Raw genomic sequence first — 57,671 nt, forward strand, 5'->3', positions numbered from 1 at the left:
AGTGAATAAAATTAAAGCGGTAAAAAGACAGATGTACAATAGGGCAGGAATTAAACTACTGAGAGCGAAGATTATTTATTCACAATAGAAGAAGTACCACCAAATTTGACGAAGAACCACTTTTTAAAGGTTCTTAATCAAATTCCGTGCTAGTAAAGCTCATTGAAAGGCCGATGGATAAAGGGATATCGGCATATTAGAAATAACAAATAAATTATCCAAACTATATGCATCTTAAAGTACTCCAGAATAGCCATGAATAAGGTAATTGAACATAAATAAGTAGCACGGAATTTGATTAAGAACCTTTTTAAATCTCTAGTAAAGTGTTGTGAGATTATATTTCAGCTCATTCCTACACGATTTTACTCATTTCCGTACCGTTTTGATTCTTTTCACCACAGAGGACACGGAGGACACAGAGGTTATAATTATCTATGAATTAGAACTTTGAAACCTCTGCGTCCTCCGTGTCCTCTGTGGTGAAACAGTTCATTTATGCACCGAAATAAATCTATTTTTAAGGATGTGATTGTCCTGAATCAAATCCCCCAATTTCCAGACTGCGCCAGCAAGCTCTCTCATACATAAAAATGAAAATCCTCTTTCAATCTATCACCACTCTGTAAATACAATGAATAAAGAGTTTCAGAACGATGGTGATAGGTTGAAAGAGGTATTGACAAAATCAATAGGGAAAGAAAGAATTATACTTCCTCTACAATTTTCCAATCACCAATACTTCTTGTCGCACTATCGAAGTTAACTCCTACTTTTACAACTTTCCGATGATCAGGCTGATAAGGAATAATATACCCCTTACTATTTATTTGCTCCAGTGCTTCCTCCGGAGTTCCATCTACCTTAAATTCAAAGACATAAATGGCATCTTGCATCTTTACTACCACGTCTGCCCGTCCGATTGCACTTTTCACCTCTGTATCTACATACTGCCCCATCAAACGGAACAACAAATAGAAAATTGTCTGATAATGTTTTTCCTGCTTATTTTCCAAATCATTGGGAATTGAAGCAAAGAAAGACCTTATTCTCTCCAGACATTCGGTCAGTTTTCCGGCACGCAAATCCTTGATAAAAGAGACTACATAAAAGGTATTCTCACGGGCAGGTAAATGCACATACGCGGGCATAAGAGATTCTATGAATCCTTTCCGCACTTCTTTGTTAGGATAAGCCAATGTGTAGAGTTGGAACTCCGGATCATATCCCTTGATGGTAAGATAGCCGCTTTGATAAAGTACAGGAAGAGGATCGGTAATAACACTCGTTGGCGCGTCAAACTGTTCTGCAGTAGCCGTTGCACCATCCAATTCGCGAATATCAAAATTACTCTGCTGCAATATATTAATTAAAAAAGTAGGTGTCCCGGTAGAAAACCAGAAATTGGCATATTTCTTCTGTGCAAAAGCATTGAACAAACTGAATGGATTGTAAATGTCTTCGCAGTTCTCACTAAAATGATATCCGTCATACTGCTGCTTCAAATGCGTACAAGCCTCCTCGTAGGTTTCATTATTAGCCTGTGCCATCATTTCAATATCAGTTTTCAATTGTGTACGCAATTCCCGTTCGGTTATGCCACAGATAGCACTATAATCATCTCTCATGCTGATATTCTGCAAATTATTCAGTTCACTGAAAATACTCATTTGACTGAATTTGCTAATACCTGTCAGGAAAAGGAAACGAAGATATTCTCCTTGCGCTTTCAAGGGACTAAAGAATTTCCGCATTTCTTCTCGAAGTTCATTTTGCAGTTCCGGCAAATGGTTACTGTCTAATAAAGGAGCATCGTATTCGTCGATAAGTACTACTACCGGTTTGCCCGTCTGTTCATAAGCACGACGAATCACTCCCCGGAAACGTTCCGCAGGCGTACCTTCTACTTCTTCCTTTCCATAGAGTTTTTCCCAATCGTATAGGTTCAGATTCAACTGTCCCAAAAGGTCGGAAAGTGCTGTGTACTTTGTCATACTGAAATCAAGGTGCAACACCGGATAGACATTCCACTCTTTCTCCAAACGCTCCATTGCCAAACCTTGAAACAAGTCCTTCTTCCCCCGAAAATAAGCATCAAGAGTGGACACCAGCAAACTTTTTCCAAAACGACGGGGACGACTCAAAAAATAAACCTTATTGGTATTAGCCAAACGATAAATCAACTCCGTCTTATCTACATAAACGTTGTTATTATTGCGTAAGTCTTCAAAATTCTGTATCCCTATCGGGTATATTCTGAAAGTAGTATCAGTAGTATCCATAATGCCTATTCTTATAAAATTGAAATGTAGACAAATATAGGCATTAAAATATAGACTTCAAACAGTACGTACTGTTTTCTACACTCCATTCAGTTAAAAGCAACTATACTTATACTTTCCTCTTTTTAAAAGCAATGAAGTACCCGGAAATTTATTACCTTTGTGTAATTGATTTATAAAACCGGAGTATATGAGCACTAAAATTTATCCCATCGGCATACAGAATTTCGAAAAGATTCGTAATGACGGCTATTTATATATTGATAAAACGGCATTGATGTATCAAATGGTAAAAACCGGTAGTTACTATTTCTTAAGCCGCCCGCGCCGCTTCGGAAAGAGTCTGCTCATCTCTACTCTTGAAGCCTATTTTCAAGGAAAAAAAGAACTGTTTACAGGACTGGCTGTAGAAAGGTTGGAAAAGGATTGGATTAAATATCCGATACTACATCTGGACCTTAATATCGAAAAATATGATACGCCGGAAAGTCTGGATAATATACTCGAAAAATCGTTGACTGCATGGGAAAAGCTCTATGGTGCCGAGCCATCCGAACGCTCATTTTCTTTGCGTTTTGCCGGTATCATAGAACGCGCCTGCAAGCAGGCAGGACAACGCGTAGTTATTTTGGTAGATGAATACGACAAACCCATGTTACAAGCTATCGGCAATGAAGAGTTGCAAAAACAATTCCGGAATACCTTAAAACCATTCTATGGGGCACTCAAAACAATGGATGGCTATATAAAGTTCGCGTTCTTGACCGGCGTTACAAAGTTCGGCAAAGTCAGTGTGTTTAGCGACTTGAATAATTTGGATGACATCTCAATGCGAAAAGATTATATTGAAATCTGCGGTGTCAGCGATCAGGAGCTTCATGAAAACTTAGATATCGAACTTCATGAGTTTGCAGAGACGCAAAGTTTGTCGTATGACAAACTCTGTACAAAACTAAAAGAATATTATGATGGCTATCATTTTACACATAATTCTATCGGTATATATAATCCGTTTAGTCTGCTCAACGCTTTCAAATATAAAGAATTCGGCAGTTATTGGTTTGAGACGGGGACACCTACCTATCTGGTTAAGTTACTAAAAAAGCATCATTATGATCTGGAACGGATGGCACACGAAGAAACTGATGCACAAGTACTGAATAGCATCGACTCCGAATCAACCAACCCGATTCCAGTGATTTACCAAAGCGGATACCTCACCATTAAAGGATATGACGAACGTTTTGGCATATACCGTTTAGGTTTCCCCAACCGTGAAGTAGAAGAAGGATTCATTCGCTTTCTGCTTCCTTTTTACGCGAATGTGAATAAGGTGGAATCCCCATTTGAAGTTCAAAAATTCGTCCGTGAAGTAGAAACGGGAGATTATGATTCTTTCTTCCACCGCCTGCAGAGTTTCTTTGCCGATACGACTTACGAAGTAATCCGGGAGCAGGAACTACATTATGAGAACGTACTTTTCATCGTTTTCAAGCTGGTTGGCTTCTATACCAAGGTGGAATACCACACTAATGACGGGCGTATAGATCTCGTGCTACAGACAGAGAAGTTCATTTATATAATGGAATTCAAGCTAAACGGAACAGCAGAAGAGGCTTTGCAGCAAATTAATGACAAACGCTATGCGCTGCCTTTCGAAGCGGATGGACGGAAACTATTCAAGATAGGGATTAACTTCAGTGAGAAAACCCGTAATATCGAAAAATGGGTAGTAGAATCCTGAAGTATACCCCGCCTTGACAAAGAGTCTGTTATTATTAACGTGGTGATCTTATTCCAATCCCGGCCACGCTTCTGTTGAATACGTAGCCTCAAGCGCATTTTCTAAATTATCATTCAGACTCGGGAAGAAATCGATTCCTGTCTTTTCTTCCAGTTCGTCTATTGATAATGCATAGTCAACTAACTTTGTTGATTTCGGAGAGTCGGTATGCTCCATCCAAAAAGCGATCGCTTTGAATGAATCTCCTTTTTTAAACAACAAAGCCATATAATAATATCTAGGAATGGGCTTGCTACGGTCGTTACTAATATATCCTCTGATCTGATCTTCCTTATCAATCGTTCCTCCTTTTACCACATATAAAGTATCTGAAGATGTACAGCTACGTCCCCATGATTGCACCTGTCCCTCCAAAGTCAACCATATACCTGTATTAAATTTATTCCGTTGAGGACTCATATTAGTGTAATAAAAAGTCTGTTCATTTACCTCACGTGAATAAAGTCTGTCGGCGGAAGCACAAAGATGTCCTCTGTCATAACCTTGTTTTCCAAAATCTGCTTGTACACGTTGATACTGTGAACCAATAGCTGGATCTGCATCAAAAGGTTCATCACTACGTGACACATTTTGCTGTTTTGTTTGATTGTCAAACCGAAATGCAATCCAACGGGAATGTTTCTTACTCTTATCGTATTCCATACTGAAAGAGGTTACTTTCTGTCCATTGAATGTCGTATAGTGAGTTACAAACACATCGTTTGCACCATTGCGAAGGGCAGGAAGTTCTACGATACCGGTGGCAAAATTATTGGAGTTGTTGTTTTCATCTTTATCACAAGCACAGAAGCTTATGCACAACAGACTCAATAAAAGATACTTTTCTAAATATTTCATATTTCAATTCTTATGATAACCTACGATACATATCCCTATTTCCTGTATAAGAGGAAAAGAAAAAATATCTCAAAGAGAAAACTCAATTTCTCCTTTGAGATATTTTTGTTATACTAGTCTAATACTATCATTTCAGCTTGACACCAAAGACTGCACCACGTTCTTTGTCTGTCGAAAATTTAATCTTAGAATTAGCAGTGATGCCAATTAAAGTATATTCGTGATAGTCTGTATCAGTAACGGGCACAATTGTAAAAGCAGTTCCCGAACCTGAAAAGCCTGTATTCGCAATCAAACTCACCGTCTTTGAAGCCTCACCACCTTCAAAAGTACCTCCACCTACAATTTCTACAGTTAGACTTGTACCATTCTTACCACTCCAAGCAACAGAATAAAAAGATAATTTTGTTTTTACAGTCCCTAGAGCGTCAGATGTCCATGTTCCAGCAACGCCATTTTTTCCCAACTTTAAACTAGCAAATTCATTCACAGTACAATTATAATAGAAATCGACTTTAGAATCAGAAGTAGTAGGCATTGCTATATTACTTTCGTATGGATCCAGCTCTGGATCTGGTTCCGGATCTACTCCTCCACCGTCTACGATTCCACCATCTGTCGTTTTTAAACTAGCATCATCAACCAATAAATTTCCTCCAGGTTTCTTCGAGTTCATTACAAGCAAACATATCTTTTTCTGCTCTAATAAAGTAAATGTATAACTTTTAACCACCCAATCAGCATTAGTCAAATCATTGGCATAATCACCATACTTGTAATCATTTCCACCAATTACACCATCATCACCAATTGGTACATAACCTAAAGCTGCACTTGCTGTACTTCCTGCTGTTGCAGCTTTTAAATATGCACTAAAAGTATAAGTACCAGCCTTCAATGTCATTTCTGTACTGCCTAGGCGCTTATTACTTTGTGGGTCACCCTTTACCAAAACGGACGAAGCACCACTCCGTTTATCAGTAGACTGTTCAAGAGTCGCACTACTTGCTGTAGATGCAGACTTCCAACCTGTCGGATATCCATCTGCCCAGTTTTCAAATCCTCCATTAGTTAATAACTCTGTACCTTCTCCTGGGGTTTCTCCACCACCTTGGCCTTTTCCTGCTTGAATATCATCTAAACGATAGCTTAAAGCTTCTGTGCTACTTGTACTAGTATATTTGAATCCAACAAAACCCGTTTGTCCTGCATAACTATCCAACTTAGCTTCCAATGGCACCCATGTGTTATCAGTTGTAGGCATCCCATCAATTGTCAGCTTACTAGATTCCATCTTACCATTCACTAATTTCAAGAAGTAAACTTCCAAATTAGAATTAGCAGCTGCTGTTGCATAATTATAAACCGCACACTTGAAAGAGACAGTCTTATCTGCGATTTCATCAACCTTAAAAGCCGGAGTTACGAACCAACATTCAAAATTACTACCTGAAGCATTGTAAGAAGTAGCCTGAATATATTTATCTGTATTATTAAAGATTTTTCCTTGCCAACGTCTACCACCAGCAACAGCTACATTATACCAATTTGCCAAAAGATAATCGTTATTATTTACTGCATCATCAAAAGTAGCAGAGAATGAGTTCACAGGATTAGAATCATCCAGTCCGAGAGGATTATCCGGATCTGTTTCACCACTTCCACCAACATCTTTACCATCTAATGTCGCTGCAGTTGTACTCTTCACTCCTGGAAATCCATAGAATTTTTCCAATGAACCCTGGATAGCAAGAATATGTCCCAAATTAGTGGCATTTTCTGCAAGGTTTAATTTCGAATACAGCTCTGTTCCAGAACTTAATTGCACGCAAACACAATTCTTTACATTTGTCTCTGTTGCACTAGCAGCTATCAACAGATTATTTTTAGCTGTAAATGGTGCTGCAAATTTTGCACTTCCAGAAGGATCTTCGTAATTTTCTACAGTACCCACAATATATCCTTGCACCCAAGCAATTGTACCGTCTTGTTTCTGTTGTGCTGCTTCTATGCTATATGGATTTTCTTTCGTACCATCACCCGTCAATCCCGGAACATCACCTTCTCCCAATATATCATAAGGAGCCGGTACATCACTACATGAACTAAATGTGAACACCGCAAGCAGTGTCAAGAATAAAGCATTTAGAATCTTTTTCATAATTATATGTGTTAATTGAATTAATTATTTCGTTTGATATCGCTTAAAGTACGAACAACAACCTCCCACTGGTTATTGTAACGCAACAAAATACCTGTAATATTTACACTACCTTGCGGCATTACTTCCATTGAGAAGTTTGCATAAGCACTGGTATAAAGGAATAGATTACTTCCACTCTGCGTACCGTCAGCATAAGTGAAATAACGTTTTACTGAACCTTCATCTCCTGGAGCATAAGTCGCTGTTCCATCTGCTTCGGAAAGTTTTATATCTTTGAAAGTAACCAGTACCGGAGCTTCTTTCAAGTCTATAGCAGCAAGATTAGCTGGAGTAGTAATTTCAATCGGTGTCAGTTCTGGATAGTATAATTTAGGTTCATTAATCAGACGTACATGTTGTTTCCATACATATTCCGGCATACGGCCTACAGAATTATTATATACTGTTCCGATCTGTGCCTGTTTACGATAGCTACCTATCTGCAAACCCTTACAGTCGATTACCACTTTCTGTCCTACCGGGCAGAATGCATACAATCCGGTTGCATTAACACCGATAACGATAGCACCTGTCTCATCTGCTACCACCAGCTTCTTATATAAGTTTCCACTTTCGTCATCGCAGGTAATCACTCCTTCAATGCGCGTTTCACCTTCGATAGTGGTATAGGTATCTTTACTTGTATCGATGAAATCATTGTATTTCTCTTTCAGCGCAGCTATTGAAATAGTACGTCCTTCCGGGATTGAATTATTGCCATAAGCATTTCCCGTCACCGGATCATCATAGTTCTCACAGGAAGTGAGACCTGCGCCACATAGCAGCAATCCGGTACATAATATAGTTAGTAATTTCTTCATAATTGTTTCTTCCTTTCTTATTGTTTTGGATTGATAACTACACATTCTTAAAACCTATAACCAATGTTCAAGAAAGCGTTGAACGGGAATGCGTAGAAATACTTAGAGTTCTTAGAAAACTTGTAAACACGTGCGTCACCGTCTTTGTAATTATCATCACGGTTTTGTTCGAAACCGCCTGTACGCAAATCTGTATTGTTCAAGATATTAGTCAAACTCAAATTAAGGCTAATGCTCTTTCCATTACGTAAACGAATGTATTTTCCGATGGAAGCATCCAACATAAATCCACCATCCAGTTTCTCCTGACCTGGTACATGGAGAACCGGATTTCCATTAGCATCTACGCCGGCACCATTTTTATCCAATACGCTGCCAAGACGACGATAGCTTGAGAAATCGATATATACACGATCATAATAGTTTCCGGTCAAATTGAAGAACCAACCTTTTACGTTATAATCCAAAGCAAGGCTATAAGCAGAAAGCGGAGTACCATTAGCACGCATACCTTTAGCATAAACACGATCGAGGTTTGACTCATTCTCACTTTCATATGTCAATACAGCATCCGGATTATTGGCGTATTTAGCTTCACTCCAAGTACCGATAGCCGTCAATGAAAGTTCACTTGTCAACTTAAAGGTAGCCGCTGCTTCTATTCCCCAATGTTCCTTTTCAATGCCATTCATAGAAAGATAAGTGAAACGTGCTTCGCTATCATTATAAAAAGCATCCATTTCTACCTGATTCTGGAAGCGAGTGTAATAACCAGTCAAACGTCCCATCACCCATGGAGTGTTGAAGTTATAAGTCAAATCACCACCAATGATGCGCTCTGTTTTCAAGTCTCTCACAAAGTCATTCTTAATACGTGGAGCAATAAAAGAGTTATAGGCCAACGGTGCACGTTCTTCATATCCGGCATTCAACGTGAAAGAATGGTTACCATTGATAGCCCAATTCAAACCGGCTTTTATACCTCCTTCAAGGAATTTAGCCGTACCGCTGCTACCAAGTGATTTCAACGGAGCACGTCCGTTTCTCATCAATCCATCGCGGAACATCTGTGTAGATCCTATCTTACCGGAAGCAAAATAGTTTAATGACCCGCCATTGTTACCCTGATAACGCACCCATGCACTCTGCTTATTCACATAGATGTTATAATCATAACCAAATTTATCACCTTCACCAATACGGCGGTTAGGATTATCAAGATCATTTTGCACCATACTGGAACTAGCTCCATGATCGCGCACTGCAAATTTGTCGACGTCAGTATAAAGCTGTCCGCCCAGCAAATCCTTCATTTTTTTATAATGCATACCTTTGGTTGTATTCACGGCAACTCCCGCAATGTAGCTGTTGTGTTCATTCCATTGATGATTGAATACCGAACTAAGGTTGAAAGCCAACTGATCATCATGACGTTCTTCTACATAATAAAGTGTCTCTTTACCTAATGCATTCGCCTGTTTATTGGCAAAATAAAGAGCATCCCAATCTAACTGACGATAAGCTTTATTATTTTTCCAATTATCTGTAACTTCATTAAACTGCTGCAATTCATCGGCAGTAGGAACAGATTCCCATACATCAAAGATTGAGCTAGGCAACTTTTTATAATAATCCGGGCGTGGATCGGCCGCATTACCATTCCAGCCTAGAGCACTTTTCCCATAGTTGGAATATTTGAATCCGGCACTTGTCACTAACTTCTTATTATCATCAATGGTGAAATTCCATGAAGCAATAGCCGATGGTTCGAACTGACGTACAATACGTGCATTTCGTTTTTCTCCATTCTGATATCCCCAGTTCGGATTATAATAATGACTGTTCGCTAAATAATAAGCTTCTTCGGTTGCCGCCATTTGCTGTCCTCTCTCTGTCGGTGTTCCCCAAGTTGCCAAAGAGAGACTATGGCGTTCGTTGAATACTTTCTCCGCACCGAGAAAGTAAGAAAAAGAATTATATTTGATTCCTTCAATATTTCCCTCATTACCCCAGCGATAACCCAATGATCCGGTAAATGCCCAACCATTGTTCATCAGACCTGTAGAATAAGTATACATTCCACGCAAAATGTAGTTGCGGTTACTACCTGACAGTGTTAGTTTTGAGCCGGCCGCATATTGGCTGGCACGTAAATTGATATTGGTGGCACCTCCTATCGCGCCAAAAGTAAAGTTGTTAAATTCAAAAGGACCGATCCCTTCCTTATTACGGGTAGCATCGTTCAATCCTCCTATTAATCCGTAGCTGAAACGTCCTGTTTCTGCATCATTAAACTGTACCCCATTGATATACATGTCACTGTACTGGGAATCATATCCCCTTACACGAAATCTCATTGGGCTAAACAGATAACCTACATTTGACAGATAAACATCATTGTTAGAAGTGACCAATGCAGATGTGCTCTGTGCTGCATCATCATCCTCATTCAATTGTGATTCTGTAAACATGAAAGAAGCATTGTCCTCACGGGCGTTTTGCTTTGCCTTTTGCTGCGCAAAAAGTGCTGGCATTAAGCAAAATAGCACGATCGCTAACCCTAGTCGTTGTTTCATAATTTAATTTATATTAATGTTAATTGGTCTTTCATTTTGCAACATAAAAGAAATATGTTGTTACGCAAAATAACAAAGAATTTTATATATAACAATGTTTTTTGCAAAAAAAGTAACTAGCAAGGGTGGTTTTTCCGTTTTCTTTTTAGATATTTGTCATACAAATGACAAATTACCACTTTTAAAATCAATTTTAAAGATGAAAAAAAGCTTAATGACTTTAGGTGTACTCGCTCTTTTTGTCCTCATGGCCTACGGACAAGAAAAGAAATTTGCCCTCTACAGTGTAGCGTTCTACAATATGGAGAATTTGTTTGACACCATTCATGATGAAGGTAAGAATGACTACGAGTATCTTCCTAACGGTACTAATCAGTGGAATACGATGAAGTATAAGGCTAAGCTGAAAAACATGTCGGAAATATTAAGTATGTTAAGTACCGACAAGTTACCAATGGGTCCCGCCATTATCGGCGTTTCTGAAATCGAAAATTACAGAGTATTGGAGGACATACTGAAACAACCTGCTTTAGCGGACAGAGGGTACCAATATGTTCACTACGAAGGAGCAGACCAACGTGGTGTGGACTGTGCTTTCTTCTATAATCCCAAATTGTTTGAACTGACAAATAGTAAACTCGTACCTTATGTATATATCAATGATACGGTGCATAAGACACGTGGTTTCCTGATTGCCAGCGGTAATATCGCAGGTGAGAAAATGCACTTTATCGTCAATCACTGGCCTTCGAGAGCAGCTGCTTCTCCGGCGCGTGAACGCGCAGGGGAGCAGGTTAGAGCGATCAAAGACTCACTGTTAAGGGAAGACTCCGCAGCCAAAATTGTTATCATGGGGGATATGAATGACGACCCGATGGATAAAAGTATGGCCGTAGCACTTGGAGCTAAACGTAAGCCTGCTGATGTAGGACCTACAGATTTGTACAATCCTTGGTGGGATACTTTGAAAAAAGGATACGGAACTCTGATGTACAAAGGCAAATGGAATTTGTTCGATCAAATCGTATTCACCGGGAATTTATTGGGCACTGATCGCAGTACACTGAAATTCTATAAACATGAAATCTTCCGCCGTGATTTTATGTTCCAAAAAGAAGGGAAATACAAAGGTTATCCTAAACGGACGCAAGCAGGTGGTGTATGGCTAAATGGGTATAGCGATCACTTGCCTACTATTATTTATCTAATTAAAGAAGTGAAATGACAAAAGCATTATTTAAACTATTCATCCTGTTCATAACTTGTAGCACTGTAATCTCATGTAGTGAACAGGATTCTCCAGAACTTCCGGACAATCCGGGCAATACCAATCAAGGAATTGCCTCTATTGACCAAACGCAAATCAATGCAAATGGAGGCGGATTTATCATTCGTGTAAAAGCTGATGGCACATGGCAGGCTTCAAGTAGTGAGACTTGGTGTACATTGAGTAGAACATCCGGCAATGGAAATGGCTCTATCAGTGGATATATGAAAGCAAATACCGGAGCTGAACGAAGTGTCATTATTACAATCATAGCAGGGAAAGAAAAAGCAGAGTTTACACTCAAACAATTAGCAGGCAATGGTTCTAATCCTGATCCAGATCCAGACCCGGAAAAGCCTTCAGGATATGCAGGGAGGATTGAAATTCCAGCTTTGCGTTCTGGAGATATGTATAAGTTCATCACACACACTACTAAAGAGAATAACAAAGAGATTATTACTTATAGCTATGAGTATGATTGTAACAAAATGCATTCTCGTTGGGTCGCATGCACTTTTAGCACCGCCACTTCTGACCAAGATGCAGGAAGAAATGAGAACTTTACAGAAGATCTTTCATTACCTCCAGCATACAGACTTGGAGAAAAAGCTTTTTCTGGTTCTAACTACAGTAGAGGACATTTAATAGCTTCCGAAGACAGACAATATTCAGTAGCAGCCAACAAAAAAACATTCTACATGTCAAATATGAGTCCACAAATTCAAGATGGATTCAACGGAGGTATTTGGCTAAATTTAGAAAGACAAGTTCAAAGTAAAGGCTATAGCATTACTAATTCAAAAGATACATTATATGTAGTAAAAGGGGGAACAATTAGGGATGACCAGATACTAAAATATATATCTGATGGCTCTCATAATATAGCCGTTCCCAAATACTATTTTATGGCACTGTTATCCCTTAAAGATGGAAAATATTCTGCCATAGGGTATTGGTTTGAGCATAAATCTTATAATAGTAAAGAACCCTTTTCTAAATATGAGGTTACTATAGACGAGTTAGAAGCTAATACGGATATTGATTTTTTCCCTAATCTTCCTTCAGACATAGAAAAAGAGGTAGAAAAGAGTAAAGACAACTGGAAATGGTAACAAGTCATACCACTACTTAAAGATATTCAACAAATATCTCACTTTGAATTTAAATGAAGAGTAAGTTTCCTTTTTAATGAAATTTACTCTTCATTTTTTATCCATTTCACTTTATCGAGTATAGTCGATAAAAACACCTCTATTTTATCGATTATATTCGACAAAATAGTAAATTACTTGAATTGGATTAATGAAAAACGATCAATTGCTCGCTTTTCTTAAATATAGAAGAACAGCAACAACACGAGATTACAAGCAATCACTACACCGAATCCTCCCAGAATCCAAGGACGAAGTTTACTTCCCTTCCCAGCAAAGAATAAAGCATAGAACATATTTACCATTATATTACTGATGATAGCCTGCATACTACAAGCAGTAATTATCAGTGCAGCCACACTGCCTGTATTTTGCAACAAGTTTAATATAAAAGGAGTTATATCACTAAAACCGGAAACAAAAGACAAGAGATTTAATCCGCCTGTGCCCGCATACACTAACGTATAGTGAGTTAAGAAAGTGAATATCACAAAGAGTACGGCAAAAATCAAAGCAACTTTAAATTCCAACGGGTTGCTACTATCATCTTCTTCTGTTTCAGCAGGCTGGTCTTCCGGTCGTTTTTGTCGGGAATGGATAAACCAGGCAACAATAGCCGCCACCACCGCCATAGTCAACAGATACGGATAAATAGACAGGAAGATTTCTCTACTGAAAATAAGTATCAGTATCATAAATCGTAGAAACATCATGCTGACAGCCAACAGCATGGCAGCAACATAATCAGTCGCTTCCTGTTCAGAGGCTTTCCGGCTTTTACGGGCAAGTACCGAGATCGTAGCCGTACTGCTGTATAATCCACCAATAATACCAGAAACTAACGTTCCGGATTCATGGAATACATATCTCTTTAATAGGTAAGAGAGATAGGAAATGCCGGATACTACTACCGTTGCCAACCAGATAGAATAAGGAGTAAGATTAATATCCGGAATCAGATTCTTATGCGGAAGCATCGGTAATATGATACCGCTGATAGCCAAGAACTTGGCTAACGTAATCATTTCATCATTCTTCATCCGTTGAGCAAACTCTGTAAAAGTATGTTTGAGTTCAGTCAGCAGGAGCACAGTCACAACTACCATGACATAAAACCAGGAAGGTTGGGTAGCTACGATAGGAGCCATACAATAAGTAATCAGGGCAATAATGATGGTAGTTACACCAAAAACATGAAATTGTGATTGCTTTACATAATAGTTTAATCCCAACAGCAATCCCAATACCGCTCCACCTCCCATAAACAGACGCATATCCGTAGGGTCTAAGATATAAAGCAAGTAACCCAGTATACCAATAAAGGTAAAGGTGCGGTCGGTTCCGAAAAGAGTAGTTTCCCCCTCACGCTTCAGACTGATTCGACGTTGCGAAAGTCCGATTAATAAAGAAAACAAGGTTACTAAAACAAAAGTAACCAATTCACGCGGCACATAACTGTACAACTGTTCCATATCCATATACTGCTCTCTTTTTTATATAAGAACAAATATACGGTTTATTTGTTAACGCTCACCACGTTTTATACGGTTTTTTCATTAGCTGTGAGTTATAGTAGCGTATGTCGCCCGTTACCTCCTCACCGATAAAGTCGGGCTTTACAAAAGCCTCATCTTCCGATTCCAGCTCTACTTCTGCCACAATAAGTCCTTCATTCTCACCATAAAACTCGTCGACTTCAAATACATGTTTGCCACTACGTACCAAATAACGGGTCTTGTCAATAATCCCCGGTTCGCAAAGCCTCATCAATTCTTCTGCTTCTGATAAGGCCAGCTCCTTTTCCCATTCATAACGACTAGTACCGGAAGCATTAGAAGCTCCCTTTATTGTCAGATAACCTTTATCATCCCGAATACGAACCCGGACAGTACGCCCGCGAGCACTACTGATATACCCCTGCACAATGTGACTTTGCGCAAAAGCCGAAGACTTGAATTCACCGATAACTAAAAATTTACGTTCTATTTCCTGTGCCATGGCACAAAGATAAATTAAAAATTGAAAATTGAGAATTAAAAAATGATAGTTTGACATCTCACATCATGTATCAGAAAACTACAATTCTTAATTCTCAATTTTCAAGTCTCAATTTATTTCAGAATCTCGTCATAAACTCAATCACGATTTTGTCCCGTTCCGATTCTTTTGGAACGCCGGAGTTCTTATAGAAATATTTCTCGAAGTTCAATCGGAGGTCGGCAATGAAAGCTTTGGAAAGACTTAATGTGATTCCGCCTGTCACACGATGTCGGGCATAATCATTTATAATCAAAGCTTTTGTCGTTTCATCCATCTTACCATCACTATGATCGGTCATCATATCATAGCGAGCCAGGAAGGAGATTTTATTGAATACTTTCTTTAATGGTAAATCGTAATTAATAAAACTATTCACCGCATGAACATCTTTAAATGCTTCGTGACCGTACATTTTATATAAATATTCCGCCTCAATATGAAAACGGTCATTCTGATAATAGACACCGGCATCGTACATATTAATCCGCACATTTTCCGGTTTTATCATTTGGGTGCTAAGTGTCAGATTCCAGTTCTTATTAGGCAGTAACTGCGCTTTTATGGAGTAATTCAGCGTTTTATGCCATTCTTTCTGATTTGTCAGACCGGAGCCGTTAAACAATCCCCCTTCAAGAATAAATGGGAAACCGTCTTTATTCGTATAACCAGCCGTCAAACCGACATCACGCACATTTCCTACTTGCTTGGCAATGAATGAACGGTTGGCAAAATACTGCTGATGTGGTGAGCGGTGAGCATCTATCGTGAAAGGAACGCGCATCTGACCGATCGTAAAATTCAGGTCTTTCACCGGAAAAACACGTGCATACGCATCAAGCATCTTGATAGAGCCTTCATCGGAAAGGTCGATTTCCGCTTTATAAGCAACTATCGGATGCACATTTCCCGAAACACTGAAGCGTGCATTACGTACTTCAAAACGGCTTTCACTTGTTTCTGTCTGGTATTCGTACTTTCCCCGGATTGTTCCGTGAATCTCCGGCAGATAATCCTTAAACTCCATGGTCTGTTTATCCAGCATCTTACCATCCCCTGCATCTTCTTTTGCCTGTCCAAAGGCCATTGTCGCCAGCAAAAGCATAACGACGGTTGTTCTGATTCTACTCATTTCAGTTGTCTGCTACTAAATTCACGGCAAAAGTACAACTGTGAGGATACACGGAGATGACAAATTAACTACGGGAAAATGACAGAAAAGTTACATTTATATTACAGAGAACACAAATGCATTACAAAACAAAGAGTTCGCCACAAATTACGCAGATTAACACAGATCGGATTTGATATTCATCCTATCAATAACCAAACAATCTGGGTTAACCGTATAATTTGTGGCGAACTTATCAGCCGAAAAAGGAAAATGCGATCAGCATAATCAATGCCAAAATAATTAATGAGACGAACACTATTTTGACAACCTTCTGGGCTTGTTCTTCTTCTTTCTTACTAATTGCTACTTTTTTCTTCACCTTACCCATAATAGTTAGCTTTAAAGTTCAACGCTAACAAAGTAAGTACAAATCTATTAACTTTCCAAAAATAATTCTTGCTAATTTTATTTTTTATGATTCTTGTGAAGAAAACTCCATCAGATAAGCTTTGATAAAGCCATCTATTTTGCCATCCATCACACCGTTCACATCCGAAGTCTGATAGTTGGTACGATGATCTTTCACGCGACGGTCATCAAATACGTAGCTACGGATCTGGGAACCCCACTCGATCTTCTTCTTACCGGCTTCCACTTTCGCCTGTTCTGCCATACGATGCTGCAATTCCTTATCATACAAGATGGAACGTAGTTGACGCATTGCATTCTCACGGTTCTTCGGCTGGTCACGGGTTTCGGTATTTTCAATCAGAATTTCTTCTTCCTCACCGGTATAAGGATCTTTATACTGATAACGCAAACGGACACCGGATTCTACCTTATTTACATTCTGTCCACCGGCACCACCGCTTCGGAATGTATCCCAAGAGATGTTGGCAGGCAAAATATTTACCTCGATACTGTCATCCACCAGCGGAGTAACGAATACAGAAGCAAAGGAAGTCATACGTTTACCTTGCGCATTGTACGGAGAAACACGAACCAGGCGGTGCACACCGTTCTCTCCCTTCAAATAACCGTATGCAAAATCACCTTCAATATTGATAGTACAGGTTTTGATTCCGGCTTCGTCACCTTCCTGAAGGTTGGCAATGGTAGCTTTATAACCGTTGGTCTCGGCATAACGCAGATACATACGCATCAGCATAGAAGCCCAGTCCTGACTTTCCGTACCACCGGCACCTGAATTGATTTTCAACACACAATCCATCTGGTCGGCTTCGTCACGAAGCATATTTTTGAGTTCGAGTGCCTCTACCGCTTCACTAGCTTTGGCGTAAGCAGCGTCCACATCTTCCTCGGTCACCAGTTCTTCTTTATAGAAATCAAATGCCAGTTCAAGTTCATCTGCCAATGTCTTGAGTTCGTTGTAGCCTTCAATCCACTTTTGCAGGTCTTTCACCAATTTCATTTGAGCTTCGGCCTTCTTCTGGTCATCCCAAAATCCCGGAGCTTGTGTTCTTAATTGCTCTTCTTCGACTTGAATTTTCTTCCCGTCGATGTCAAAGATACCTCCTCAGCGCATCAGTGCGCTCTTTCACGTCTTTAAGTTGTTCAATAGTAATCATTTGATTTACAATTTTATTATTTACAAAATTCAGATATCGGGGGACAAAGATAAGCAAAAATCTGCTACCTTTGTTTTTGTTATTAAAATGTTGTCATATTATGAACAAACTATTGAAACTTTCTTGCTTGTCACTCTTCCTGATATAATATCTGGGTACTTCGGACATGACACCGGAGAAACTGAAAAGTGAATTCTATCGCTTGGCTTGTACTTTCTACGTATCTCCGGGCAACGAACGTACGTATGTCGTACTCTCCGGACTGAATGAGAATATGCCGGAATCGGAGGCTGCATTCAAACTGGCTAAAGACGGATTAACGAACCGCCTGCGTACCGAACGTATCATCAAAGGTGACATCATCTGGAGTTATATCAATGCACAGGACCTAGGCCAAAACGTAGACCCGCGTATCAAGCTCTACAATGATATACAGAACATGACGCTGAAAGACATTGCCGATTTCCAAAAGCAATGGGTAAAAGGACGCACGTATGTTTATTACATTCTGGGAGATAAGAAGGATTTGGAACTGGATAAGCTGAAAGCTGTAGGTCTTATTGAAGAATTGACACAGGAGCAGATTTTCGGATACTAAAAAGGAACGAATAAACTAAGTATGTCTTCTAAATAAGTTTATACTATCAAAATCAAGAAGTTTTTCTTTATAAGGAATTTGTAAAAATGAAAACAATACAAACTAATTAGGGAGATGTACTTATAAATAATAAACGGTGAACAACTCTGCCAATTGCACAGATTTTGTTCACCGTTTTATTGTTTGCAACTTATCGTTTACGGTTTACCGTTTCATATTTAACGTTCACCGTCCATCGCTTATTTCTCATTTTCTTCGTACATCTTTTCAATCTGCTCACTATAATTCTTGGCAACTACCGACCGTTTCAATTTCAACGTATTAGTCAGTTCTCCACGTTCCATACTGAACGGTTCGGGAAGCAGAGTGAAACGTTTGATTTGCTCATAGTGTGCAAACTGCTGTTGGAGTGTATCAATCCGTGCACGAAACAATCCTACAATCTTCGGATGTTTCAACAGTTCCTCCATATCTTTGTATTTAATGCCTTTTTCTTCCGCATACTCTTTCACAAACCCATATACAGGAACAATCAGAGCGGAAACAAACTTACGCTGATCGGCAATAATGGCAATCTGGTCAATATAACGGTCAATAACCAATTTCGTTTCCAAAGCTTGCGGAGCAACATATTTGCCGTTCGATGTTTTGAATAGGTCTTTAATGCGTTCCGTCAGGAAAAGCTGGCCATTTTTAAAGTAACCGGCATCACCTGTATGGAACCAGCCATCGGGTTCAATGGCAGCAGCCGTAGCTTCTGCTTTCTTATAATAACCTTTGGTAATCGTCTTGCCCCGAAGAAGAATTTCATTGTCTTCACCGATTTTCACTTCAATTCCCGGAAGTACAACACCTACTGAACCGATATCATAGCCAACCGGCAATGTACAAGATACAGTGGCCGTCGATTCCGTCAAGCCATATCCTACCACCATATTGATTCCTACCGAATGGACAAATTCATTGATTTCATCGGGGACGGCAGCACCGGCAGTCGGGAAAAAGTTACCGTTCTCAATACCGATTGTTTTTTTCAGTAGAGAGTAGATTGTCTTTTCGTAGAATTTATATTTCAGTTGATTCATCACCGGAGGAGTCTTACCCAAACGCAGATAATCCAGATTATGGATTCTACCTACCCGGATAGCATCCAGCATCAGTGCTTTCTTCAACCCTGTTGTTTCGTTAATTTTCTCCTGTACACCTGCATATACTTTCTCCCAGAAACGGGGAACACTACACATCAGTGTCGGACGAATTTCCTTAATCGTTGTCTGAATATCCGCCGGACGGAGATTGATACAAATCTGCACTCCTTTATGAATACAGAGATAACACCATGCTTTCTCAAACACGTGTGTCAAGGGGAGGAAGTTCATAGATACATCCTTATCCGACATGGTCGTCAAACGGTCATCGTGTGTATGAAACTGTTCCAGATAACAGGAATGATGAAGCATGACGCCCTTCGGTTCACCCGTTGTGCCGGATGTATAGAGAATGTTTGCCAAGTCATCGTATGAAGCCCGTTCGGTACGTTCTTCTACCGTATCATTGTGAGGCAATCCCTCTCCCATCGCCATAAACTCATCAAAATAGATAGACGATACGTCGCGGGGATCTTTCACTACCGAACGGTCAAAAATAATCAGTTGTTGCAGAGAGGTGCAGAAACCAAAGATGCTGAAAGCAGCATCATACTGGTATTGCTCGCCTACAAAAAGGAAACGAATCTGCGCATCATTAATGATATATTGCGCCTGCGCAGGTGAACTCGTTGCATAAAACGGAATAGTAACAGCCCGATTGGCAAACGCGCCAAAGTCGACATAGAACCATTCGGGTTTATTTTGTGAAAATATACCGATATTCTCTTGTTCTTCCACTCCCAATGCCACGAAAGCATTAGCTGCTTGCCGTACTGTTCTGGAGAACTGCTTCCATGAAATAGGAATCCATTGAGCTGTCTCATAGTCACGGTATTTTAAGGCTACCTTGTCGCCATATTTTTCGGCTTGACGATGGACCAGGACAGATAAATGATGATAAGTCATACTCTTTGTATTAGTAAATATGGTACAAAGGTATTGGTTTTACTTCATTTAGGCAACATTAATCCAAGAGTTTTGCAACGCAACATTATGAATCAGACATTTGGCAATAAAAACCAAACGGTTATAAACCAAACTATGCCAGCAAAGCCTACTTCATCTTTACCGGCATAGTATAAATTACATTCTACTGCAAATTAGGAAAAATAATCATATTCCCTAACTCCTATCGATACAACCGTATTTCAGCACATAATGCATTTATAGACCCACCATTAGAGAAATTATCCAGTACATGCACTGTCAGATATCGCACTTTTATGGGCGAATAAAAAGCTATTTCCCAAGGAGTATGATCAGAAGGCATTCCTGTTGTACATGTCGCTATACCTATGCGCGTCAAATTATCCGGCTCATCCCCACCTAATAATTCCACTTTTGAATAATCCAAATTCCATGCTCCCCAATAACCAGCAGGAGTAATTGAAAGCCCTATAATTTCCTGAGGCTCATGCATATGAAATGGTATTTTAGCATTTGGATAGCCAATATAACTCATTAGGAACGTGTTCATGTTATCATCACTTAAATCTTGTGTAGGAACTCCATATCCTCCAATCACATCATAAGAAGTAACATCAATCATTGTTTTATCTTTCAAACTGCCATTCACATCTATATTCGTGATTTCCTTATTCACTTTCCATAAATATGTACTATAATTTTCACTTATCTCAACTGCATCAGTAGTTACCAAAGACAAAGCTACCATTCCACTCTCAGCAAGTTCCTTAAGTGAGCCAGATTCCTCATCAAGCGTGAAGGATATCATCTCCTCACTTTCAAGTTCTCCCTTTTTGATGGTAACCGTTTGATTCAGAAAGGAGATTGCGTCTTCTCCCAACCATGTTACATCATCCTCTCTAGCATCCGATACCGAATTTTCCACTTTCATCGAAAAAACCAAATCCTGGGGAGCAGCATTGGTCAGTTGCACCCGGAGATCCACCTGTTCGGAACCCGCAATCAAATCTCCTCCGTTTCCTGTCTGCACAACTGTAGATTCCATATAATTCTTGGGATAAAAACAACGGTTGTCAATAAATGCTTTGACAATGTCACCACTGTTTTCTTCCGGAAAAAGAGTGCTTCCCACTTCCCGTTCACTTTCACATGCAACAAACCACAATGGCAAAAGCAATACCATCGAAGTTATAATATTCTTCTTTATTGATTTCATGATATTTCAATTATAATACATTATTTAATTGTTAGCATTGAGGCGAACATTATCTCTCCATTCAACAGGATCAATACACCATGCCTCATTTCCATTTCCTGTAGCATCGGTAAACCTGTCACCTTTCCCTTCATTGAATTTAAAATAAGCAAACAAGGCATTGGAGTGAGGATCGGTCGCATACAAGTTGTTGGCTATTTCCCGCTGAGATAAAGCACGCTTCCATAAGCGGAATTCACTCATCTGAACATCTGCTTTCAAATATTCGGTATTTCCGATTTTACATTTCGTTTTACTGAGATTCGTCACTTTACCCGGTACATCTATCGAATTATCCAATTTTCCGTCAACATACAGATACAACTTGCTGCTTGTACATACCCAAGCTATCTGATACCATTTATCCTCTTCAAACAACGTTGCACTGTTCATCTGTAAGCCTTGCGTCTTTATCTGCAAACGGTTTCCTTCAATGGGGGCATCACCAAAACGAGTATAAATCTGCCCGTCCGATTCGCCCAAACTGCTTGAACCATCAAAAAGGGCCTGATTATTCAATTCCCCAACCTTCTTCCCAAGTTTGCTCATATTGACACAGAACTCTAAAGTCCATTCGCTTAAAGATAAATCTTCAATCAAACTGAAAGCAACATTATGTCTAGAGTTGAAAACCGGGACTGAAGTCACAATGGCCGGGTCAAGCAAATAAAGTATAGTACTTCCGGGTTTCAAGACCTCTGTTGTACCATCTTTACTCTGAAGTGTCAAAGCAATGGCGTATTTATTTCCGCTATCTTTCATTTCCTGCGTCAAGGGAAGAATTTCCAACCCTGACGATTCCGAAAGAACCTCTCCCTGCTTTATCACAGCCTCTTTCCCCTTAAAATTATACTGTTCGGCAGGAAGAAATTTATAGGATGTATAATTAACTTCATTATACTTTGCCAATAATTCAGCATCTTCCACAAACTCAAAATTATAGTCTTTCTCTGCCGGATCGGAAAGACGCACATTCAAATTGGCTGTCACCAAATCTTGATCAATAAACACTTTTAATGCAGTATTCGGATTCGTACCAGTTTGTGAAATATAGGCCTGATTATGTAACACCGAATATTCGGCATTATCACAACCGACAAACAGACATGTAAAGAATAATAGTCCGATTATATTTTGTTTTAATAAATATCTGTTCATTTTTTATTCGTTTTTATTTACTTAATACTTGGATTCTGAATTTGTATGGCTTTACGCAACGCCGGATAAGTTTCGCTCCCTTGTGCATTCACTTTATACTCATATTCCATATGGTAAGTTCCTACACCGCCTTTGCGATATTGTATGCCACCAACCGACGGATTCCAATAAGCAAAACCACTAAGTGAATTTATCTCCGTGCCGTCAGGAAGTATAAAAGCCGCCCCACCAGTCTTGGCATGATCCTCAAAATTCTCACAGATAATAATCTTTTTCGCAATCTCTCCAGCTGTCGCCACATCTTTGAAGTGGGCATACTGTTTGTCGAAGCGAGCATCCAGCCGACTGTTGTCTTGCTTATAATAAGTTGTATACGTTTGCAGAATCAGATAATCAAAATGGTGAAACAGCTCAGCAGGCAGTGCATCCGGTTCACCATCCACAACCAGCATTTTTCCCGTACCAGACTTCGGACCGACTCTCTTCGACATCGTTTCCACAAACTTCGCGATTACTTGACCGTTATTTTGCCAAAGTTCCTTATCGGTAGGAAACGGATGCTGTACATTCGGTTCAGCATCAAAATCGAACCCATCATAATTATACTTTTCGATCGTATCACACAAGGCGTTCGCATATTTCTCCACTGCAACCAACCGATTCTCCAGTGAATAGTCCCACCCCCAGAACTTATGTCTCCAGTCTTCTATAGATGTACCATTGTTTATTTCCTCCTGTGGCATCGGCGGTGTAATCTGGTCGCCAATATCAAGCACCAAGAAACAGAACAATACCTTCGTTCCCTTTTTTTCTTGCACATAACGTAAATCTTCCATCATAGCAGGTGACGGATTCTTCCAGTTTCCCCACAATGACACAAAATCTACACTATCCGGCAATCCTTTTAAGGAATTCTCATAAGAAGCACCGGTTCCCGTCCAGTTACCATACCATCCGAACGCAACCGGATGGTCACTCTTTTTATATTCACGCAGACGGGCATAATAAGCCTCATCCTTATTAGATATAGTCAGATTCGCAGGATCTTTAATTTCCGTATCCAACCAATCATCACAGGCCGTCAAAGCAAATGATATTCCTAAAATTCCAAAGAAATATTTATATAATCGTTTCATTTTTATAGTTTTTTACATTTAGATTTCTTACTTGTTACCGCCATTTTGCCACCACATCCTTGCAGCATAATCATCTTTCCCGCCTAACATTTCAACAGCTTTCCGATAATTTTCCTGATTATTGCCATTCATCTCTCTCGGATCAAACGGAATACGATTCGGCACATCCAGATCGTATCCATTGGTGGACTGAGCCACAGGAAATACGCAAGGATAACCGGTACGACGTATTTCATTCCATCCTTCCTGACCATCAGGAAACAAAGCAATCCATTTCTGTACAATCAGCCTTTCCATTTTTCTTTCGGGGGAATCATTATCATCCCACTTCACCGTGATTGTACTGACAGGTGCATGATTGCCTCCATATCCATCCGCAGCATCATAATAATACTCTTGTGTGTTTTCCGAATTTTCCAAGTAGTAATATTCCTGGCCGGCCACCCCCCATTGTTCAAACGACAAACGAACCGCCTGATTATAAAGCGCACCGGGAGTTCCTCCCATATCCCAACCTAACATCGCACCTTCAGCCCGGCAAAATGTCATCTCGGCAGCCGTCATCCACATTCCCCTTGAGTCTTCCTCAATATTGGCAGCAGAATATTTTTTCATAGCAAGGTCCTTATTGGTCACGTTGGCACCTGCACGGCAACCCACAACCGAACGTCTACCATATTCTTCCGTATTTTTAAAATACTGATAAATACGCGGGTCGCCAAAACCATTCATATAACTTTCCAAATCGGCACAGGCACGACTGTCTCCCCAGTCGACAGAAGTCTTATACTGTCCATTGGGAATATATGTTATAGCGCAATTGTCCTCGTTCTGTTCAATAACTCCCGCTTTATACGCTTCCACAGCAATTCGCTGAGCTTCATCCTGATTGACAAATCGCATGCGGATGGCCATACGCAACTTCAACGAGTTTGCAAATTTACACCATTGATTCATTTTACCTCCATACACCTTATCCGCATCCGCTTTCAAAACCAATCCCGGATTCGTCTCCACCAAAGGAGTTATGATGGAAATTGCTTTATCCAGAGTCTCTATGAGATGGCTATACACTTTCTCTTGAGAAGAATAAGCATTGGCATCTTCTTCCACCCCAATAGGAAGAGGACCGTATGTATCAGTAAAACGCAACATTAACTGCGCACGTAAAATTAATGCCAATGCATACATGGGGCCCTCTTCTTGTGTGAGGACAGCCACAGCATTAAATGAAGACGTCGCTTTGGCAAACACATCCCGCCACGGTACGATTTTCCAATCGTCCGATGCATTAAAACAAGTATAATTCTTCACCGAAAAATCCGGCTTCACATAAGTCATGTAACGCCCCAAATAATTACCAATAAGATCTTCCGTATTTTGATAAGTATTCTCCTGTTCAGGAAAAGCAAAGTTCTGCAACTCTGTGATAAAAGAGGAAACCGCATAGTCGTCTCGTCCAAGCTCTTCCAACGAAGTCTCATGTCCCGGACGGTTAGCATCCTCAAACCCCGCAGTACAAGAGGTAATCCCGAATAGAACAAATGAACCGATCAACCAACTTCTCACTATATTTATTTTCTTCATCATCTTTCTTTTTTTTAAGTTAATATCAAAGTTTCAATTTGATGTTGAATCCCAGGGTACGCAAACTTGGTTGCATAAAATAATCAAACCCTTGATAATAAGTCCCTGTTGACGCAGTTGATTCCGGATCAAACGGAGCCTTCCTGTATATCATAAACAGATTATTGGCAGTCACTCCCAAGGTCAGTTCTTTACTCTTCAACCATTTTCTAGGTAAAGTATAGCTAATATGAGCTTCCTGTAAACGTACATTGGTCGCACTGTAAATATATTCGGACCATATAGGGTTGTCTCCACCTACTACCGCATAATATCCTTCGGCTGAGATTTTTCCGGTATTTACTGCTATACCACCATTATTTCGTGCTTCAGCACTCACCGCTGAAACGCCATACTCATCCAGAATAGCCTGTGTCTGTGACATACATATACCTCCCAGGCGCGCAGTCAGGACAAATCCCAGATTCACACCTTTCCATGAAAAATCATTTGAAAAACCAAGATTGCCTTTAGGCAATACCGAACCCCGGTATTGTGGATTGGACAAGTTGGTCTGCATCACATTCCCGTTGGAATCAAGAGCGATATTCCCCTCAGCATCACGCTTAAAGTCAGTATATGTATAAATATCGCCCATACCGCCACCTTTTTTCAGGACTACTCCGCAACCACTAAGTCCTGCCTGCCTTACCACCTCGTTAGGATTCTCCAACAGTTCTACTATTTTGTTACGGTTCATACTGTAAGCCAATGAAGAGCTCCATGTAAAATCCGCCCAGGATTTAGTATATCCCACCGATAATTCCAATCCACGATTCCTGATATTACCTGTTTGAATATATTCCTTATTAAAACCTGCAGCTCCAGACGTAACATCCCGCAACAATGTCTGTTTGCGTGTATTGGATTGGTAAACAGTCAAGTCAACAGACAAAGCATTTCCAAACAAGCGTGCAGTGACACCTGCCTCCCATGAATCCGTACGTTCCGGATAAAATTTCTTCGGAAATTTGTAAGTTACTGTTTTATAAGTTCCCAAAGCGGGATTATATTCATACCTCCATGCCGATGACAGATTAGGCTCAATAGCCGAACCGACAGACGCCCACGAAGCACGTACTTTCAAATAATTAATCATTTGTGGCATCTTCGCCATTTCCGAAATAACCGCAGATACCCCTACAGAAGGATAGAAGAATGATGTTTGTGCGGTTCCATGCAAAGCTGAGTCCCAATCATTACGACCGGTCAGAGTCAAGTAAAGCATACTTCTATACCCCAACTCGGCACTGATAAACATTGAATTGATATAATGTTTGTAGCTCTCAAAAATAGGACGATTGTCATTGGTTGCGTTTCCATAATCTATAGCATTCGGTGTAAACACATTAGAAGGAGCTTTCAGACCTCCCTGAAAACCGGTAACATCATATTTCAAACGGGAAAATGAAGCACCCATATTAGAAGAAATGCTAAAATTCTCCCCTAATGTCTTATTGATATTAAGCATCAAGTCTCCATACAATGTCTGATCATTAATCTTATCATAGCCATAAAAACCGTAATCGGAAGGTGCAAACAACTTTAATGTAGAGGCATACCGTTTATCTTCCTGCTTAGTGGCAGCATCATCCCAGCGCAAACGCCCGGTAACATTCAGCCAGTCTAATATTTCATATTTCAGGCTGGCACTCACCATATAACGATTCCGGTCATTAGTGCGATTCATACGGTTTGCCACCCAATAAGGATTCTGCATCTTAAGAGCATCTCCATAGTTCCAATTTTGCACATATATCTTACGAACAGGATCATATACCTCAAATGTACGGATTGCATCAAAACTTTCTCCCCTCGGGAAAAGATAAAGAGAAGTCAAAGGGTTAAACCACTGACCTTGAGCCATCAGATTTTTATCTTTCTCACGAATATAATTAAAGTTAAAATCACAAGTCATCTTATCATTCAAGAATGAGGTGGTATTACGAAACGTAAAATTATACCGATCATATGAGTTATTAGGAATAATCCCTTGTGCATTCGTCGTACCCACAGAAAGATATGTCTGATTCTTGCTAGTACCTGCTGTCAGTGAAATATTGTTTTGAATATTAGTACCCGTATTAAAGAAATCAGCCGGTTCATAAGTACCGAATTCCGAAGTAGCTTTATCTCCCCAAGTTTTTATCTCCCCCGGACGATTCACATATTGGTCCTGAAACTTTGGCATTACAAATGGATTGGCAAACTGTGAACTATTAGAAATCGTGACGGACACTTTTCCTTCTTGCCCCTTCTTAGTAGTAATCATAACCACTCCCTGAGCAGCAGCCGAACCGTAAAGAGCGGCAGCAGCCGGTCCGCTAAGCACCGAAATAGACTCGATATCTTCCGGATTGACATCCGCAATACTTTCTGTCCCCGGCTGATTCGCATACATCATTGCATCCCCCTTCAATTCTCCCTGGCTTCTACCAGTCACAGGAATACCATCAATAACATAAAGAGCCTGATTACTTTGGCTGATAGACTTCGGACCACGCATCACCACACGGGCAGCGCCGCCCATACCAGCTGAGGAAGCATTGATATTCACTCCTGCAACCTTACCGGACAATGAATTCATGAAATTGGCACTCTTCACAGTAGTGACAGCATCATTGCCCACTTTCTGAACATTATAACTTAATGCTTTCTCTGAACGCTTAATTCCTAAAGCCGTAACGACCACTTCCCCCAGTTCCTGAGCTCCATCCTCCAAAACAATATTGACAATATTTTCTGTAGCATGAGTCTCTTTTGTCTGATAACCTACGTATGAAAAAACAAGAACAGGCGTTGCAGTCTTAGTTGTTATTTTATAATTGCCATCCAAATCGGTCACCGCACCGTTAGTTGTTCCTTTTTCAATCACTGTAACTCCGATTAACGGTTCTCCTTTCGCATCTACAACATTGCCGGATATATTTCTGCTTTTAGCCTTTTTGATATTTTGTTCCGGCACAATCATTATATAATTATCTTTTATCAAATATGTAAAACCTGTTCCTTTAAGAATTACTTTCAAAGCTTGCTCCAAAGGTTGTTTTTCAATATCTAAAGATATTCTATTCACAGGAAGTTGAGAATCATTATAAGAAATAGACATGTGGGTTAACTTCCTGACTTCAGCCAATGCTTCCTGTAGTGAAATATTTTTTCTTTTTATTGTTATTTTACTACTATTCTGAGCATAAATCGCTGACCCTACTAATAGCAGACAAATTATTAATATACTTTTTCTAATGTTTTTCAGATATAAATTCATATCTTAGCAGCGTTTTAGTGTTAAAATCATAATATTTTCTCAAGTCAAACAAAGGTAGTAAACTATTTTTTACACCATTTTAATACTAAACTTATTTCATATCCGGAGTAGGTGGGGCCTTCTCCGGATATTTTTCTACATAGGCGGAGTAAATTGAGCGTTAAATAATAAGAAAAATATTCATTACCAAATTATATGGCAGGCATTGTCTTTCAAACGATAATCAAATTGGCCGACAACCACTTGCATCACTTCCAAAACTTCTTCCAGCCCTGCATTTTCTTTAAACACAAAGTTGTAGCGATCCTGATTACGTTTCTTCGTAGAAACATAAAACATAATTCCAAAATGACGCTCCAATGTCTGTATAATTTCAGCAATTGTGGCTTTATTAAATACAATTTCCCCTCGTTGCCATGCCGTTACATCTTTCATGTTGGCAGTCAGCACTTGGCAGTCAGCTGTACATTTATTATACACAACCTGATATCCGGGAGTTAAAACATAACTAATCGTATCATTACAGTCCACTCGTACTTTCCCTTCGATCAAAGAAGTGGTTATTATATCTTCTTCCGGATAAGCTTTCACATTAAACTCTGTTCCCAAGGCAGTTATTGCCATATTTGATGATCGCACAATGAAAGGTTTCTCCGGATTTTTTGCCACTTTAAATTCGGCTTCTCCCATCAGATAAACCGTTCGGGTCTTGCCCTCCAGATTTTCAGGATAAAATACATATGAACCAGAATTCAGACATACGGTAGTTCCGTCCGGAAGACTGATTGTCTCTCTGGCCCCATTATTCACATAATGTTCCACCATTGCGATATTGTCCCTGTCAAAATGATTATAACTTACCCACAAAGTAGTTGTCACAGACAGAATGACGATAACAGCAGCTGCCGCAACAGATTTCCACAACTTCCAACGATTTACATTTGTAACCATTGGAGTATATTCAATGCCGATTTTATCCAATACCTGCTGAAACGAATGCTCCATACCGTGTCCAAACTTTCCTTTCGTCTTAAACCATAAATTATGAAGCGCCATTTCTTTCTCTTCTGCAGAATCAGGACTAATCATCCAACGATGAAATCTGTCGATTGTCCGCTTTGAATAATCAAAGTCAATAAAAGAGCGTAGCTGTTTTTCCAATTTACTTTTCATCTATACCAAATCAAGTGTTACATATAAGAGACAACTTGCCAGACATACATACTTAGTCTAAATAGAAAAAAAATAAAAATAAAATGATTTTTTTTAGATCTTGAAGGGCTTTATAGATATGTTGCTCAACTGTACGAACCGAAACATTCAACTTCTCAGCAATTTCCGGTGAAGTCATCCCTTCCTCTCTGCTCATTAAAAAAACACGCCTGCGCTGTTCCGGCATGCGTTCAAGAGCCATCTGAACAAAAAGCTCAAGTTCATGAGCACAAAATTCATCATCCGGCGTAGGCAATCCCAGTTCCGCCATTCGCATTTTTTCTGCTGCAACATCCAAGTAGTCATATTCAACAGCCTTATGCTTCAAAAAATTATAGATATGGTTTCGTACAACTGTATATAAATAACTATCCAATTTTTCACGTTCTAACCATAAATCCGGTTTCTCCCATAGCTTAACAAATATATCTTGAGCTATATCTTCTGCATCTTCTTCTGATTTTAACAATTGCCATGCGAAAGTTTTTACTTTGGGGAAATTCAGATCAAAAAACTTTTTAAAACGAAGAACTTTATCTTCCATTCGTGTGATAATCATCATGTATATCCATTAAGATTAACAAGTAAAATATAAAACCCTTCAACAAAGTTAATTATTAAATAATTTATCAACAACCTTTTTCATAAGAAAAGAATCAAAAAAAGAAAGATTTCAATAGTTTTCCGGACCTAAGCAACTAATAATCAATAGATAAGAATTAATTCATTATTTTTATTTGAAACAACTGTGCAAAACGACTATCTTTGTGCAAAGATTAAGGTATAGATAAAAGATTTGCACTATGAAATATGATATTCCGTATATGACAACAGAGGCTGTAAGCCTGCTTAAATCACTGATTAGTATTCCTTCAATCAGTCGGGAAGAAACCCAGGCTGCGGATTTCCTGCAAAACTATATTGAAATGGCAGGTATGCAGACGGGACGTAAAGGAAATAATGTGTGGTGCTTTAGTCCGATGTTTGATCTGAAGAAGCCGACTATTTTACTTAACTCCCACATAGACACAGTGAAACCGGTTAACGGTTGGCGGAAAGATCCGTTCACTCCACGTGAAGAAAACGGTAAGTTATATGGATTAGGAAGTAACGATGCCGGTGCCAGCGTTGTTTCGTTATTACAGGTGTTCCTGCAACTATGTCGTACTTCGCAAAAATACAATCTGATTTATCTAGCCTCTTGTGAAGAAGAAGTCTCAGGAAAAAACGGAATTGAAAGTGTATTGCCGGGACTTCCTCCAGTCTCATTCGCTATCGTAGGAGAACCTACAGAAATGCAACCTGCCATTGCCGAGAAGGGATTAATGGTACTAGATGTGACCGCAACAGGTAAAGCAGGCCACGCAGCACGTAACGAAGGAGACAATGCAATTTACAAGGTGTTAGACGACATAGCTTGGTTCCGTGACTATCGTTTTGAGAAAGAATCACCCTTGTTGGGTCCCGTGAAGATGAGTGTCACTGTTATCAATGCCGGTACACAACACAATGTGATTCCCGATAAATGTACTTTCATCGTCGATGTCCGGAGTAACGAGCTTTACTCAAATGAAGAATTGTTTGCTGAAATCAAAAAGCATATTTCCTGTGAAGCCCAAGCTCGTTCATTCCGTCTCAATTCTTCACGAATCGACGAGAAACATCCGTTTGTTCAAAAAGCTGTGAAGCTAGGACGCGTTCCTTTTGGTTCTCCAACATTGTCCGACCAGGCACTAATGTCCTTTCCATCAGTGAAAATAGGTCCGGGCCGTTCGTCACGCTCACACACGGCAGAAGAATATATCATGTTAAAAGAAATAGAAGAAGCTATTGGACTTTATTTAGAGCTATTGGACGGGCTTCTGATTTAAGCCATAGCTATTCATACTTGCTGTAAGAAATCCGATATAACTGTCACGGCAGGTATGAATTGTCCACCAATACGAACAAATTCATCCAGATTAGCAAATCACGATACTATAATACAACAATCATTCCAACAGATTAAACAATGTCTTTTCCAGCTTCTTACTTCTTAAATCTTTTGCAACAACAATGCCCTCCGGATCTACAAGAAAAGTTTTGGGTATTGCATAAATACCATATACATCAGCAGCATCCACATTCAATACTTGTGTCCAGTTCATTCCGAGTTCTTCAATAGCAGTCCTCCAAGCTTTCTGTTTCTTATCTATAGAGATACTAATCACCTCAAATCCCTTAGAAGCATATTTCTCATAAGCAGCTTTCACATTGGGCATTTCATTCCGGCACGGACCGCACCATGAAGCCCAAAAGTCTATTAACACATACTTCCCCTTACCTACATAGTCGGACAACTGTTTTATCTCTCCAGCATTGTCTTTCACCTTAGCGTTCGGAAAACGTTCGCCAATCTTTATCTTAGCGTCCATTGCCTGCCGTTTCTTTTGTTCTTCACGCTCCTCCGGAGTCATTTTCTTTTCACGCTCGGCCTCAAAACGCCGGGCCATTTGCCTCATTTTTTCTAATTTATCTTTCACCAATACATGCTGCGCAAACACAGAAGAAGCCTCGCTCATCATATCTTCCAATAGACTGTGATATATAGACACTTCTTTTAAAGATAACAGAAATACTCCCACCAAACTGTTTTGGTGTTCTTCTACAAAAGCGCGAATCGAATCCCTCTGTGCCAAATCTATCTCCACATTTCTCCGCCATATTGCAGCAAATGCAGTATCCCGTTTCAGTGCTTCTCTAAAACTCTCTCCGGATTTTTGGCTCATGACAAGTGAAATATTACTTTTCACTATTTGTTTGTTATTATTTATCACCGACTGCATTCCTTTCCAAGCCACATCCAAAGTATCATTCAGCGGCGTACCTCCTACGGTCCTCGTGGTAAGATTGATCACAATCTTTCCTTTTTCGAGAATCAACGGATAAGTTTCTCCATCCCTATCCTTAATAAGTGCAATATTCGGTGTCTGACGTACACCAGAAAAAGAGAACTTTCCCTTTTTCACTTTTGCACTGTCGAGAACGACTTCTTTGGCTTTTTCTCCATCATCCATCAGACACAAATACAACAACTGATTATTCAATTCCTCATTAGCAATACCTTGGATAGAGAATTTCTCTTGGGCAGAAGAAAATATAGCAATAGCACAAAAAGTGCATAAAATCATAATTCGATTTCTCATATAGAATAAATTTATATCAAAAACAGTAAACACTCATGTTCAATACCTGCTATTATCATTTCAAATTCTGATAATCATTTAAACTAATAATAGATCTTCTTATTTTTCTTATCGGAAATGGTCTGATAATCTTTCACCTTTATATTAAAATATGATTTAGACTTTCCATCATCATTAGAAGGCAACTGTTCTTTATCTTTTTTGTGTGGCAACTCAAGAATATCTATTTCTTTCACACTCTTCTTCAGTTTCGGGAATAAAAGACTGATATAAATATATTTATGATTAAATCCTTTGACAGCCAACAGCCTCCCTATCGGAGCTCCACCATCATATCCCCGCACATTATACTCATCGCCACTTTTCTTATCGATAATCTTAAATCCCGGACTATAATACAACCATTGCCAATCCCAATAAATAGGTTGTATGAATGTCACTTTAGTATCATTCTTTCTCCTTTCAATCGAATATAAAGAAGGACTTGTAGACATCCCATTTTCATACGCTTTCTCATACACTTCTTCAGGAACTATAACTATACTATCGCTTGGAAGCATATAGGCTTGTGCATATAATTCTTTATCACGCTTCTGCTTTTGCTCATATTCTTTCAACCGCTGTTCACCTCTTTTTACTCGTTCACTTTTCTCCGGCATTACCTCTTTGGACATCTCTGTATGGAGTTGCTGCACTAACAACGGCGTTGTCTCACGCATAACAATCAATGAAGCCTCTTTATATTTTTTACCTACGGGAGATTCATAAAATGCAGCAACAGCTTTTAATTCTTCCAATGTTAAATGCTTCTCATAAACAGGCATATACATTTCAAACACCTTATTCTCTACTTTCTCTTTCCAGTTTTTAGAGAACTCATTCCAATAAGCCTCATCCTTTTTCGGCGCATTCAATTTCATTATAGATGATAATCTCTGGAGAAAGTCATCCGTAGTAGTCGAAGTACCAGAAAAATCCATGATTTTCTTCAACGTTTCTTTGTACTCATCTGTCGCATTTGTATTTTGTGCAGAAGCTGGTAAAATTAAAGTAAACAGTGCAATTATACACATCGTTACTTTAGGAAGGAAAATGTTTTTCATAATTATCTAATTTTATTTATTTTGATTCCATATTTTATTTTGCATTTCCTACAAAGATACACATTAAATCTATATCATTTAATAGAATAGTACAATCAATGAGGCTACTATCCGGCTGCCCTGCAATGTATAGATAAACGAAATACCCCCTATTCATCCCTAATTATAACATTCATCCCCCTCTCTTATCAAAATGGCTTTGAACAATTCATTTCATCTTTTGATATGATATTATTATCTTTTTCTCACATACTTCGTTCATTTTTCGCAATTAACGCTATCTTTGCAATAGGTCGCTAAATCTAAATAAGGCTTTCAAAATACATAATATACGAATATGAAAAAGATTTTATTTTTATATATCATTCATCTAGGATTTGCCCTACAACCCATACAAATTCAAGCTTGTTGTCTCGACAATGAGGTTGTTCTCGCCAATGGAACTGCCATTATTCTACAATCACCTAAAGTGGACAATACCAAAACCATTCAGTTCATCAAAGATTTCTACGCAAACTACGTTTTTGGAGCAAAAAATTATGTTCCGGCAGTAAAAAAGCATTGTACAGCCAAATTGCAAAAGCAGCTGAAAGATAACTACGAGTATGACGGCGAAGGATATGCGATATGGAACTTCCGAACAGGTATGCAAGACGGACCAAGCGACATATCTAAAGTAACATCAGTAACTACATTGGGAAATGGTTTATACAAGGTCAATTTCATTGATATGGGAATAAAGGGTAACCGTACTTTGAAAATTATCGACGTAAACGGGACACTGAAGTTCGATGCTATTAAATAATCCCCTCTAAGCAGATATATTATCAATTTAACAGATAACTAAAAAAGCCTTACTATTCAATCAAACAATGAAAGTAAATCATCTATAAGACTACATCCTTCACCGCTTTCACCTTCTTCCTGAAACCTCCATCCAGAGCAGGAAAGCGGGTGAAAGCGACCATGCAAAGCCCTTCTATCCTACTTTCAAAGGTTTCACCTACACAATTCAAATCGTTTCCATTTACCGCCGAAGCACATCACGAGACACCCCGTAATAACCCGCTGCAGCCACATAAATCGGCTGCATACGTTTGCCGATATTTTTCAATTTGCCTTCTTCCAGTAATCGCCGGAGGTGACGGTTCGCCGTAGTCCGTGTCATGCAGCATACCTCCTGAAAATCATAACGAAGCATTACGTCATGATCGGCGAAATATTCCTTCAGCCGCATATCTATCTCCACCTCCGACAAAGATTCCGAATGGCGCGCATACTTACTCCGGCTGGCTTTGACACCTACTAATTCACCCCGCAGGCGGGCATCCGGACGGAAACCGATTGTTTTCAGTTCCATCTTCGACCATTTGTTTTTAGTACTGCGGGTCACCTTTTGCGTGCTCCTCAAAATAGGGGCAAAATAGCCTAGCCCCTCGATATGTACCTCGCGTCCTTCACGTAGTTCTTCACCACAAATTTGGGCAAGCATCTCGAACGCATTTTTTACATCACCTACAGAAAGCGAACTGCGTCCGTGAATCATCCGGCACAGTTTATCCGTTCCCACCTTACCATTCAAAAAAATGCGGGGATGCAAACCTTTCTCTTCCGAATCATCGGACTCACCGGGATTCTCATACCAATCGTAAAGTATAGCCATTAGTAGTTAACGTTTTGATAGTGAATATATTTCATGTAAAAACTTTAAGTTTATCATCAAACCACTACCGTGGTTCATTTAAATCACAGTTGTTATCCAAGTAGATCACTTTTGTCATTTGATTAAACCACGAAAGTGAATCAACAATAACTCTTCGTCAAAGATACGATAAAAAATAGAGAAAAGGACGATAAGAAGCCGCCTTCTTCAGTCAAGTAGAAATTTATATTTTTTCCGGAGAAACACTTGCAAACCGGTATCATCCTATAGTACATTCGCAGTATCAGTGCTGAACAATAAACCGATTTTAATCACTTAAAAATAGAAAAAACAATGAATGCAATAACATTGATATGGAGACAGGTATTGAAGGAACTAAAATTGTTTCAAATGAAGGAAAACAAAGAAGATGCAGTTGAGAAAACAGACAAAGAGCCACAGAAAACGCTAAAATGTCATGAAGATAAATATACCGTTCCCCTGCCGGACACAGCACCGCCTACTGGAAGGGAGAAAGAGACAGAACGAAAACAACCGGTCCGATTAACCCAAGAGGTACGTACATTCCTGCAAAAACAGTATGACTTTCGTTACAACCTATTGACGGAAGAAACGGAATATCGTCCTGCCAACAAGCGTGCCGTTCCTTTCGAACCTGTAAGTAAGAGGGAACTGAACACTTTCTGCATGGAAGCACACGACCAGGGCATATCCTGCTGGGATAAAGACTTGAGCCGTTACATTTATTCCACTTGTATTCCCGAATACCATCCTTTCCGGCTTTACATGGAAGAACTGCCCGGCTGGGATGGGACAGACAGACTGGAGGCTTTGGCACGGCGTGTCTCTGACCATCAGCTCTGGATAAAAAGTTTCCATACCTGGATGCTGGGACTCACCGCCCAATGGATGGGCATGACGGGAATACATGCCAACAGTGTAGCCCCCATACTTGTCAGCAGCGAGCAGGGACGACAAAAATCCACATTTTGCAAGGCACTGATGCCGCCGGCACTGTCACGTTATTACATGGACAACCTGAAACTGTCTGCACAAGGAAAACCCGAAAGGTTACTTGCCGAAATGGGACTTCTGAACATGGATGAATTTGACAAATACGGAACGCAGCAAATGCCATTATTGAAGAATCTGATGCAAATGGCAAACCTGAATATCTGCAAAGCTTATCAAAAGAATTTCCGCAACTTGCCGCGCATCGCTTCTTTCATCGGTACAAGCAACCGTTTTGACTTGCTCACCGATCCCACCGGTAGCCGGCGATTCATCTGCATTGAAGCAGAACATTTGATCGACTGCGAAGGTATCATGCACGATCAGATCTATGCCCAACTGAAAGCTGAACTGCTCTCCGGCATCCGCTACTGGTTCACAAAAGAAGAGGAACGGGAACTGCAACGCCACAACGCCGCTTTTTATCATCCGTGTCCGGCAGAGGAAGTCTTTCATGCCTGCTTCCGGATAGCTAAAGATGATGAAGAGGGAAGCGAACGGCTCTCGGCTTCGGACATATTCAGAAGACTGAAAATGTATAACCCCGCTGCCATGCGTGGAAGTAATCCGGCTACGTTCGCGCAAGTTTTGCTTGCGGCAGGTGTCACCCGCAAACATACCAAATATGGGAATGTATATTTGGTGAAACCGATGAAAGCGGCATAAAGCTCCAAACAGAGGGAGGGTTCACCCGTAAAAAACTGGTAAAGAAGTGTTTACAAAGGAGTGAAAGAGGTGAAAAGAGAAAGAGGATATTAAGAGGAAAATAAGCTATAAACAGTAAGATTTTGAATAGATAACCAAGTTATTCCTGATTTTCTATTCAAAATCTTACTGTTTATAGCCTAGGATCATCTGCTTGAAGTCAGTAGTATATGCTACTTTGTTTCCGGATATTTATCCTACTATCCATTTACTGCCCGGTATAAACGAAATGATCTTAGTTGTTACAAAACAACAGATAAACGTAACCACTGCGATACATGGTATAGCGGTAACAGTGGGAAGCGCCAATGTATCTTTGAACACAGTCACCCACAGTCCGAGCCAGAATATGTGCATAAGATACATACCATAGCTAAGTTTCGATGTTTCCGTCACCAACTTGGGAGCTTGCGGACGTTTGATACATGTAAACATAAGGAATGTACCCGTTGTGAGAAGCACACAGTTGATGGTACAGAAAGCCCATCCTATTTCTATTACAGGTGTGGAATGGAGTTCGCCGGGTATAGCCTGCACATAGAATGAATAAATAGTCCATACAGCACCGATCACCATTAAAATGATTCCTACAGTGAAACGTTTGGAACGGTTCCAGGTAAGATGTACACGAATGTAATGCGCCAGAACAAGATAGCCCAGGTAACCGGAGAAGTACCACAACATGTGGTATTCATTCCAGAAACATTGTCCCCACACTTCACCGCACCAACGATTGAGATAAGGCATACAGGTTGACAACACAAACAGTCCTATAAAGAAACGCTCTTCTTTAGCCGTGGCTTTTCTCAACCATGGGGATATAATTGGGATAAACAAATAAAGGCTTATCAGAGGATACATAAACCACAAGTGTCCGGCTAGCGTCGGGAAATTCAAGAATATCCGCGACAAGTCCTTCATAGATGTTTCTCCGTCTATCTGTCCCCACAACATAGGTAGAGTGCTGTACAGTAGCATGAATATGAAAAACGGTGGAAGGATGCGAAGACAGCGCTGGCGATAGAATTGCCACATAGACTGTTCTTCCTTCATCGGTGCAAGCAGGAAGGCAGAGACTATCATGAACAGGGGTACTGCCATACGTGAAAAACCATCGTATACTGATACCCATAGCCGGTCTGCTTCATTTGCCAAAAAAGACTGCAGACCTGCCATATCAGTGGCTCCGGGAGCACAGTAGAAGTTTTCACTGGCATGAACAAGGATGACGAGAAAGCATGCAAACACACGGATGTAATCTAAAAAAACAATACGTTTCATTTATTCTAAGTTTTCTAGTTATTAATTTATTCTTTTGTATTCGGGAACGCAGAGATTCTCAACCGTGCCGCACCCATAGGGATCAATGTTATTTCTTCTTTATCACCTTTCACCGCATCTTCTTCCGGCAATACGCCACACAGTCCTGTTTCGTCTATCTTCCATTCAGGTACCGGACGACCGATAGCTTTTACTTCTAAAGGTACACTGGCTACTGTGAAAGGATAGTTGTCAGCCGGCCAGGATTTACGGATGACCTTGAAATTCTTCAAAGGTTCTTTCTTATCCAATACCAATGAATAATTCCAGGGGCTATCCGGATAGATTTCAGTAGTAGGCCATTTCTGGGGATCAGCACCTTTCTGCCATTTTGAATCACCGATAGCAGTCTCGCGACTGTCTTTCTCTACATATTTCTCTGCAATCTTAAGAGACAAAGTCAAAGGTCCGTAATCTACGCTTACGCTGTTTTTATTAACCTGCCAGGTACGCATAGACAAAGACATCGGAAGAGTCAATTCCACACGATCACCATTCGCCCACTCGCGATTGATGCAAAGATATTTTCCCGCTACAGGAGTTACACTTACCTTCTTGCCATTCACCCAAACTTCCGCCTTTTGAGTCCATGAAGGAATACGAAGATAAAATGGGAAAGCAACCTTTTCATCGGTAGAAACAGTGAAGGCAATAGCTTCTTCAAAAGGATAATTTGTCTCTTCGTGAAGAGTGATTTCCTTGCCGTCACCCACTTTCACTGTAGCTTTGCAAGCTGCATAAATAGCTGTTGCCACTCCGTTGTCGGGAGTTGCCAATACCAGATGTTCGGTGAAGTAAGGCCAGCCCTGTGCATGATTATGTTGGCAGCAACGACTGCTGAAAGGATTCATCGAAAGGAACGGGCCACGATTGTCAATGCCCGGATGATGGTTCTTCGAATCACTGATGGCATGGTTCGGACAAGTGATATAACGCAATGCCTTGAAATCGGGCATCACGGCAGCCGGATAAGAGTTGAACGCTACTTCTTCACAGTGTTCAGCCCACATGGGATCTCCTGTCATGCAAAGCATGATTTCATCGGAAGCCATTTGTTCTACCAAACCGCAGGTTTCCACTCCCTGTCGGGGATCGATATATCCCAGACGAGCATTTTCGTCCGCACCGAACATACCTCCGGGAACCTGTCCAAAAGTACGCCGTATCAGATGATGGACATTATAAGAGGCTTTCAGCATCGCTGAATCTCCGGTCTGCATATAATAAGTGGCAGGTTCACGGAAACATTGGGCGATATTTACATTGTGCCAGTTAGGTAAGGAGGTGGATTTCGTCCAGTCGGCTGTGTTACGGTGAATCTTCTCGGCTAATTCGAGTAGGAAAGCATCCCCAGTATGGTTGTAAAGCCAGTAGATACTGATGATGTTATCACCGCCACGGCTTTTCTCCCAATAATCTTCCAGAAGTTGGTCATCGGGAACAGTCATCTGCCACTTGAAGTAATTCGTCATCAGGTCAATGACACGCTGATCTTGAGAATACTCATAATAAGATTGCAGACACCAGAGCATAATCATCTGTGCCCAAAGTTCGCGTTTGCCGTTACGTTCATTGACCGGACCGAAATAGCCATCCGGCTGGCGACTGGCAAATACACCTTCAATCCAATATTTGGTTTCTTCAATCATCTTCGGGTCATTCAGGATATATGCTAGATTGCCATACCCTTTGAGCCAGTAAGGAACTTCCTCCCAGCCGTGATCGCCACCAGTTGTCAACCAGGCATTATTATCCTTTTCCAGCCAAGCGCTGATTTCTCCCAAATGTCCGGTCAGACCGTCACGTTGCAACTCCAGATACTTCTTCACCCATCCTTCGGGCTGAATACTACCTACCGGCAACTTTATAAAATTCAACGGTCGAAGCGGAGCGCGATACCCGATATAATTGGTATTGACGGACTGTATGTCCGGTCGGTCCACTACCGTCACCGTACCACAAGAAGAAGCAGGCGCACAAGCTGTAACCGCCACTCCAAGCACTATCGATGCAAAAAGTCCTTTCGTTTTATTTTTCTTCATTTCGTCTATTCTACTACTTCCGGAAATCATCCTAATTTCCCTATGAACCCAATTGAGCACTAACAAATTACATTAAAATAAAGAACGGATAATCTCTAATCAGACAACCCGTTCTTCAATGGCATGAACTGCCTTTATAACCTATTTATCAACAGAGAATTTGAAGATACATTGGCTTGTATACTTTTCGCCCGGGCGAAGTACAGCCGACGGCCATTCCGCTTTGTTCGGAGTATCCGGATATTTCTGTGTTTCGAGACATACGGAAGCACGTTGGTTGTAAGTAATGCCTTTCTTTCCTGTCAGTGAACCATCGAGGAAATTACCTGCATATACCTGAATACCCGGTTCATTAGTATAAACGTCGAGTACGATACCAGTCTTCGGTGATTTCAAAGAAGCGCATTTACGGGTTACGTCGCCTTTCGTGTTCAATACCCAGTTGTGATCGTAACCATTGCCATTTTTCAGCTGTACGAAATCATAGTCGTTGATACGTTCGCCTACCGGAGTCGGGGTGCGGAAATCCATCGGAGTTCCTTCTACCGGAACGATCTCGCCAGTTGTCATGAAGGTACTGTCCACCGGAGTATAATAGTCCGCATCCACCATCAACAAATGACCGGAGTTGTTGCCGGCATCGCCTTCAAGATTAAAATAAGAGTGGTTGGTCATATTTACAATCGTCGGTTTGTCTGTTTCCGCTTCGTATTGAATATCGATGGCATTATCGTCCGTCAGTTTCATCAACACTTTACAAGTGATGTTTCCCGGAAAACCTTCTTCACCGTCTTCTGCACGGTAAGTCAACTGCAATTCCTGCGGATTCAACAATTCTGCATCAAACACCCGGTATTGGAATCCTTGCGGTCCGCCGTGCAGACAATGACCGTAGTTATTGCGGGGAAGCTGATATTCTACACCATCCAAGGTGAACTGTCCCTGATTGATACGATTGGCATAACGTCCGATAGTCGCACCGAAATCCGAAGGCTTGCTGATATAGTCCTGAACAGAATCGAAACCGAGAACAACATCACGCATCTGTCCGTCTTTGTCGGGAACCATCACTGAAACAATACGTCCACCGAAGTTCGTGATACAAACTTCCATGTTGTTCTTGTTACGCAGAGTGAACAAATCAGTCTTCTTTCCATCTACTTCTGTCTGGAATTTACTCTGCAATAAACCGGAATCTGTAGCCTTTTCAGCTTTCGGAGTACAAGCTGCCATTAAAAGGGCGGCAACTGCCCATACACATAACTTTTTCATGATACAATTGTTTTTTTTTATATTAGTTTTCAGCTATTCATATTTAGATGCAGACGACGCGGATAACGCGTTTTTTCTAATTTTGCATCAGAAAAAGAGCCGCATCATCCGCGTTATCCGCGTTCAATTTACTATGTCAGCATATTACTGTATACTATTCAATAAATCTACCTTTCCTTCATTAACCAGCTTCAAAATCAACTCACCGAAAAGAGTATTCTGCCAGGCAAACCATGCACGGGTAAATTTCTTCGGATTATCCTTATGGAAAGATTCGTGCATAAAGCCGGTGTCAGCATCCGTGTCCATCAACATCTTAATGCAAGTCTTGATTTCAGCATCATTCTGACTTGTGAAGGCTTTCATCATAATACTCATCGGCCACACCATATCGTAACCGATATGCGGTCCGCCGATTCCTTCGCCTGCCTTGCCTTTAAAGAAATAAGGATTGTCCTCACTCCACACAAAACGGCGGGTATTCTGATAAATCGGATCGTTCACATTCACATCACCCAGATAAGGCATCGCAAGCAAACTCGGCACATTGGCATCATCCATCAGATGATGATTTCCAAAACCATCTACCTCGAATGCATAGATTTTACCATATTTAGGATGATTATACACCGCATATTTCTTTAAAGCTGTTTCCACCTCCTGCGCCAAGTCCTTACATTCTTTAGACAAAGCTGTCTTCTTGTTTACCTTCTCCAAAATCTCGGCTGCCTTACGCAAAGAAGATACGGCAAAGAAATTGGAAGGAACCAGGAATTGAAGCGTAGTAGCATCGTCCGAAGGACGGAAACTGGAAACAATCAAACCGACTGGTTTCACCGGTGCACCCAGACCGTCATTGCTCACAGTATCCAGTGCACGTTCCGTCTTACGTTGGAATTTATAAGGACCTACTCCGTCTTTGCGTTGTTGCTCTTTGAATGTTTTCAGTACATTAGTGATTGCCTGAATCCATTCTTCGTCGAATATGCTCGCATCTCCGGTAGTCTTCCAGTAATGATAAGCCAAACGCAACGGATAACACAAGGAATCTATTTCCCATTTACGTTCGTGCAACTCCGGTTTCATGTCTGTAAGGTCACTCATCCAATGACCGTCAGGAATAGCGCCGTCATTAAAAGCATTCGCGTACGGATCGATATTGATACATTTGAACTGGCGGAGAATAACACCTGCCAGCATTTCTTTCAGTTCAGGGTCTGCATTAGCTAATTGTACGTAAGGCCATACCTGTGCACCGGAGTCGCGTAGCCACATAGCATGAATATCACCCGTATATACGAACGTATCCGGTTTGCCATCACTTCCTTTACGGAAATGTACGGTTGTATCCAGTGTATTCGGGAAACAGTTGGTAAACATCCATGCCAACTTCGCATTCTTCAAAAGTTTCTGTACACGGAGAATCTCCTTCTCTACCGCATTGGAACGGAACAAACGATTGGATATTTCCGGGCGGTTATCTTTCTGAATAGCATCCGCCAGACATACATGCATTTCCGTCATACGGTTGGAGGCTTGTAACTGCCCGCCACAGAGAAGCATACCTGCCAGCATACCTGCACTGATATATTTGATCTGTTTCTTCATGATTACTTCTTCTTTTTAAATTCGTTAGAGAAAGAATAAGGGAAATCGGACTCTTTGGTACCACGTTGCTGATTGGGTTTCGCATCCATTTTGTAAGAAATGCTAGCGCCATTCAACAGGTCCTGATGGGTCAGATAGTTTTTGGTATATTCTTTACCGTTCAATGTCATTGATGAAATGTAACGCTTGTCGTCTCCGTTATTCGGAGCGGAGATAGTCACCGTCTTTCCGTTTTCCAGATGTAGCTTCATCTCCTTGAAGTAAGGAGTACCCAAAACATATTCATCCGTACCCGGACATACCGGATAGAATCCCATTGCCGAGAATACATACCAGGCAGAAGTCTGACCGTTGTCCTCATCACCGCAATAACCGTCGGGAGCAGGAGTATAAAGTTTGTCCATCACTTCACGAATCCAATGTTGCGCTTTCCAGGGTTGGCCGGAATAGTTGTACATATAGAGCATGTGCTGAATCGGCTGGTTGCCATGTGCATAGTTGCCCATGTTCATAATCTGCATTTCACGGATTTCATGAATAACGGCTCTATAATAACTTTCATCGAAAATCGGAGGCAGGATAAATACAGAATCCATCATTTGGTTGAATCCGTCTTTACCACCCATCAAATCGATCAGACCTTGAGGATCGTGGAATACCGACCAGGTATAATGCCAGCTGTTACCTTCCGTAAAGGCATCCCCCCACTTCAACGGATTGAACGGAGACTGGAACGTACCGTCTTCATTCTTACCACGCATCAGTTTGTGTTCGGGATCGTAGAGATTCTTATAATTCATTGCACGCTTTGCAAAGATTTCAATCTCTTTTTTCGGTTTCTTCAAGGCTTTACCCAATTGATAGATACACCAGTCATCGTATGCATATTCCAGTGTACGGGCTGCATTCTCGTTAATACCTACATTATAAGGTACATATCCCAATTTATTATAATACTCATGTCCTAATCGTCCGGTAGAACGAACATTCGGATGTACTGCATTCGCTCCGTGTTTCACGGCTTCCCACAATGTCTCAATATCGTATCCTTTCAATCCTTTCAGGTAAGCATCGGCAACTACGGAAGCGGAGTTGTTTCCAACCATGCAACCTCTGTGTCCCGGACTTGCCCATTCCGGCAGGAATCCGCTTTCTTTATAAGTGTTCACCAATCCTTCCTGCATCTTTGTATTCATGGATGGATACATCAGGTTAAGGAATGGAAACAGACAACGGAACGTATCCCAGAAACCGGTATCGGTAAACATATATCCCGGAAGCACTTCACCGTTATAAGGGCTGTAGTGCATCACATCTCCTTTAGCATCTATCTCGTAGAAACTTCTGGGAAATAATACTGAACGATACAGACAAGAGTAGAAGGTACGCAAATGATCGATATCATCGTCTTTCACTTCAATACGTCCCAGAACCTCGTTCCATACCTTGCGGCCTTTCGCTGCAATCTGTTCAATGTTGTCCGTACCCAGCTCTTTCAAGTTAAGTTCCGCCTGTTCAGGGCTGATAAAAGAGGAAGCTACACGCACATTTACCTGTTCGCCCTTGCGGGTTTTGAAACCGATCAGTGCACCGGCATGATTGTCTGTCGCTTCCAGTTTGTTGGTGTCAATCACACCACTGGCTACGGCAGCCGTATAAGTAAACGGTTTGTCGAATACCAGTACAAAGTAGTTTTTAAAGTTGGCAGGAACACCACCGCTGTTTTTAGTGGTATAACCGATAATCTTGTTCTCCGAAGGGATTACTTTCACAAACGAACCCTTATCAAAGGCGTCTACCACTACATAAGAGTGGTCGTTTTCGGGGAAAGTGAAACGGAAAGCAGCTGCTCTCTCTGTCGGAGCAATTTCGGTCACTACATCATGATCGGCAAGATATACTTTATAATAATAAGGAGTAGCCGTTTCAGCTTTATGAGAGAACCAACTGGCACGCTCATCCTGATTAAATACTGCCTTACCGGTTACCGGCATGATGGCAAATTGACCGTAATCATTGATCCAGGGACTTGGCTGATGGGTTTGTTTGAATCCTCTGATCTTGTCAGCGTCATACGTATACGCCCATCCATCGCCCATTTTACCAGTCTGCGGAACCCAAAAGTTCATTCCCCAGGGCAGCGCAATGGCAGGGTAAGTATTTCCGGTAGATAATGCGTGCTTTGACTGCGTACCAACCAGCGGACTAACATAGTCCACCGGTCCGGTAATTGTTTTTGCAGTCATAGCCCATGCACTAAGTAACGTAAAAGCGAATAGAGCTAGTTTCTTCATGGTATTTTTGTTTTATTTAATCAGTTTTCCTTCAAGCATTTTGATATAATATCCACCTACAACGGAACGTGCCTGGAAGCCTCTTTGATTCGGTTCGTCTGTAAATACCCAGTCGGACATCGGAACACGGTTAGGTGTAACGTTCATAAACAGATATACGGGTTCGATAAATTTCTCAAAGGTAGCTTTGTCATTTGCCAATGTAGCTGTCCACATGATCCAGTCGGTCTTTGTGTATGTTTCACGGTTATCCAACGGAAGACCATATTTATTTTGCTTCGAAAGATAGTAAGCTATTTCCGTTTCTGCAACATTTTTAGGGAAGATTTGCAGATTCAACAGTTTATCCCACACCAAGTTATACTTCTGGCTCCATGTTCCCGGTTTGTCAAATGTGAGACGATAGTGGTCACCATCATCAGCCATTTTCACCCATTCGGCAGCCATTTCTTTCGCTTTCTGTGTGTACTTTTCAGCCACGTCTTTTTTGCCCAGCATATCTGCCAGATAACCGTATGAAGCAACACCCATGATTGCTTTGATAGAAAGGTTGGCATTGTGTGCAAAGTGACCTGCAAAGTCATCGGTACAAAGTTGGTTGGCCGGATCAAGTCCGTTCTCTACCAGATAGTCTGTCCACGTAGTCAGGGTTTCCCAGTGTTTCTGTGCGTAATCTGCATTACCTTCTACCTTGGCAATGGCAGCAGCCAACACTACCATATTACCCGATTCTTCTACCGGCATATCACCGCCATAAGTCTGGCCGTTAGCCAATGGATAAGTACCGACATCATGTGCAGCAAATGGTTTCGCCCATTTTCCGCTTTCGCTATAATAGAAGATATGGTTCATGGTAGCTTTCACCAATTCCGGATTGTAGTATAAAAGCAACGGAGCTCCCGGATAAGTCAGGTCGACTGTTCCGATGGAACCATTACTGAAGTTCTCCTTAGAAAGGAATACCAAGTCGCCGTTCGGAGCCTGTACCAGTTTATGTGCAGCCAATGCCTGACGATAAGCCAATGCACAAAGTTCGGCATATTTACGTCCACCGGCAGCAGTAGCTTCTTCCATCAGTTTCTTGTCGAAAGCAGCGCTATTCTTCATTTGTGTCTTGTATTCTTTCTCTGCTTTCTGGAATTGGGAAACAATCGTTTCATTACCCTCACGGTTCCAGTAAGGACGCAGGTTATCACCAAAGTATTGGATAGAATAAATATCATCATACCCGATCAACAGATGGCCATCAGCTTTTTGTGTTTCGCCCAATGAACGTACCAAAGCCAGTTTATCATAACCGTTTGTGGTAGGAGCTTCCAGTTTATTGGCTACGAAGTTCTTGCGCAGCTCTCTGCCGTCACCGATTGCAGATGTGCTGTTTTTCTTTTCAGCTGCCAGATAGAAATGTCCCCAGTCGATACGAACATCATCACCTTTCTTCTTCAGAATCCTCTGATTGCGGCTTCCGGTACGAAGGAATAACAAATCACCATCAGTAAAATTGTCAGCAACAGACTCCTGGTGAGGTTGGTCGATTGCCCATTGCGGAGATGCTTCGAAATACAACTCTACCTGATGTTTCTGACCGTCATTGGAAGCTACTTCATAAGAAATGTAGTTGACCGGACGTGACAACAAATCCAGATTATCCATAAACATAGGAGCGGTAAATGTCAGTTTCAAATCTACCGGACCGCAAGTAAATGTATAATAAGTCTGCATGGGTTGTACATCTACAGATGTTTGTTGTGCTGTTTGATGGAAAGAACGATAACCGTCCAGTTCTACCAGCAATCCGAAATCCAGCAATCCGTTTCCTACCCGGTTATGACAATAGCCTGCAATCAGATTTTCACCCGGTTTCAAAGAAGCTACTACTTCTTCCGACAGTTTCACCCGTTCGTTCTTTTTACAAGCATTACCTGTATCTACCACTTTGATGCCGTTGATATAAATAATAGCATCATCGTCATGAGAGAATTCAAGATATACATTCTTTCCTGTCAAATCCTCCTGAATATCAGCTACCCGGCGTACCCAGATAAATTCTTCACCCCATTGAGTCTTTGCTGTATGTTCATTCTCCATGGTTCCGAAGGCAGCTTCGCCTTCTTTCCAGGCTTTATCATTGAATCCGGCATTCTGCCATCCGTCAGCAGGCTGTTGAGTGGTATACTTTCCTGTCCAGCTACCTTGTTCGGATGTCTTCACCAAAGGTCTTAGGTCCAGCTCTTCCGTTCCCATGAAACGGTAGGTTTGTCCGTCTACTTTTGCAACACCAAGTAAAGAAAAATCCTTGCCTGTCCAATGTTTTACAGGACTGTCGTATAGATTGTCCGTAGTAGACCATGCACTAGTATAAGGATCAATTGTCACCAGCGGATATGCCGGAGCACGTAATTCATTCTTCTCGTGCTGTTCTACCTGGGTCTCACAGCTACAAAATACAGAAGCTGTTCCCAGTAACAGCATCATCAGTTGTTGTTTCATAATTTAAATCACCTGTTTATTTAATCTATTTTACGCAAATTCCGTCGTTTTCTATTTATTTTTTAGCCGGAAACAAAAGCATCAATGCCGGTATACCGGAAGCAGAATAACTGTCGATTTCCGCACCTTCCGGCAACTTTTTATAGTATTCGCCTCCACATACGTTCCGTGTCTTATCTCTGTTTGCCCAACCTGTTTTGATGGTACGTTTCAGGAACGGGAGATATTGGGTTTGTCCGCAATCATACACCAACCATGCCATGTATTCCGCAAAGATGGCAGTATAGATACCCTGTTCAATACCACCTTCGAAAGGTAGCACTTTATGTTCTGCAGACATATCTTTCACTGTATAGTCTGCTGCCAGAATAGCATTGTCCAGATAACGTTTCTCTCCGGTCGCTTTATAAAGCAATATGGAGGCTCCGATAAAGGTTGCCTGATTATAGACATGTGCTTTCCATGCGGGATTGCCATTTCCATGACGGCTATCGGCAATCTTTCCTGTTACTTTATCCAAGAGATTTTCCACTCCCCATTCATAGATTTCTTTACCTTTGGCAAGATATTGAGCTTTCGTCTGATAATCCGGCCGTTTGTCGGTCGATTCTTTTCTATTTTCAGGTACGTTATTGTAGAGGGTTAATGCTGCAACAACTGTCGGAAAGTTGATACATGCCATCTTTCCATCACCGAATTTATTCGGTTTCGGATTTTGAATGGGTTGCCATTGCCAGAACATACCTCCGTTTTCTTTGTCATACGAACCGGTATCACCCACTTTTTCCGAGCCATACCATACCCGTTTGAAACTGGCTTCCGAGAGTTTCAGATATTCATCCACTCCAAAAAGTTCGTAGCCGCGTGCCAGGCTGATAGTCCACCACATGATGTCATCGTAGATGAACCAGCCGGTATTTTCATTGTTATCATCAAAATCGAACTGGCAATATTGCGCTTTGTTCCCTGCGAATATTTTCTCGCAGAGTGTTTTATAATAACTTGTCTTCTTTCTGTCTTTCTGTGCCTTTGCCAGTTTATAGGCATTCATTGCCATATCCCAATAAATAGGCTGACACCAGATAGCCGCTGCTCCATTGCCACGGTCAACAGCACTTGGATAGGACGAATTTGTCTTGTAAATATATTTATTGGAGTCTAGTAGTGTATTATTAAATCCTTCATAAGCTGCCCATACATCTTCGTTCGTATACGCATGCTTCTTCTGGTTTGCTTTTCCTAAATTACCGACTGCCCATGTGGTAGTTGATACTCCCAATAGTAGTGTCAGAGCCAAAAGAATTTTGCTTTTCATGATAATTTATAAGTTTATAGTATTTTTCCTGTTACAAAGATTGCAGAAATAGCTGAAAAAAAACGATAATATTTATTCAATAAAGAACAAATACAGACCAAAACACTTTTCTACAATAAAAATAAAGGATTAATAAAGGGTTATTGGAGAATAATTTCCCCTTACTCTGTCCTTATGACAGAGATAAGGGGAATATTTAATCTACCTATTGAAAACTCATCCCGGTAAACAATTATTTGTTATCTGTAATGTCTGTGGATTCAATCCATTGCCAGTTATCACCAACTAATGTTGCTGTATGACCTTTCAAACCTGTAATTGTTCTGGTAGCACTTTGAGTAGGCTGATCACCTTTCACTTCAAAATCCCAGGCTTCTACCAAATTCGGATTATCGGCACTTACACCTTCTTCATTCCCCATATAAGAAGCATATACCTGATTTTCTGTCCGGTTTGTTTTCCAGATACGTATCTTCTTTATGTAACCGGAGAACCATTCGTTACGGTTTCCATTATTGTCCATCATACAGAATCCGGTCATTTTAATCTGATTGGCTATGGATTGTTTATTGATATACGTTCTCCAGGACTCACCCACACGAATGACTTCACCTTGTCTCGTACCATCAATCATGGAATAGCACTTCACATCTGTCGGAGTATCAAATCCCGGCAATCCCTTATCCCTGAAGAGGAATGCATAATGCGTCCAACGATCTTTGGTCCAGTTGTCCGACTTTTTCCATCCCGGTTCCCATTCTTGTGGATTTGTGTGATTATTATCTTGCCAGTGAGCAACCATTGTTCTCAACAATCCCTTTGTACGATCCTGGGCACGCCATCCGCTCCAATGAGGATCGTTTGTCATGGTAGAAAGGAAAGTACAGTTGTCTTCTCCCTGCTTATTGCAATATTCTTTAATATTCACCCAAAGTTCAATCGTAAATGCCTGATTGTCATCCTCTCCAAACTTCACATAATCCTCGCTATAACCAAAGTCTATATAAGAACCGGCATTTCCGTCTACAAACAGATTCCAGGTAATCTGACTGTTATCCGGCCATGCAGAATCTTCGACTTCTTCTACTTTCTTATCGGCAGCAGCAATAGCCTCATCATAAATCTCCTGCGTCATATCTGTGATGGAACCGGATTTGATTCTTTCAGCCAGACTTTCCAAGTCTTTAGCTGCACTCTCCAAAACCGACTTATTTTCTACCGGATATTGTCCCTGATGATTTCCCCACTTCGTTTCATCATTTACGATTGCAAGTATTTCATCCGCCTTAGCCAGTAAATTATTGATATATTGCTGTGCTTCCGGAGACAGATTATAATATTTTGAATTTTTAAACTCGTCAATCGCTTGATTTACCTTTGCTACAGCAGCTTCCAAAGTTGTTTCATCCAGTTCTTCGCCAGCTTCTACCCGTGTTATCAGTGCATCCAACTCGGTAATAGCAGCATTTAATATATCCTTTCCGGTTTCAGGATATGTCCCGGGAGCAGTTCCGTAGGTTGAATTCTTCAATAAATAGTTCAATGACGCACGATTTTCCTGCAAGATACTCAACTGTGTATCTGTTATATACTCGTCTTCAATATCGTCACAAGCGGTAAATATCCCTGCCAGACTAGAAATCAGGAGGAAAGAGAGGAGCATTGCTCCCTCTCTCCATTTATTAGTTAAACATTTCATGTTTTTCATCGTTTTTACATTATTATTCAACAATACGTTGCCACTCGTAAGTACCGATAATCTTAGCAGTATGACGGCCTGTCAGGTCTATTACTTCATTACCCGAACCGGAAGGTTTGGTCATGAAATCCCATGCTGCCGCCAAGTCTGCTTCTTTACCCGTCACTTCAGCCGTTCCATTATAAGAATTCTGAACATATTCGTTATCCTTTGCGCTTTTCCAGATACGGATTTTCTTCATATAACCGGCAAAGCCTTCTTCAAACAGATTATCACTGGTACGCATATAACGTCCGAAAGCGGTCATCGGTGCATTATAGTTGGCATAGTTGCTCGAATTATAGAACCTGTTACCCACGCTTCCCTCGGTTGTTTTCACTTCTCCGTTCACATACAATTTCGCACGAAGCTCCGGACTGCCCGGCAAGCCTTTATCACTGTACACAAACAAGAAATGTTGCCATTCTCCATCTTCCGGTGCCTTTAGTGACGGTTCACAGATATTTCCTCCTGTTTCGCCCCAAGTTGCACGATAAATACCACCGTCCGCATTACGCCAGTACATCATCCAGCCATTACGCCATCCGTCACCGCCCATATAAGTTGACAGGAACACATTCTGGTCTTTTCCACCACCTTTGGTTACTTTCACCCAAAACTCAACAGTAAAGGCTTGGTTTCCTTCGGTTCCGAAATTGACATATTCTTCGCTACGTCCGAAATCGATATAAGAACCACCATCACCACGTCCGTCCACAAACAGTTCAGCCGGTGTTGTTTCAGCGTCTTCTGTACGGATCGTACTCTTGAACTGTTCTATAGACGCCTTGGCTTCTGCCACATAGCGTTGTTTCTCACTTTCCGACGGAGAGGGTTGCTGATATTTGATTAAAAGTACCGCACGATTGGCATCATCTATCGCATCTGTCAGAATTGCCCGGCTTTCGGTGGGGTACTGTCCTTTCTTATCTCCGTAGTCTGAATTTTGCTGCAAATCGGTCATTTCAGCAATCAATGCATCCAGTTGGTCGATATAGGTATCTTCTATTTCAGGAGCCGCGGTATACTCGTCATGCGTTTCTTCAGAACAAGCCGCCAATTGAAGTGTCAGTACCATGCATAACACATAATACCACATTTTCCAATTTGAATATTTCGTATTCATTATTCTTCTTTTTTATGGGTTACAATTATTTATCTGCCGGAAACAACAACATCAATGCCGGTATTCCGGATGCACTATAGCTGTCAATAGTAGCGCCTTCTATCTGTGCCTTATGATATTCGCCACCACACAAATTACGTGTCCGGTCGCGATTAGCCCAGCCGTAATTAATGTTACGTTTCAAGAACGGTACGTACTGGGTCTGGCCACAATCATTCACCAGCATGGCCATGTATTCCGCAAAGATAGCGGTATAAATACCCTGTTCCACGCCACTCTCGAACGGCAGTAAATCATACGTTTCGGACATGGTATTCATTGTATAGTCAGCTCCTAAAATTGCATTGTCCAAATATGTTTTCTCACCGGTAGCTTTATAAAGCAATAACGAAGCTCCGATAAAAGTGGCCTGATTGTATACATGGTCCGACCATGCCGGATTGCCTTCACCATGCTTGCTGTCGGCAACTTCTCCGGTATTGCTGTCTACCAGATTCTTCACAGCCCATTCATAGATTTCTTTTCCTTTTGCCAGATAAGCTTCCTTCGTTTCATAATGCGGACGGGTAAAATCACCGTACTTATTACTCCAGCTTTCCGGATTCGGATCAGCCACACGATCGGCAGGAACGTTGTTGTAAAGGGTCAATGCAGCTACCACAGTCGGGAAATTGATACAAGCCATCTTACCATCGCTGGCTGCATTTTCATTCGGATTGCCGATAGGCTGCCATTGCCAGAACATACCTCCACCCAAATTCTTTTCAGGATCTGCATAAGAACCCGTATCACCTACGCGGGGAGAACCGTACCATACACGTGCAAAACTTGCTTCTGCCAGACTGCGATACTCTTCCACTTTAAATAATTCGTAAGCACGTGCCAAAGTAATGGTCCACCACTGTATATCATCATAGATAAACCAGCCGGTATTCTCATTATTATCGTCGAAATCAAAGTTTACATAATGTGCTTTATTTCCGGCAAACAAATCATCACACAACTGCTTGTATTTGTTTTCTCTTTCCGTATCCCCTTCCGCTTTTGCACGTTTATATGCGTTCATAGCCATATCCCAATAGATCGGTTGGCACCAGATAGCAGCAGCTCCGTTATTACGGTCAGTAGCAGCAGTATAAGCGGTACTTGTTTTATAAATGTTCTTATCGGGATCCAGCAAGTTATCATTAAATGCTTCATAGGCAGTCCAGGTATCCGCATTGGTATACTCCGGTACAATCTCGTAATCCGGGGTATATGGCTTTGCCTGTTTATCCTCATTGCAAGAGGACATACAAAGGACACCGGACATGAGACAAACTGCAGAGAAAATATATTGTTTCATCATAATTTCTATTTTATAATCAGTATTTAGAATCCTGTATTCTGAACCAAGTTTTTATCAATATCAATTTCGCCCTGTGGTATGGGGAAGAAGTACTGACGGTCAAAAATACGCTTCACAATCTCCGTACGTTTGAAGAATTCATTTCCGTCATAATTGACATTCATACCGTGAATTGCTTTGTTGAAATACTCATTTACCAATCCCCAGCGACGTACATCAAAATAACGGCAGTTTTCGAAACTCAATTCAATGCGTTTCTCCTTACGAATCAGCTCCATGACTTCTTCCGTTGTAGTCGGTTTAGGCAGATTGACTGTTTCACCGTAGCCCGGAATGCCCGCACGCTTACGGATCATGTTCATATACGTCCAGATGTCTTCATGAGTCGGGCTGACATGAGCAAGCGCTTCGATATAGTCAAAATAAATATTAGTCAGACGCAAGAGCACACAAACCAGATTCTGGTTACGGTCACCGGAATCCATACATTTACGTACTAAATAACCTGTACTCGTATAGTCATTGCTACCTTGTTCCTTACCACAGCTTCCGCTATAAGTGAAATCTACTATATAACCGCCTTCTGTTCCTTCAAACCATTTTGAATTACTAAAGGTTATGTCTGCATAGAAACGAGGTTCACGATTAACATACATCATTCTGGTTCCTACCGGTGCATATAAAGTACCGTCTATTCCTTTGTATTCTGCTGTAGAGACTCCTTCTTCTACATAATCGGATTTTTCGTTGATAATCGGAGTGACACCGTCAGCACTATAACCGGAAATAGGGGATTCTCCGTTTGACATGAAATAGGCATCTACCATTTCTTGGGTTGCTCCCAACAAGCTACCACCCCTATAGTTGGTCGTATTACCGGATCTATTCGGCATACGGTCGTACTGCATGGTTCCGGCAGCATTATCCAAACGGTAGAAAATCATTTCTTTATTGTTACCCATTTCAGAAAACAAGGTTCTTACTGCACGGCGATAAGATTCCGTCGGACTGAATCCTTCCGAGTCCGGACCGGAAACAGCAACACCGTCCTTATTGGTATACATCAAATGATAACGACTTCCGTAATTAGAGAAGAAAGTGTTACATTCATCAATCACTTTCTGCCAATTGGCACGTTTGGTAGCTTCATCCGGTTTGTTAGGGAACAGCTTTGTTCCGTCCGTATTAGCCAAGCCTGAATAGTAAGTGCACTCTCCGTTAAACAACCAGCTGGCACGATAAGTCAATGCTTCAATGATAAACGCCTGTGCAATCGCCTTGTCAATACGGCCATATCCGGACACTTTGTCGGTAGAAGCATTGTCCAATAAACCATCGTTTTGTGCACCTTTCAGTTCTGATACGATAAAATCAAAACACTCATCTACCGTATTGCGCGAGAGTTGCAACTCATCACTCGGAGTATCCATCGGAAAATCCTTTTCAAGCAAAGGAACCGGACCATAAGTACGTACTAAATAAAAATAATAGATCGCCCGCAAAGCTCTTGCCTCCGCTTTCCATTGATTTCTTTCTGTAACAGTCAGCGGTGCCTGATCTACATTTTCTGTAAATACTGCCGCTTCATGAATACCTGAAAACCAACTCTTCCAGCGATATAATACCATTGTTCCTTCAGTCGCATCGATAGAGTTGTTATTTATCAGTTTTTCCTTTTTGTCATTTGTCCACTCCGCCTCATCGCTAGCGCCCGTCCAAGGACCGGGAGTACGGTACAGACTTGTTTCATGCACCTGACGTTGGTTAAATTCATCCGGTAAGAATGTGTATACATTCGAAAGATACCGCAAGGCTCCATCTCTGGTTGTGAAAATCTCCTTGAGTGATAAACGGTCATCAGGCACCTGGTCAAAATAGTCATTACAAGATGTCGTCAAGAGACACGCCAGCAAACTTACGATTATATAATTATATTTTTTCATTATCTTTTTGTTTAGAATGTGAAATTAATACCAACTGAATAAGAAGTCGTATTCGGATAAGAAGCACCATTATCGGTATTCAACTCCGGATCCCACAATTTGAAGCGACTCAAAGTGAACAGGTTAGTTCCCATTACATATACAGCCGCATTCTTCAGATGAACTTTATTCACCCAGGGTTTCGGCAGATTATAAGAGAGCTGCAATGTCTTCAGACGCAGGAAGTTCATGTTACGCACCCACCAGGTACTTTTCTGGAAGTTATTAATGCTACTGGTTGTTTCGCTTCCATAAGACAAACGCGGATAAAAGGCATTCTGATCCGGATTTTCCTCTGTCCAACGGTCGTCAATGTTAGAGTAGAGGTTACCGCTACCACCACCGCCATTAAACGGATTAATACTGCTACCGTTCAATACACGTTCGGCTCCCGCTACGCCCTGAAACATCATGCCCACAGACAAGTCTTTCCAGCCTACTGTAAATCCGAAACCATAGACAGTTGTCGGCACATCTCCACGAGAAATGTAAGTCTGGTCGTACGCATCAATCTGACCGTCATTGTTCAAGTCCTTGTATTTGATATCTCCGGCTTTCACTGTTCCAAACTGTGAAGCAAACGGTTTGGGAGTAATGGCTTTATTGGCAGCCGACAAAGATTCCCAACGTGCCATATCATCTATTTCAGCCTGAGTGAACAGTCCCTCAGCAACATACCCTTTCGCTCCATTGATGTTACGTCCATATTGGTTCATCCATTCGTATTTCTGTTCCGGCAATTCTCCCTGAATCCATTTATCCTTATTAAAGGTGACATTACCCCGAAGCGCAATTACCCAGTCTTTATTGATACGCTTGTTATATTCGATTGTTCCGTCAAATCCCTTATTTTCTATGATACCGATGTTTCCGTAAGGAGCAGATGTGTTGTACCCCAAGAATGAAGGCATAGAATGTTCACGCTTCAACAGAATGTTTTCACGACGTTCCTTAAACAAGTCGAACACAATAGACAGGTCGTCATTAAATAGCTTAAGGTCAATACCCAAGTCTTGTTTGCGAGATTCTTCCCAGATCAGGTCAACAGCCATATTCACTGTTTCATAACCGGCCCACTTAGTTCCATTCGGTCCGAATTTATAGCCATAGTCTCCATTCTCTTTCATCTGATCCAGATACATGAAACGACGGTCGGAAACTTCGCTATTACCCACTTTACCATCCGTATAACGTATCTTCAAGAAAGAAACTGCCTTCGACAGAGGTTGCCAGAATTTCTCATTTGAAACAACCCATCCTACACCAAATGCAGGGAAAGTTCCGAAACGATGTTTAGGTGAAAAGTTCTCGGCACCGTTATAACCGATGTTGAATTCTGCGAAGTAACGGTCTTTCCATGAATAAGTGGCACGACCGGCAATACCCATCATACGATACGGAATCGCATCTTCCAATGTCCCTTTCGGATATAATAGTTTGGATTGCTGATTGAACAGGAA

39 protein-coding genes and 2 pseudogenes (1 of these 41 running past the window's edge) are annotated in these 57,671 nt (G+C 40.9%); 7 read left to right on the forward strand and 34 right to left on the reverse strand.

Going from position 1 to position 57,671, the window contains the following annotated elements:
• Positions 1 to 707 precede the first annotated feature (707 nt).
• Positions 708 to 2,282 carry an ATP-binding protein gene (locus N5O98_RS20105; RefSeq protein ID WP_004313876.1) on the reverse strand — a complete coding sequence of 525 codons (1,575 nt, stop codon included), beginning with the start codon at positions 2,280 to 2,282 and terminating at the stop codon, positions 708 to 710.
• Between the two features lie 190 nt (positions 2,283 to 2,472).
• On the opposite strand from N5O98_RS20105, the gene N5O98_RS20110 reads away from it, so the two are divergent.
• Positions 2,473 to 4,026 carry an ATP-binding protein gene (locus tag N5O98_RS20110; RefSeq protein WP_087318173.1) on the forward strand — a complete coding sequence of 518 codons (1,554 nt, stop codon included), beginning with the start codon at positions 2,473 to 2,475 and terminating at the stop codon, positions 4,024 to 4,026.
• 48 nt (positions 4,027 to 4,074) lie between these two features.
• On the opposite strand, the gene N5O98_RS20115 is transcribed toward N5O98_RS20110, so the two are convergent.
• The 4 genes from N5O98_RS20115 to N5O98_RS20130 all read right to left on the reverse strand — a co-directional run bounded on the left by N5O98_RS20115 (position 4,075) and on the right by N5O98_RS20130 (position 10,523).
• Entirely contained in the window at positions 4,075 to 4,923 is an 849-nt protein-coding gene (locus tag N5O98_RS20115) for a DNA/RNA non-specific endonuclease (RefSeq protein WP_022199040.1), read from the reverse strand.
• Positions 4,924 to 5,050: 127 nt separating this feature from the next.
• Entirely contained in the window at positions 5,051 to 7,084 is a 2,034-nt protein-coding gene (locus tag N5O98_RS20120) for a DUF6359 domain-containing protein (protein ID WP_229037498.1), read from the reverse strand.
• A 20-nt stretch (positions 7,085 to 7,104) separates the two neighbouring features.
• Positions 7,105 to 7,947, reverse strand: coding sequence for a DUF5689 domain-containing protein (locus tag N5O98_RS20125; RefSeq protein ID WP_022199009.1), 843 nt, complete (start codon positions 7,945 to 7,947; stop codon positions 7,105 to 7,107).
• 47 nt (positions 7,948 to 7,994) lie between these two features.
• The gene (locus N5O98_RS20130; protein WP_134978791.1) at positions 7,995 to 10,523 is read right to left on the reverse strand and encodes a TonB-dependent receptor; all 2,529 of its coding nucleotides are present in this window, start codon (positions 10,521 to 10,523) and stop codon (positions 7,995 to 7,997) included.
• A gap of 199 nt (positions 10,524 to 10,722) precedes the next feature.
• Here N5O98_RS20130 and N5O98_RS20135 point away from each other — a divergent pair, with 199 nt between their 5' ends.
• Together N5O98_RS20135 and N5O98_RS20140 are read left to right on the forward strand one after the other, a co-directional pair.
• Positions 10,723 to 11,748, forward strand: coding sequence for an endonuclease/exonuclease/phosphatase family protein (locus N5O98_RS20135; RefSeq protein WP_004305199.1), 1,026 nt, complete (start codon positions 10,723 to 10,725; stop codon positions 11,746 to 11,748).
• Positions 11,745 to 12,902: a DNA/RNA non-specific endonuclease gene (locus N5O98_RS20140; protein ID WP_008642847.1), complete on the forward strand. Its 1,158-nt coding sequence runs from the start codon at positions 11,745 to 11,747 to the stop codon at positions 12,900 to 12,902. The genes N5O98_RS20135 and N5O98_RS20140 overlap by 4 nt, the downstream gene beginning before the upstream one ends.
• A 218-nt stretch (positions 12,903 to 13,120) precedes the next feature.
• On the opposite strand, the gene N5O98_RS20145 is transcribed toward N5O98_RS20140, so the two are convergent.
• From N5O98_RS20145 to prfB, 5 genes are all read right to left on the reverse strand, one after another.
• Positions 13,121 to 14,413, reverse strand: a complete 1,293-nt coding sequence (locus tag N5O98_RS20145; RefSeq protein ID WP_008776007.1) for an MgtC/SapB family protein — start codon at positions 14,411 to 14,413, stop codon at positions 13,121 to 13,123.
• 58 nt (positions 14,414 to 14,471) lie between these two features.
• A complete protein-coding gene (locus tag N5O98_RS20150; protein WP_004324467.1) occupies positions 14,472 to 14,939 on the reverse strand; it encodes a CYTH domain-containing protein in 468 nt (155 codons plus the stop codon).
• A gap of 118 nt (positions 14,940 to 15,057) precedes the next feature.
• On the reverse strand, positions 15,058 to 16,110 hold the full coding sequence (locus N5O98_RS20155; RefSeq protein WP_008770408.1) for a porin: 1,053 nt from the start codon (positions 16,108 to 16,110) through the stop codon (positions 15,058 to 15,060).
• Between the two features lie 235 nt (positions 16,111 to 16,345).
• Entirely contained in the window at positions 16,346 to 16,480 is a 135-nt protein-coding gene (locus N5O98_RS20160; protein ID WP_004299554.1) for a hypothetical protein, read from the reverse strand.
• An 84-nt stretch (positions 16,481 to 16,564) separates the two neighbouring features.
• A protein-coding gene (prfB, locus tag N5O98_RS20165; RefSeq protein WP_117683141.1) for a peptide chain release factor 2 occupies positions 16,565 to 17,681 on the reverse strand; the annotation gives its coding sequence in 2 pieces (ribosomal slippage) (positions 16,565 to 17,617 and positions 17,619 to 17,681; 1,116 coding nt in all).
• A gap of 271 nt (positions 17,682 to 17,952) precedes the next feature.
• On the opposite strand from prfB, the pseudogene N5O98_RS20170 reads away from it, so the two are divergent.
• Positions 17,953 to 18,279: pseudogene (locus N5O98_RS20170) on the forward strand (insulinase family protein); the annotation flags it as partial.
• Positions 18,280 to 18,518: 239 nt separating this feature from the next.
• Here N5O98_RS20170 and N5O98_RS20175 read toward each other — a convergent pair.
• The 8 genes from N5O98_RS20175 to N5O98_RS20210 all read right to left on the reverse strand — a co-directional run bounded on the left by N5O98_RS20175 (position 18,519) and on the right by N5O98_RS20210 (position 30,568).
• The gene (locus N5O98_RS20175; RefSeq protein WP_004309571.1) at positions 18,519 to 20,333 is read right to left on the reverse strand and encodes an AMP-dependent synthetase/ligase; all 1,815 of its coding nucleotides are present in this window, start codon (positions 20,331 to 20,333) and stop codon (positions 18,519 to 18,521) included.
• Positions 20,334 to 20,556: 223 nt separating this feature from the next.
• Complete coding sequence (locus N5O98_RS20180) at positions 20,557 to 21,570, reverse strand: DUF1735 domain-containing protein (RefSeq protein ID WP_004309570.1); 1,014 nt, start codon at positions 21,568 to 21,570, stop codon at positions 20,557 to 20,559.
• Between the two features lie 24 nt (positions 21,571 to 21,594).
• On the reverse strand, positions 21,595 to 22,767 hold the full coding sequence (locus tag N5O98_RS20185) for a DUF1735 and LamG domain-containing protein (protein ID WP_004309569.1): 1,173 nt from the start codon (positions 22,765 to 22,767) through the stop codon (positions 21,595 to 21,597).
• Between the two features lie 17 nt (positions 22,768 to 22,784).
• Positions 22,785 to 23,903, reverse strand: a complete 1,119-nt coding sequence (locus N5O98_RS20190; protein WP_004309568.1) for a glycoside hydrolase family 18 — start codon at positions 23,901 to 23,903, stop codon at positions 22,785 to 22,787.
• Between the two features lie 27 nt (positions 23,904 to 23,930).
• Positions 23,931 to 25,490, reverse strand: coding sequence for a SusD/RagB family nutrient-binding outer membrane lipoprotein (locus tag N5O98_RS20195; protein ID WP_004313866.1), 1,560 nt, complete (start codon positions 25,488 to 25,490; stop codon positions 23,931 to 23,933).
• A gap of 25 nt (positions 25,491 to 25,515) precedes the next feature.
• Positions 25,516 to 28,797 carry a SusC/RagA family TonB-linked outer membrane protein gene (locus tag N5O98_RS20200; RefSeq protein WP_004309566.1) on the reverse strand — a complete coding sequence of 1,094 codons (3,282 nt, stop codon included), beginning with the start codon at positions 28,795 to 28,797 and terminating at the stop codon, positions 25,516 to 25,518.
• Between the two features lie 183 nt (positions 28,798 to 28,980).
• Complete coding sequence (locus N5O98_RS20205) at positions 28,981 to 29,970, reverse strand: FecR family protein (protein ID WP_004309565.1); 990 nt, start codon at positions 29,968 to 29,970, stop codon at positions 28,981 to 28,983.
• 52 nt (positions 29,971 to 30,022) lie between these two features.
• Positions 30,023 to 30,568, reverse strand: coding sequence for an RNA polymerase sigma-70 factor (locus N5O98_RS20210; RefSeq protein WP_008642840.1), 546 nt, complete (start codon positions 30,566 to 30,568; stop codon positions 30,023 to 30,025).
• Positions 30,569 to 30,812: 244 nt separating this feature from the next.
• On the opposite strand from N5O98_RS20210, the gene N5O98_RS20215 reads away from it, so the two are divergent.
• Entirely contained in the window at positions 30,813 to 31,880 is a 1,068-nt protein-coding gene (locus N5O98_RS20215) for a M20 family metallo-hydrolase (protein ID WP_008642838.1), read from the forward strand.
• Positions 31,881 to 32,000: 120 nt separating this feature from the next.
• Here the strand turns inward: N5O98_RS20215 and N5O98_RS20220 are convergent, their stop codons facing one another.
• On the reverse strand, positions 32,001 to 33,194 hold the full coding sequence (locus N5O98_RS20220; protein ID WP_008642836.1) for a TlpA disulfide reductase family protein: 1,194 nt from the start codon (positions 33,192 to 33,194) through the stop codon (positions 32,001 to 32,003).
• A gap of 83 nt (positions 33,195 to 33,277) precedes the next feature.
• Positions 33,278 to 34,297: a DUF2059 domain-containing protein gene (locus N5O98_RS20225; RefSeq protein WP_015532198.1), complete on the reverse strand. Its 1,020-nt coding sequence runs from the start codon at positions 34,295 to 34,297 to the stop codon at positions 33,278 to 33,280.
• Between the two features lie 337 nt (positions 34,298 to 34,634).
• Between N5O98_RS20225 and N5O98_RS20230 the strand changes: the two genes are divergently transcribed.
• Positions 34,635 to 35,102: a hypothetical protein gene (locus tag N5O98_RS20230; RefSeq protein ID WP_008649392.1), complete on the forward strand. Its 468-nt coding sequence runs from the start codon at positions 34,635 to 34,637 to the stop codon at positions 35,100 to 35,102.
• 82 nt (positions 35,103 to 35,184) lie between these two features.
• On the opposite strand, the gene N5O98_RS20235 is transcribed toward N5O98_RS20230, so the two are convergent.
• On the reverse strand, positions 35,185 to 35,313 hold the full coding sequence (locus tag N5O98_RS20235; protein ID WP_255344231.1) for a hypothetical protein: 129 nt from the start codon (positions 35,311 to 35,313) through the stop codon (positions 35,185 to 35,187).
• Between the two features lie 11 nt (positions 35,314 to 35,324).
• Entirely contained in the window at positions 35,325 to 35,960 is a 636-nt protein-coding gene (locus tag N5O98_RS20240) for an HU family DNA-binding protein (RefSeq protein WP_004309558.1), read from the reverse strand.
• Between the two features lie 333 nt (positions 35,961 to 36,293).
• On the opposite strand from N5O98_RS20240, the gene N5O98_RS20245 reads away from it, so the two are divergent.
• Entirely contained in the window at positions 36,294 to 37,637 is a 1,344-nt protein-coding gene (locus N5O98_RS20245; RefSeq protein ID WP_022199074.1) for a VapE domain-containing protein, read from the forward strand.
• A gap of 231 nt (positions 37,638 to 37,868) precedes the next feature.
• On the opposite strand, the gene N5O98_RS20250 is transcribed toward N5O98_RS20245, so the two are convergent.
• From N5O98_RS20250 to N5O98_RS20305, 12 genes and pseudogenes are all read right to left on the reverse strand, one after another.
• Complete coding sequence (locus N5O98_RS20250; protein ID WP_004309556.1) at positions 37,869 to 38,957, reverse strand: acyltransferase; 1,089 nt, start codon at positions 38,955 to 38,957, stop codon at positions 37,869 to 37,871.
• A gap of 26 nt (positions 38,958 to 38,983) precedes the next feature.
• Positions 38,984 to 41,038 carry a beta-L-arabinofuranosidase domain-containing protein gene (locus N5O98_RS20255; RefSeq protein WP_022199073.1) on the reverse strand — a complete coding sequence of 685 codons (2,055 nt, stop codon included), beginning with the start codon at positions 41,036 to 41,038 and terminating at the stop codon, positions 38,984 to 38,986.
• A gap of 141 nt (positions 41,039 to 41,179) precedes the next feature.
• Positions 41,180 to 42,310, reverse strand: a complete 1,131-nt coding sequence (locus N5O98_RS20260; protein WP_022199072.1) for an aldose epimerase family protein — start codon at positions 42,308 to 42,310, stop codon at positions 41,180 to 41,182.
• 144 nt (positions 42,311 to 42,454) lie between these two features.
• Positions 42,455 to 43,816: pseudogene (locus N5O98_RS20265) on the reverse strand (glycoside hydrolase family 125 protein); the annotation flags it as partial.
• A gap of 104 nt (positions 43,817 to 43,920) precedes the next feature.
• Positions 43,921 to 46,212, reverse strand: a complete 2,292-nt coding sequence (locus tag N5O98_RS20270; RefSeq protein ID WP_004312826.1) for a GH92 family glycosyl hydrolase — start codon at positions 46,210 to 46,212, stop codon at positions 43,921 to 43,923.
• A 12-nt stretch (positions 46,213 to 46,224) separates the two neighbouring features.
• Positions 46,225 to 48,702, reverse strand: coding sequence for a glutaminase domain-containing protein (locus N5O98_RS20275; protein ID WP_118161507.1), 2,478 nt, complete (start codon positions 48,700 to 48,702; stop codon positions 46,225 to 46,227).
• A 55-nt stretch (positions 48,703 to 48,757) separates the two neighbouring features.
• Positions 48,758 to 50,017 (reverse strand): glycoside hydrolase family 76 protein, encoded by a 1,260-nt coding sequence (locus N5O98_RS20280; protein WP_022199070.1) that lies wholly within the window; start codon positions 50,015 to 50,017, stop codon positions 48,758 to 48,760.
• A 232-nt stretch (positions 50,018 to 50,249) separates the two neighbouring features.
• Complete coding sequence (locus tag N5O98_RS20285; RefSeq protein ID WP_118161516.1) at positions 50,250 to 51,716, reverse strand: DUF4972 domain-containing protein; 1,467 nt, start codon at positions 51,714 to 51,716, stop codon at positions 50,250 to 50,252.
• Between the two features lie 22 nt (positions 51,717 to 51,738).
• Positions 51,739 to 52,881: a DUF4972 domain-containing protein gene (locus N5O98_RS20290; protein WP_008642816.1), complete on the reverse strand. Its 1,143-nt coding sequence runs from the start codon at positions 52,879 to 52,881 to the stop codon at positions 51,739 to 51,741.
• 25 nt (positions 52,882 to 52,906) lie between these two features.
• Complete coding sequence (locus N5O98_RS20295; RefSeq protein WP_055235142.1) at positions 52,907 to 54,229, reverse strand: glycoside hydrolase family 76 protein; 1,323 nt, start codon at positions 54,227 to 54,229, stop codon at positions 52,907 to 52,909.
• 23 nt (positions 54,230 to 54,252) lie between these two features.
• Complete coding sequence (locus N5O98_RS20300; RefSeq protein WP_118161508.1) at positions 54,253 to 56,172, reverse strand: RagB/SusD family nutrient uptake outer membrane protein; 1,920 nt, start codon at positions 56,170 to 56,172, stop codon at positions 54,253 to 54,255.
• An 11-nt stretch (positions 56,173 to 56,183) separates the two neighbouring features.
• Positions 56,184 to 57,671: the 3' portion of a TonB-dependent receptor gene (locus N5O98_RS20305; RefSeq protein WP_022199069.1), read on the reverse strand. 1,944 nt of this gene lie beyond the right edge of the window; 1,488 of the gene's 3,432 nt are visible here — the last part of the coding sequence; its start codon lies off the right edge, out of view; its stop codon occupies positions 56,184 to 56,186.

Origin of the sequence: Bacteroides sp. LFL-34 (assembly GCF_027257075.1) — a bacterium.
GTDB lineage: Bacteria > Bacteroidota > Bacteroidia > Bacteroidales > Bacteroidaceae > Bacteroides > Bacteroides ovatus.

What these genes read in the sequence shown, in the direction of transcription:
- N5O98_RS20105 (WP_004313876.1), bottom strand. Translation starts at nt 2,282, where the DNA reads ATGGATACTACTGATACTACTTTCAGAATATACCCGATAGGGATACAG.
- N5O98_RS20110 (WP_087318173.1), top strand. Translation starts at nt 2,473, where the DNA reads ATGAGCACTAAAATTTATCCCATCGGCATACAGAATTTCGAAAAGATT.
- N5O98_RS20115 (WP_022199040.1), bottom strand. Translation starts at nt 4,923, where the DNA reads ATGAAATATTTAGAAAAGTATCTTTTATTGAGTCTGTTGTGCATAAGC.
- N5O98_RS20120 (WP_229037498.1), bottom strand. Translation starts at nt 7,084, where the DNA reads ATGAAAAAGATTCTAAATGCTTTATTCTTGACACTGCTTGCGGTGTTC.
- N5O98_RS20125 (WP_022199009.1), bottom strand. Translation starts at nt 7,947, where the DNA reads ATGAAGAAATTACTAACTATATTATGTACCGGATTGCTGCTATGTGGC.
- N5O98_RS20130 (WP_134978791.1), bottom strand. Translation starts at nt 10,523, where the DNA reads ATGAAACAACGACTAGGGTTAGCGATCGTGCTATTTTGCTTAATGCCA.
- N5O98_RS20135 (WP_004305199.1), top strand. Translation starts at nt 10,723, where the DNA reads ATGAAAAAAAGCTTAATGACTTTAGGTGTACTCGCTCTTTTTGTCCTC.
- N5O98_RS20140 (WP_008642847.1), top strand. Translation starts at nt 11,745, where the DNA reads ATGACAAAAGCATTATTTAAACTATTCATCCTGTTCATAACTTGTAGC.
- N5O98_RS20145 (WP_008776007.1), bottom strand. Translation starts at nt 14,413, where the DNA reads ATGGAACAGTTGTACAGTTATGTGCCGCGTGAATTGGTTACTTTTGTT.
- N5O98_RS20150 (WP_004324467.1), bottom strand. Translation starts at nt 14,939, where the DNA reads ATGGCACAGGAAATAGAACGTAAATTTTTAGTTATCGGTGAATTCAAG.
- N5O98_RS20155 (WP_008770408.1), bottom strand. Translation starts at nt 16,110, where the DNA reads ATGAGTAGAATCAGAACAACCGTCGTTATGCTTTTGCTGGCGACAATG.
- N5O98_RS20160 (WP_004299554.1), bottom strand. Translation starts at nt 16,480, where the DNA reads ATGGGTAAGGTGAAGAAAAAAGTAGCAATTAGTAAGAAAGAAGAAGAA.
- N5O98_RS20175 (WP_004309571.1), bottom strand. Translation starts at nt 20,333, where the DNA reads ATGACTTATCATCATTTATCTGTCCTGGTCCATCGTCAAGCCGAAAAA.
- N5O98_RS20180 (WP_004309570.1), bottom strand. Translation starts at nt 21,570, where the DNA reads ATGAAATCAATAAAGAAGAATATTATAACTTCGATGGTATTGCTTTTG.
- N5O98_RS20185 (WP_004309569.1), bottom strand. Translation starts at nt 22,767, where the DNA reads ATGAACAGATATTTATTAAAACAAAATATAATCGGACTATTATTCTTT.
- N5O98_RS20190 (WP_004309568.1), bottom strand. Translation starts at nt 23,903, where the DNA reads ATGAAACGATTATATAAATATTTCTTTGGAATTTTAGGAATATCATTT.
- N5O98_RS20195 (WP_004313866.1), bottom strand. Translation starts at nt 25,490, where the DNA reads ATGAAGAAAATAAATATAGTGAGAAGTTGGTTGATCGGTTCATTTGTT.
- N5O98_RS20200 (WP_004309566.1), bottom strand. Translation starts at nt 28,797, where the DNA reads ATGAATTTATATCTGAAAAACATTAGAAAAAGTATATTAATAATTTGT.
- N5O98_RS20205 (WP_004309565.1), bottom strand. Translation starts at nt 29,970, where the DNA reads ATGAAAAGTAAATTGGAAAAACAGCTACGCTCTTTTATTGACTTTGAT.
- N5O98_RS20210 (WP_008642840.1), bottom strand. Translation starts at nt 30,568, where the DNA reads ATGATTATCACACGAATGGAAGATAAAGTTCTTCGTTTTAAAAAGTTT.
- N5O98_RS20215 (WP_008642838.1), top strand. Translation starts at nt 30,813, where the DNA reads ATGAAATATGATATTCCGTATATGACAACAGAGGCTGTAAGCCTGCTT.
- N5O98_RS20220 (WP_008642836.1), bottom strand. Translation starts at nt 33,194, where the DNA reads ATGAGAAATCGAATTATGATTTTATGCACTTTTTGTGCTATTGCTATA.
- N5O98_RS20225 (WP_015532198.1), bottom strand. Translation starts at nt 34,297, where the DNA reads ATGAAAAACATTTTCCTTCCTAAAGTAACGATGTGTATAATTGCACTG.
- N5O98_RS20230 (WP_008649392.1), top strand. Translation starts at nt 34,635, where the DNA reads ATGAAAAAGATTTTATTTTTATATATCATTCATCTAGGATTTGCCCTA.
- N5O98_RS20240 (WP_004309558.1), bottom strand. Translation starts at nt 35,960, where the DNA reads ATGGCTATACTTTACGATTGGTATGAGAATCCCGGTGAGTCCGATGAT.
- N5O98_RS20245 (WP_022199074.1), top strand. Translation starts at nt 36,294, where the DNA reads ATGAATGCAATAACATTGATATGGAGACAGGTATTGAAGGAACTAAAA.
- N5O98_RS20250 (WP_004309556.1), bottom strand. Translation starts at nt 38,957, where the DNA reads ATGAAACGTATTGTTTTTTTAGATTACATCCGTGTGTTTGCATGCTTT.
- N5O98_RS20255 (WP_022199073.1), bottom strand. Translation starts at nt 41,038, where the DNA reads ATGAAGAAAAATAAAACGAAAGGACTTTTTGCATCGATAGTGCTTGGA.
- N5O98_RS20260 (WP_022199072.1), bottom strand. Translation starts at nt 42,310, where the DNA reads ATGAAAAAGTTATGTGTATGGGCAGTTGCCGCCCTTTTAATGGCAGCT.
- N5O98_RS20270 (WP_004312826.1), bottom strand. Translation starts at nt 46,212, where the DNA reads ATGAAGAAACTAGCTCTATTCGCTTTTACGTTACTTAGTGCATGGGCT.
- N5O98_RS20275 (WP_118161507.1), bottom strand. Translation starts at nt 48,702, where the DNA reads ATGAAACAACAACTGATGATGCTGTTACTGGGAACAGCTTCTGTATTT.
- N5O98_RS20280 (WP_022199070.1), bottom strand. Translation starts at nt 50,017, where the DNA reads ATGAAAAGCAAAATTCTTTTGGCTCTGACACTACTATTGGGAGTATCA.
- N5O98_RS20285 (WP_118161516.1), bottom strand. Translation starts at nt 51,716, where the DNA reads ATGAAATGTTTAACTAATAAATGGAGAGAGGGAGCAATGCTCCTCTCT.
- N5O98_RS20290 (WP_008642816.1), bottom strand. Translation starts at nt 52,881, where the DNA reads ATGAATACGAAATATTCAAATTGGAAAATGTGGTATTATGTGTTATGC.
- N5O98_RS20295 (WP_055235142.1), bottom strand. Translation starts at nt 54,229, where the DNA reads ATGATGAAACAATATATTTTCTCTGCAGTTTGTCTCATGTCCGGTGTC.
- N5O98_RS20300 (WP_118161508.1), bottom strand. Translation starts at nt 56,172, where the DNA reads ATGAAAAAATATAATTATATAATCGTAAGTTTGCTGGCGTGTCTCTTG.